This is a genomic window from Oceanicaulis sp. (assembly GCF_965249665.1).
Taxonomy (GTDB): Bacteria; Pseudomonadota; Alphaproteobacteria; order Caulobacterales; family Maricaulaceae; genus Oceanicaulis.
In genome coordinates this window covers 1,310,690-1,367,088 of record NZ_OZ252247.1, presented here as the reverse complement: position 1 = coordinate 1,367,088, position 56,399 = coordinate 1,310,690, and the positions used below count along the sequence as shown (strand labels likewise).

The following is a 56,399-nucleotide window of genomic DNA, read 5'->3' as shown; positions in this document are numbered from 1 at the left end:
CGCCGCCCTGGGCGCGGGCGCGGATGAACGCGCCGCAACGGCGCAATCCTTCGCCCGCTCGGTCATCTGGCGCACCGACATCCTGTCTGAAAGCACGGATGGCGAGGTGTTGATCGATCTGTCCGGTTTTCTCACCCGCGATCCGATCGACGCAGTCGGGGCGCTCAAGCGCGCAAGCCAAGGGTCGTTTTCCGTAGACGCAGACCGCAGCGCGCCCTTGGCTGACAGCGTGCTGAGCTTTCCTGAAAACATCGAGATCGACACGCTTCTGACCCTCTCAGCAAGCGATCCCGGCGCGGAAGTGCGCGCCACCGCGCCCTATGCAGACGCGGTGACCCTGACCGTGCATCACTCCTTCATTGCGCTGCCCGAAGACGGTTATCAGACACGCGCGTCGGATCCGCGCAGCGGCGCCTTTGAGCTGACGCGCTATGACATGGCGACACCGCTCGATCAGCCCTTGCAGCGCGGCTATGCCCGCCGTCACCGGCTGGAGCGGATTGATCCGAACGCCGCGTCCGGTCCTGTGGTCGAACCGATCGTCTATTATGTGGATCGCGGCGCGCCCGAGCTGATCCAGCAAGCCCTGATCGAGGGCGGCAACTGGTGGGCCGAAGCCTTTGAAGCCGCCGGCTTTGAAGACGCCTATCGCGTTGAGCTTTTGCCCGTAGGCGTGCATCCGCTGGATGCGCGCTATAATGTCATTCAATGGGTGCATCGCCAGACCCGCGGCTGGTCCTATGGCGCATCCGTTGTCGATCCGCGCACCGGCGAAATTCTGAAAGGACATGTGATCCTGGGCAGCCAGCGCGTGCGCCATGACCGGCTGATCTTTGAGGGCCTGATGGGCGTGGGGCAGACCGGCACCGGCGCGGCGGACGATCCGCTGGAGCTGGCGCTGGCGCGCGTGCGTCAGCTCTCCGCCCACGAGATTGGGCATACTTTGGGGCTGATGCACAATTTCGCCGCCAGCACCAATGACCGCGCCTCGGTGATGGATTACCCCGCGCCGTTGATCCGCTTTGACGACACGACGGGCTTTGACGCGTCTGAGGCGTATGATGTGGGGATTGGGGAATGGGACATCGCCTCGATCGCCTGGCTTTACAGCCAGTATCCTGACGCCAACGCGGAAGCCGCCGGGCTGGAAGCGATCCTGCAGCAAGCGCGTGAAGACGGTCTTCTCTACATTTCCGACCGGCATGCGCGGGGCAATAACGCCGGACATCCGCTGGCCAATCTGTGGGATAATGGCTCAGACCCGGTGGAGGCGCTGAACGACACGCTGGATGTGCGCGCAGCGGCGCTCTCGCGCTTTGGGACAGACGTGCTTGCGCAAGGCCTGCCCTTGAGCGAGATCCGTAATGTCTTCCCGCCCATCTATCTCTATCACCGCTATCAGGTGGAGGCCGCCGCCAAGGCGCTGGGCGGGGTTTTGTTCGCTTATGAGCTCAATGGCCCGAATGTGTCAGGCGTCACCGATTACGACCCGGGCCAGCAGCGGCGGGCGCTGGCGGCGCTTTTGCAAACGCTGGAGCCTTCAAGCCTCGACATTTCCGATGAGACGCTCAGGCTGCTCACCCCGTCGCCCTTCACCGATTACGACGCCATCGCCCAGCGCGAACAATTTGAGACCGATCAGTATCCTGCCTTCAGCCGCGCCAATGCAGCGGCCGCGGCGGGCCGGATCACCTTGGCCGCCATGCTGGCCCCGGCGCGTCTGGCGCGTCTGGACGAACAGGCCGCCCGCAACCCCGACGCGTTAAACCCTGAAACGGTTCTGGCCCGGATCGACAGCGCCGTCTTTGACGCGCCGCGTGACGAGCCGGCGCGTCTGGCCCCGCTGCGCGCCGCGCTGCAGGACGAATATGTCAGTCAGCTTCTGACCGTGGCCGGCGGCTCGACGCCCAGCGCAGCGCGTCTGGCGCGACCCGCGCTGCTGGATCTGCGGGCAGAGCTCTCCGGACGCCGCACGCGCGTCAGCGATGCTCAGGCTGTCGCCTTGCGCGCGCAGATCGAGGCCGGGCTTCAGGCGATTGACGAGGGTCGCACCCTGTCCATCCCCAACACCGACATCCCGCCGGGCAGTCCGATCGGGGCGGATGGATGTTTCCATTGCGATAGCGGGGCACGACTGGGGCTGGACTAGACCTGGGGGGCCGGGGCGTTTCACCGCGTCCCGGCCTGCGATCTGATGGTGTTTTTGGCGCGCCGGTTTTGGCATAAGGGCGTCATGACCCAGTTTCGCGTCGCCGCACTTTATAAATTCACGCCGCTTGTCGCCGACAAGGCGCTGCAGGACCGGCTTCTGACCGTCTGCCGTGAGCACGATGTCTACGGCACCTTGCTGATCGCCAGCGAGGGGATCAACGGCACCATCGCCGGATCACCTCAATCCATCGGGGCTGTTCTGAACGTAATCCGCTCCCTGCCCGGCTGCGCGGATATCGAACACAAGGACTCCTTTGCCGACGAGCAGCCTTTCCTGCGGATGAAGGTGCGGCTGAAAAAGGAAATCGTGACGCTGGGCGTGCCGGGCGTGGACCCTCAGAAAGCCGTCGGATCTTATGTGGCGCCCGAAGATTGGAACGATCTGATTTCAGCGCCGGACGTGGTCACTATTGATACGCGCAATGATTACGAAGTGCGCATCGGCCAGTTCAAGGGCGCGGTGAACCCTGAAACCACGAGTTTTCGCGAGTTTCCCGACTGGTTTCGGAAATTCCGCGAGACCCGGCCCAACGCCCGGATCGCCATGTATTGCACGGGCGGCATTCGCTGTGAGAAATCCACCGCCTTCGCCCTGACAGAAGGGCTCGACGAGGTCTATCACCTCAAGGGCGGCATCTTGAATTATCTCGAGACCGTGCCCGAGGAAGAGAGCCTGTGGGAGGGCGATTGCTTCGTCTTTGACCGCCGGGTCGCCGTGCGCCACGGGCTCGAGCTGGGTGATTACACCACCTGCCATGCTTGCCGCGAACCGCTGGGGCCGGAAGATCTCAAATCCCCGCACTTCATCGCCGGCGTCAGTTGCCCGCATTGCCATGAAGCCCGCAGCGAGGCACAGCGCCAGCGCTATGCCGAGCGCCAGCGCCAGGAAGCGCGCGCCGCCGCGCGGGGCGAACGCCATGTGGGCGCCGTGCTGGAGACTGACGCCCGCGATGACTGAGAGACACCCCGTTCTGTACTCCTTCCGGCGCTGCCCCTACGCCATGCGCGGGCGGATGGCGCTGGACGCCGCGAAGATCGAGGTCGAGCACCGCGAAATCCTGCTCAAGGACAAGCCTGCAGAAATGCTTGAGGCTTCACCCAAGGGCACAGTGCCGGTGGTCGTGCTGCCGGACGGCCAGGTGATCGAGGAAAGCCTTGATGTGATGCACTGGGCTCTGGCGCAAAACGACCCCGAACGCTGGTGGCCGGACGACGCCGCTCGGCGATCAGACATCCAGGCCCTGATCGCGCGCAATGACGGCGACTTCAAGCATCACCTTGATCGCTACAAATACGCCAATCGCTATGAGGGCGCGATCTCTGAAAACCATCGCGCCGCTGCAGCCCGGATTATCGATGCACTGGAAGCGCGGTTGAGCACATCGTCTCAGCTTTTGGGGGACGTGGCGTGTCTGGCCGATATCGCGATCTTCCCGTTCATCCGTCAATTCGCCAATACCGATCGGGATTGGTTTGACGCCCAGCCCTGGCCGAATCTGCAAGCCTGGCTGGCCGGGCATCTGGCGTCGGACCGCTTCGCCCGGATCATGACCAAGCACGCGCTGTTCGTTTCGGCCGCTGCGCAAGACTGAGGCGTGCCGCCCCCTCGTCAGCTCCGGCTCTCGCCCTAGCTCAACGTCCGTCACGCCAACAGGACAATTGAGCCATGACGCCCGAAGAGATCAGCGAAATCATCGCCCTGGCCTGGGCGGACGATGTCAGCTTTGAAGCGATCAAAACAGACACCGGGCTGAGCGAGCCCGAGGTCATCGCGATCATGCGCCAGTCGTTAAAGCCTTCAAGCTTCCGGCTTTGGCGCAAGCGCGTATCGGGGCGCGCCAGCAAGCACGCCCGGAGCAAAGCCGCGCGCGACGCCGCCCCTAGAGTTTGATCGTGCCGCGATCGGCCTGAAGGATCAGCTTACGGTAATCATTGAGATTCCCGTCATAGCGCGTCGCCTTGCCGTCATTCACCAGCCAGAGCTGATCAGCGGTGCCTTCTGCGAGATAGACATCGTGCGTGATCAGAATAACGGCGCCCTTGTAATCATTGAGCGCGTAGATCAGCGCTTCGCGGCTGTCGATATCGAGGTGTGAGGTCGGCTCGTCGAGGATCAGCACATGAGGCTTTTCCATCGCCATCAGCCCAAGCAGCAGGCGCACTTTCTCGCCGCCTGACAGCTTTTCGATCTTGGTGCCGACCTTCTCATGGGGAAAGCCCATGGCGGCCGCAGCGGCGCGTTGCTTGGATTCAGGCGAGCCCGCAGGCAAGGCGTCCTGCACATGCTGCAGCACCGTCTCGCCCGGACGCAATTCATCCATCTGATCTTGCGAAAAATAGCCAATGCGCAAGGCGCGCGGGGCGGTGCGGTCGCCCGACATCAGCGGCAGACGCTCGGCGATGGATTTCACCAACGTTGTCTTGCCCTGACCATTGGCGCCAACAATGGCGATACGGTCTTCAGGATCCAGCCGCAGATCGACGCCCTTGAGGATCACCGCCTCTTCGCCATACCCCACCGCAGCGTCTCGCAACTGAAGCAAGGGCGGAGACAGCGTGTCGGCGGAGCTGGGGAAAGAGAAGGGCGTGGTGCGTTCGGCGATCGGAATGCTGATCTCCTGCATCTTCTCAAGCCGTTTGACGCGAGACTGCGCCTGGCTGGCCTTGGAGGCCTTGGCGCCGAACCGGTCAATGAAAGCCTGAAGGTGCGCGCGGTCGGCCTCTTGCTTGGCGCGCTGGCTTTCCAAGAGTGCGGTCTTGGCGGCGCGCAGTTTCAGCCAGGCGTCATACCCGCCCGGCGAGACCGAAAGCTGTTGATGCTCCAGCGCCATCGTGTGGGTGACACAGCGATTGAGCATTTCACGGTCGTGGCTGACGATCAGAACCGTGTGCGGGTATTTCTTCAGATAGCTCTCAAGCCAGGCCGCACCTTCCAGATCGAGATAGTTGGTCGGCTCATCGAGCAGAAGCAGATCAGGTTCCGAGAACAAGACCCCGGCAATGGCGGCGCGCATGCGCCAGCCGCCTGAAAACTCCTTCGTCGCGCGGTAGAGATCGGCATCGCTGAAACCCAGCCCCATCAGGACTTCCGCCGCGCGTGATTCCGCTGACCAGGCGTCGATATCCGCCAGCCGCATATGGATGTCACCAATGCGGTCGGGATCGGTCGCAGTCTCCGCTTCCTGCATCAGGGCGTGACGTTCTTCATCAGTGGCCAGCACGACGTCGAGGATGGTGTCATCAGACGCCTCGACCTCCTGGGCAACCCAGCCCATGCGCGCGCCCTTCACGAGACGGATCGCGGAATCCGGCGACGGCTGGTCGATCTCCTCGCGGATCAGCTTGAGCAGGGTGGATTTGCCCGTACCGTTGCGGCCCACCAGCCCGACTTTCCAGCCGCTGGAGATTTGCGCCGAGGCGTTTTCAAACAGCGAGCGGGCGCCGATGCGGTAATCGAGATTTGAGATCGTAAGCATGGAGGGCGGTGTAACCCTCACAGCGCGCGGCGCAATGAAAAGCCGCTGTGCGGTGCAGCATGTCGGCGCCAGGGCGCCCTGCGCGCAACGTCACAAAACCGTCTTAAACTCTGGACTTCGCTAAAAATGTATATACATTGCATAGCCGTTGCATAGCAGATGCGAGATCGGATTGCGCGATGGCGGACGAGAAGAAGGCGAAAAAGAAAAAAGACAGCCAGCTAGTCATTCGCCTGAACAAGGACCAGCGCGATCAATTCGTACAGCTTTGCGATGACCTGGACACCAGCGCCGCCCGGGAATTGCGCCTCTACATCAAGGGCTTCATCGCCCGCCACACATCTGAAGAGCGCGGCTGACCCCAAAAGATGCGCCTCACTGAACAAGGAGACCCGACATGGCGTCGAAGAAAGTCAAAGAGCTGAAAAAAGAGATCAAAACGCGCAAGGCGAAGATCGAAAACCAGGAAGCCAAGCTGAAAAAAGCAAAAAAAGCGCTCAAGAAAGCCGCTTAACGCTCAAGCCATGAGCTGACTGAAAGCCCGCCGGTTTCCGGCGGGCTTTTTTTATTCAGACGCCGCGCATAAGAGCCATATGCCCCCGTCTCATGGGACAAAATGTGGTCGTGTCGAACACAAATCGCCGTGTCCGGTGTGAAACGAAGCGCGCTGACGGGAAGACCTTACACGGGTTTTATTCGCTTACGCCCTGTGATCGACTACCGTCATCAACGACACACCCCTGACAAAGATGGTCTTTCATGGCGAAAGCAAACCTCGAGCTTGCATCCATTCTTGAAGATTGCGCGAGCGAAGCCCGACAGCAGATCGGCCAGGGGCGCGTCGCTGATTACATCCCGGCCCTGGCCCGGATCGATCCCAATCAGTTCGGAATGGCGGTATGCGGCGTTGACGGGACGGAATGGTCCACCGGAGACAGCGACACTCCGTTTTCGATCCAGAGCATCTCCAAGGTGTTCACGCTGGCGCTCGCGCTGCAGTCCCCCGGCGCGGCGGGGGTTTGGGACCGGGTCGGACGAGAGCCATCCGGCACGGCGTTCAACTCACTCTTTCAGCTGGAAGCCGAACAAGGCTTGCCGCGCAATCCTTTCATCAATGCCGGGGCGATTGTCATCACCGATGTGATCACCACCCATTTCGTCAGCCCCGTATTGCAGATCTTGGGACTGATCCGCAAATATGCAAACTGCGAGCAGATCTATATCGATGAAGAAGTGGCCCGCTCCGAAGCGGATAGCGGGCACCGCAATGCCGCGATCGCGCATCTCCTGAAAAGCCAGGGCAATCTGGAAGCGAGCGTCGAGGATGTCTTGGCGGCCTATTATCGCCAATGCTCCGTCGCCATGACCTGCAGAGACGTTGCACGCGCCTTCCTGCCTCTGGCGGCCGGCGGTCAGCATCCGGTGACGGGTGAAACCCTGATGCCCGCCCTGCGGGCCAAACGCATCAATTCCCTGCTTTTGACCTGCGGGCTTTATGACGGGGTCGGAAACTTTGCGTTCCGGGTCGGCATTCCCGCCAAATCAGGCGTCGGCGGCGGAATCGCAGCGGTCATCCCCGGCCAGTATGCGATTTGCGTCTGGTCGCCCGAGCTGGATGAGCTGGGCAATTCCCTCGCCGGAACCCGCGCGCTCGAAGTGTTTGCGAACGAAACCAATCTGTCGGTGTTCTGACGGAGAACCCGCGATGCAAGTCGTCCTTGCGGCGCGCGCCCGCCGATCGGCGAGTAGAGCCTAAACGTGGATCGCTGCCAGTTCCGCAATGTCAGCAGAAGACTGGCGGGCCAGCATCAGCGCGGTCTCCACCTCTCGCAAGGACTGGTGGCTGGTTTCCGACTGCACGTCCCGCAAGGTCAATTCCAGACGATGGTTCTGCGCCACAATCTCTCTGGGCGGCACGAAGTCGCGTAAGGGCAATAGACCGATGGTCTTCAGCAGGCGATACAGTTCAGCATTCTCGACCCCGTGCGCCGGGCGCGCCTGATCACCCAGACGCGAGAGCCAGTACGCATCGCGCGGTGACCAGATTGCATGCGCTGCGGATTTTCGGCGCGATGAGCGACCGCCAGAACCGCCGAGCGTAATCTGGTCGGGCAGAGCACGCAGGCCGGGATTGGCTTCCGCCCAGTCAGACACGGCAGACGCGCTGTTGAGGGCGCGGGGCACGAATTCCTGGGCCACTTGACGCATGAACTGCATGAAGGCGGACGGGCTCGAGCTGACTTTGCGATGATCCCCTTGGGTCAAGCCGTCAATCGCGCTGAGCCGCATGCGCCAGGCGTCGAGACGCGTATGATCCTTGAGCAAATCGTCCCCGGCGCGTGTCTGCGCCAGCACTTGCAGAGCGCCCGCCAGACTGAACTCCGCCATTGCGGGACGGTCTCCGAAGAGAAACGGGCTATCGCCCAGCGCTGCATCCAGGCGCGTGAGGGTCTCATCCAGTCGAGACACAATCTGTGCCTGAGCGGCTTTGTTCAGACCCAGTTTTGCAAAATGCTTGCGCACCTGGGCCGCAACGAGCCGCGCCCGACGATCAGCCTGCCCCGATGTGCTGTCTGCTTCCAAAAGTTGCGTCAGGCGCGTCTCTGCCTCCTCACGCTCGCAGACCCAGAAGATGTATTCCGCCTGCTGGGACAATTCAGAATCCGCCCACGCTTCCAGCAAATCGCTGGCGAAGCGTTGCGCGGGCGTGCTTGGCAACAAGGTCTGGGCGGCATGCTCGCGGCCCAACGTGTCCAGCAGAGCGCGCGTATCGGTGAAGGCGGTCTGATCAGAGCCCAGGATTGCAGGCGTCGCAACAGTCTTCAGACGGGGTTTGATATAGGCCTGCACCACGCTCATAGTCGCCGGCTTTTCGGTCATCGGCAGGTTCGCCCAGCGAAGACACAGGCGCGCCTTGATCGTGGCGGCGGAAAACGGCGTTCCAATCAGCGTATATGTCAAAGCCATGTCATAAACCTTCCAGTCGGGACTGGAGAGATAACGACTCATACGCCGATCCGTTCCGTTGACCGGAGGCGCCCCACCGTCAGACCCGGCCTGAAAAAGGCATGGGCCCCGAGCTGCGCATGACGGGTTCTTTATTGAGACTGCAGCAGGATTGGCGCTCTTGCCTTCACTCAGGGGATTAGGATAACGCTAGGATCATGGATAATCCCCAAGATCTGGAAACCCGGTTCACTGAGGTTTTTCAACCCATATTCATCTGGGGTGTGGGCGCCTTTGAGCTGATCTTGATCCTATACACGCTGTACATGGAACTCGTGACCGGTACTGGCCCTTCTTTGCTGACGACCGTCTTACCCCTGAGTGTGGTCATTGCGGTCGTGTGGGCTGTGTTGGCTGCACTGATCTCACTGATCATTGTCGGCATCAAAAGACGCACCAGCCGCACGAACCACTAAGCGTGACCGTGCGCATCCGCACATCGCTTGGGATCCAGCCAGAGCCTTTGCATTTGTAAAACGCCTCAAGCGCCATCCCACACGGACAGAGCCGAGCGCCCTCAGAAGCCGACGCAGCTGACAACGCTCCCTAAATCACCCGGCTCAGTGTCACGGCTGAACCAAGCCTCCTTGCCATTCAGCACGCCGCCAGGGAATGGCTCGAGTGAGTTAGATTACAAATGCTTCGCTGATCATAACCGGCGAAAAACGACTATCGACACCCCATCATTATGCGTTTACATAAAAACTCTATTTTCAGCAATTTAGCCCATGTGCGCGGATGCCCTTGAAAATCAGCACGACTTCAACTGCCTTGCTCCTATACGCACTGCCGCAGTTTTTCATCGCAATGGCGACATTGGCGCTCCTGAACTTCACGCCAGCGTTCTATGCCGGTGAAGTTGGGCTGGGCATGCTCATGATCTCAGCGCTTATTCTTGTCAGCCGGGCCTCAGACGTCATCACTGACCCGCTGGTTGGAGCCTTATCTGATAGAACGCGGTCACGGTTTGGTCGCAGGAAAATCTGGATCGCCCTTGGCGCGCCCGTGTTTCTGGCAAGCATGTGGATGCTGTTTCACCCCTCTGAGACTGCTGGCGGCGCCTATTTTCTGGTCTGGTTCGTTCTCGTCTTTTTCGGATTGACGCTGGTGCAATTGCCTTATGTGTCGTGGGGCGCTGAACTATCAAGAGACTACAATGTTCGCACCAAGATCGTTTCCGCCCGGGAAGTCATGGGGGGTGTGGGTAGTATTGCGGCTATCATGATCACTGTCTGGCTCGCCCTGGGAGAAGAGACCCGACTTGGGCCAGCACTACACATCATCAGCATAGCACTTCTGATCACAACACCGATCTTGCTGGCGCTGACCTTTTTACTACCGCAAACTCTCAGCGGCACAATTCCTGAGCCATCCCGTCACGAAGGCAGCGTTTTCCGGAACAGGCACTTTCGATGGTATATGCTTGTCGTTTTTCTAATCTACATAGGCATAACGCCCGGCGGAGCCATGAACTACTTCTTGTTCGGGAACGTTTATAATCGCCCTGAACTATACAGTATCAATCTGCTGGCGTGTTGGGGTGTTTCACTACTCGGCCTGGCGTTCTGGACACGACTCGCAACACGCATACCCAAACACAAGGCGCTCGCACTCGCGCTGATCTGGTCGCTATTGCTGACGGCCATGGTGCCGCTTGCAGGGTGGATTCTGGGCGCCTGGGGAGCGCTCGCGGCGTCCTGCATGAGCGCGTTCTCCCTGGGCGCCATTTTGGCGTTGCCCTATTCCGTTTTCGCGGACGTGATCGATCTTGACGCCTTGAAGACTGGCGAGGCTCGCACAGGGCGTTTCATGGCTGTCGGCGGAATTGTCTTAAAACTGGCTTTGACGGTGGGCACCGCCTTGTCCTTTGCTCTGCCTGGGCTTTTTGGATTTGAGCCGACACAAGACAATGACGCCACCGCTCTGCTTGCTGTTGCAGGCACATTCAGCTGGTTACCCGCCGTTTTCTACTTGCCAGCGGCGCTTCTGATCTGGAAATGGCCGCTTGGCCCTGAAGAAGTTGCCGCCAACCGGCGTGCGCTAGACGCTCAACACGCTTCCAGGCCTGAGACCGGACACCTTTAACGCAGACCTCGGATCTCCTTGGCGATCAGTCCAGCCCTGAAAATCCAGCCGCGTGCTGTCTTGCGCCAAGGTGAGGCTGACGGGCCCGCCATCGCCGACTGGCCCAGTCCGCCATCTCCGAAAGGTTCAATTTTGTTTCTAAGGGTCGGAGTCCGATTGTCCGCTCAGGCCGCGCCCGACATGGACATCCCCATCAAAGCACTCGCGCTTTCTCGCCATGCAGGATTGCCCGTGCATCCAGAATAACCGCCGGTCGTGAGTATTCACGGATGGGCATTGCCGCAAGCGCTCCGATTATATGCGCTTGCGTCGGATTCTTGTGCAGGGGCGGAACCGACCAGGAGAGGCTAGGCTCGCCGACCTCGACACGGGAAATTTCAAAACTTTGAGGAAAGAGTATCGCTTGTGCGCTCTCCGCCCCGGTCAAGCCTGTCTTCGGGATATAGCGGTATCCGAACCAATCCATCGTCGAAAAGCCGTCGCGAATGAGCGCCTCTTCCTCTGACGATGCGGTTCGAACGCCGGAGACAGCCAATTCGACATGGGTATGCCCTGCGTAATGAGACCAGCTGCGTGCGGTCGCATCAGGATAACGGCGAATACTCTCCACCTCGCCAAAAATTTTCGGAATTCCGGTTTGCTCGCGCCCGGGAATAATGGGCGTGGCCTTGTTCTCCCAAACCACGAGACTGTACCAGCCCACAATGTTCCCATGTCGTGCAGAGACGTTGACCGCAACGATATTATACGGCTCACCGCCCATCCACCGCACGCCGCGGTTCTCCATCATGGAGACCATGATTTCTGGCTCATTGAGCTCAAACCCTTCGGGCAGAAGCGACGCAAGCGCATCAGGATCCGAAGAGTAGAAGACCGTCAGAGCGGTCGTGTCATCATAGATCGTCGGCTGACCATCCGGAACTTGCCCCCCAAAATGCGCGGGCATCAGGTAAGCGTGATTGTCGTCGACAGTGGCCATTGTCTCCCCGCTTCACTATAAATTATGTAATTACATAATTGGGAGAAAGTCTCGTGTCGTCAACGTCTCAAATGTCGGGCCTGCTTACGGGCCGCACCGCAATCGTCACCGGCGCCGCCAAAGGGATCGGTCTCGCCATCGCACGCGCCTTTCATGCCGCTGGCGCAAATGTGCTGCTCGCCGACAAGGATATCGGAGCGCAAACGACCGCGGATGAATTGGGCGAACGCGCCGCCTTCCAACACTGTGATGTCAGCATTGAGAGTCAGGTGTCAGCGCTGACGAACGCCGCTCTGGATCACTTCGGACAACTCGACGTCATGGTGAACAATGCCGGCATCGGGTCGGACTATGATGATCCAACCCAGATCGAGGAGGCGGCCATGGACCGCCTTCATGCCGTCAATCAGAAAGGCGTCATGTTCGGAATCAAACATGCAGCCCTGGCCATGTCCAAGTCAGGCGGTTCGATCATCAACATGGCGTCGATCGCAGCCCTGTCAGGGGGCACGTCCGGCTTCATTTACAGCGGAACCAAGGGCGCTGTCACAGCCCTGACACGTTCTGCCGCGCTGCATCTGGGTGATCGCAATATTCGCGTCAATGCGCTGGCCCCCGGCATCGTCCTGACGCCCATCTATGAAGAGAGCTACCCGGTGGGCGTTGCCAGAAAAGTGCTTGAGCATCAGGCATCCACCCAGCAGCCCATCAGGCATCTGGGCCAGCCCGAGGACATCTGCGGGCCGTCATTGTTCCTGGCTTCTGACTTGTCAGCGTTTGTAACAGGTCAGGTGATCGCCGTTGACGGCGGTTACTCGACATCTCACCGGGGGGCGTTAGAGGCGGGCTTCGCCAAGCTGCAGGACGTCATGTCGAACCTTTAACGTGCTGGCGTCAGGGCTTTCCCGCATGTGTCATGAACAACGCCACAACAGCATCGACATGACGTTTTATCCCCTCATCCGTACGCGGATCCTGCCCGGTCAGAAGCTCAGCCTCGCCCGGCACAAGGAATTTGTACTGAGCCGCTCCCACCATCATGTAGCGCAGCGCATGAGGGTCCATGCCTGGAAACCAGCCTTGCGCCTGCAAAGTCCGGACCGCATCGATAAAGGCGTCTGCATCCTCACGCATGAACCGTTCGGCCGCCCAGCGTAGTCTTTCCGTCGGGAACTGAGCTTCGTGTGTGAGGATGCGCGCTTCTTCGGGAAAGCGCGCGACATGTTCGGCATAGGCTCGCAGCCAGCGCTCAACGCCTGCGCGATCGACGTTCCCGTCCTGAACCGCAGAGGGCGGCATATGCGCAATTCGGTCATCACGCGCTCGCTGAACCGCTTCGCGCCAGAGCGTTTCCTTATCCCCGAAATAGAACCGGATCAGGCCTTGGGTCACGCCAGCGGCTTCAGCAATGATTTTCCAAGTCGACCCTTCAAATCCACGCGACGCAAACGAACGGATCGCAGCATTCAATATCCATTCGCGGCGATGAAGCCGGTCTTTCGCAGCCGGTTTGTTGCGCCCGGCATGGGTCGATTCAGATGTGTCGGTCATAGGTCTGTTCTAGTCCCCTGCAGCAAAACTGCAAGCGGTCCGAAGTCTTGCTTCTGACACGTCAAAGCACTGTCCGAAAAGAGAAACCCATAGGAAAATTGGCCCATGCAGGCCCCTTCAAAAGGGGAATACGACAGGGCTCACGCAATGTGGCGCGGTCCCTTTCAACCCAGATGCGGAGCACCGCCTTCTGGGCGCATCTCATACCGGCCAGACATCAGCGCATCTGCTGATTGAGCAAGAGAAGCGGCAAGCGCCCTCGCCGTGACAGCACAGTAGCGCCCAATGCCGGGAGATAGCTGCTCCCATAAAAGCCTGCGGCTAGAGGTTCGCACCCCGCCAATGCATTTCAGTTCCAAACTCAAAAGACGATTTCAGGCGTGAAACCCGGCTTGTCACTTCCAATTCAGAGAAATACGTTTTATGCGTTTACATAAAAGAACGCGTTCTGAAAATACGGAGCGACACAGGGGAGACTATTCAAATGCATCGATCACTCTTCATCACGTCAGCCTTGGCAGCTCTGATACTGCCTCACGAAGCGACCGCTCAACAGACAGATCCTGCGACAGCAGCCTCGGATGTTATCGTCGTGACAGCGACGAAACGGGAGCAAACCCTACAAGAGGTTCCTGTCGCAGTGTCGGTGGTCGATGCCGAAACAATCGAGCGAAACCAGATCCGGGATCTGCTGGACCTTCAGACAGCTGTCCCGTCCCTGCGGGTGGACCAGCTACAAAGCTCAGCAAACACCAACTTCATCATCCGCGGGTTTGGTAATGGCGCGAACAATGCCGGCATCGAACCCAGCGTTGGTGTCTTTATTGACGGGGTTTACAGATCTCGCTCGGCAGCCCAGATCAGCGACCTGCCCAACATTTCACGCGTCGAGGTGCTGCGCGGGCCTCAGTCCACGCTGTTCGGCAAGAACGCGTCGGCCGGTATCATCTCTCTGATCACGGCCGAGCCTGCCTTTGTTTTTGGCGGCAATCTCGATTTGTCCTACGGCAATTATGACGCCGTGGTTTTACGCGGCGATGTGACCGGCCCTGTCAGCGAAAACCTTGCCCTCAGCCTGGCCGCGGGCATGAATTCGCGTGACGGCTACATAGAAGACATCGGAACGGGAGACGACACCAACGGTCGCGATCGCTGGTATGCGCGCGGACAAGCGTTATGGCTGGCGCGAGAAGATCTCACCTTCCGCCTGATTGCCGATTACGATCAAATCGATGAAATCTGCTGCGAAGCCACGAATGTGATTAACGGCCCCACCGGCGCCGTCATCACGGCCTTGGGAGGGACGGTCGTCCCGGAGGCCCCTTTTGGGTACGTCGTTGCGAACAATTTCAGCTCAACCAACCTGATTGAGAATTACGGTGTGTCGCTGCAAGCCGATTGGGACATCTCTGACAACCTGACGCTGACATCGATCACGGCCTATCGCGAGGTGCACTCCGAAGCGAACCAGGATTCCGATTTCACCAGCGCCGACCTGCTCAGTTCCAACGCCACCCAGGGCGAAATCAAAACCTTCACTCAAGAGCTTCGCCTGGCCACCAGCTTTGATGGGCCGCTCAACGGCCTTATCGGAGCGTTTTTCTTCACCGAAGACATCGAGGGCGGCAATCAACTCACTTATGGCAACGATTTCAGGGCCTATGCCGACTTCCTGTCTGGCGGCGGCATCGCGCAGGTTGAGCAGCAAATTCTGGGCATCCCGGTTGGAACTTTTCAACAATCTGGCCAAGGCATGTTCACACAGAGCACGCTCGAGAACGAGGCCTTCACGATGTTCGGCCAGCTGGATTTTGATGTTTCAGAACGGCTGACGCTCACGGCCGGCGTCAGCTACACCGAGGACGAAAAGGACTTCGCGCTGAACGTCAATTCCACTGACGGCTTTTCCGCTCTGGACCTTGTGGCGATCGGAAGCCAGGTCGTAGGTCAGACGGTTTTCAGTCAACAACTCGCAACGCTCTTTGGCATTGACCCTACAGACCCCACGCAGGTCGCCTTTGTCGCCAACACCTTCCCGACACAGTTTGCAAGCGTGCAAGCAGGATCCTTCCAGTTTGGCGCAGACAATGCCACAAACCCAGCGATCAACCCCTTACTGGCGTTGCAGCCGCTTCAATTCCTGCCGCCTTTCCTGAACGTCCCGAATGCAGTGGAGGATGGACGCACCTCTGACAGAGACATCACCTATACTCTGCGGGCCAGCTATGATCTGAGCGAGAATGTCAATCTCTATGCGAGCTATGCGACAGGCTTCAAGGCGTCCTCGATCAATCTCGGAATCGACTCCCGGCCATCTCCGGACGACTTCGTGCCCGGCTCGCCGGTCACCAATCCGCCGCCATCACCGATCCGCGATACAGGGCTGGCTCTGCCAAACCTGACGACCGGTTCTCGCTTCGCCGGTCCGGAAGAAGCCACGGTCTACGAGATCGGCTTAAAAGCCCAGTTTGACCGCCTCGCCTTCAATTTGACCGTGTTCGACCAGGTCATTGACGGCTTCCAGAGCAACATCTTTAACGGCACGGGCTTCGAGCTCAGAAATTCAGGACGGCAAAGTACGTTTGGCGTTGAATTCGACACCAGCATTCAACTGACCGACACCTTCGCCTTGAATGCGGCCGTTACCTATCTCGACCCTGAGTTTGACCGCTTCGTCCGCTCGGGACTCTTTGATGGGAACGGCAACGAAATCGATCTTTCCGGAACGACACCGCCCGGAATTCCGGCCTGGGCGTTTGTGATTGGAGGCAGTTATGTGCATGAGCTGGCGCATGCTCAGCGGCTTGTCGCCAGCGCGTCATACGCCTGGGAGGATGAGGTTGATATCGCCCTCAACACACCAGGGCTCACGCGTGAAGTCGAAGCCCTGAACGCCACCGTCACCTGGGAATTGAATGAAGCCCTGTCCCTGAGTGCTTGGGGCCGCAACCTAACCGGCGACGAATACCTGATTTCAGCCTTCCCAGCTGTCGCTCAGGCAGGCAGCTTTAGTGGCTATCCGAGCCAGCCGAAAACATACGGCGTCCAGCTGCGCTACCGCTTCTGATCATGACGGCCTGTCGTGGACACGGGGCATGCACAAGCCTCGCAGCATCGTGTCCACGACATCAAAGACGATCGCTTTGCTCGGCTCGAGGTCCATTCCTGACAGATTGACAGGCAAGCTGACGGACCCATGCACGGCCGACCAGAGCATCTGTGCTGTGTGGCGCGTATCGAGTTCTCCCCTCAACGCGCCACACTGGCCCGCGTCGTCGAGCAACCGCTCGAGCAGCGCGAGATAAGGCGCTGATCTCTGAGCTTCGCTTCGATCAATTTTCAGGGTCTGAAGAAAGGCTTCCTGGAAGACTTCGGGCTCTTCCAAAGCAAACCGGGCATAGCCGAGCAATGCGCATCTGAGGCGTTCGACCGGATCGTCCAGGCTTGAAATCTCATCAATAACAGTCTGGAAGCGTGACTGAATGGCTTCCTGCCATATGGAATCGAGCAGAGCGGTACGGTTGGCGTAATGCCCGTAGAGCCAGGACGCTCCCGCTCCGAGCTTCGCGGCCACCGCGCGCATCGTCACCGCCTCGAGCCCCCCTTCCCGGTAAAGCGCAAGAGCGGCGTCTGCGATCCTGGCGCGCGTTCGTGCGCGCGCTTCTTGTGACATCTTGGGCCTGGCCATGCTGTGGCTTTACTTCATGGCTTAAAGGCTGTCACGGCTTGTGCGCGCTGGCTCGCCTTCTGGCCCTACGCCGCCAGACCGAAGCGGTCGCAATCCAGGCCGAACTCCCGGCGCAGGTCCGCTAAAGGCTCATCCAGTCGGGTTTCCCATTTTTCAAACTGGATGTTCCGCGCCCGCTTCCCATAGCTCCAGCCATCGGTGATGGCTGTCATCATTGTGTCAATCAACTCAGGTTCGATCATCGCAACACGCGTCGTAATAACGCTCATCCACATGGCAAAGTACGGGAAGCGAAACTGAGCCAAACAGAAGGCTTGCAGAGCAATTTCGCCCTCACCTGTCGCTTCGTATCCTGTGAGGACATGCAAAACATCGTGGAGCTGAAATCCTCGAATGACTTGATATTGCATGTTTTCCGGCATGGTTCTGAGTTTGCCGGTCAACTTCATCATGTCATGCAACATTTTGTAGTTTCTAGCGATATTCTCCTCAAGGCCATTATTGGAGATGAAGTCGTGAAACCCTCTGCCAAGCGTGCCCGGCTTGAAAGACTTCAAGGTTTCCATGCTCACTTTTGGAGCTAGGAATTCATCATTGTAGAACGCCTTCTGAGCTTCGCTTTCATCAAAATCCCGCGCATATTCGGCAATGACGGACTCTGGAGCCTGACTCCACCAGTCATTGAAGAGTTGATGCACGCCATAATCAGACGGATCATTGAAACACCGTAGCAACTTTTCGCCGAATACATCGTTGATCGGCAGATCAGACGTCTTGCGTTTGCGCAGAAACATGGGTTCATCTCCAGCAGGCTTAAGGATTGATGGGTTCAGCTTGAGAGGGCGAATGGCGGGCTCTTGAAGCCAGCGCGGCCAGAATGTCCGCATGTCGCGACCGATTAAGATCGTAGCGAACCAGAAACAGGAGCGGCAGCAGGTAAAGCGCCGGGATCAGATAGCCGATGACGCCGCCAAGCCTGATCAGGCTGTCTGCGTCCACACTCGACGGCCGGGTTTCCGGGGCTAGGCCAATGAAATGATCCAGCAAGAAGCCCGCGATGAGTATGCCCAGACCCGATATCGCCTTGTTCGAGAACGACACCGCAGCTGAAAACATGCCTTCCTGACGTCGGCCGGTCGCCAGAGCTTGCTCATCGACGGTATCAGCGGTCATGGAGACGAACATCGTCCCGGTGATGACAATGAGAAAGGCTCGAAACGCCTCATTCGCCACCAGTATTGGCAGCAGCCAGGGATCCCCATTCGGAGGCAGGATCTCAAGAAATCGGAGTGTGACCAGGACAACCGCATCAGCAATGCTGATCAGCATCGTCCCGACCAGCAGCGTTCGTTTTTCGAAACGCCGGTTCAGCCAGGGGATAATCACGATCGCGGCCAAAGCGCCCAGAGCAGCCAGCGCATACCATTGCAAATCCGCTGGCGTGAGACCCCAAAAATAAGTCGACAGATAGATCCGTAGCGCCTCAACCGTTCCGGTGAGTGCGGCCGTAAACAGAAGGCCCACGAATAGAAGTCGAAAATTTGCGGTGTGCAGGCTCAGGCGAAGATCAGCCAAAACCCGGCTTAAACTCATTACCGACCCCTGAACGGGTTGAAGCAAATAGGGAATGTCGCGCTGCGTCAGCACTGTTGATATCAGTGCGAACGCCGCCACTGTCAGGGCCAGCACGCAGGCAAACAACGCATAATTACCCGGATCCAGCTGCCCTTCAGGGTATTCGGGGCTCGACTGGAACAACAAGCCCCAGGACAGGGCCGTAAAAGCGGCAACGCCGATAATGCCGAACGCCCATCGATAGGTTACGAGTTCGGATCGCTCAACATAGTCATCGGTCAGTTCGACAAAGAGCGCTGACCAGGGCACTTGAAACAAGGTCATGGCCAAACGGGACGTGACGGCGAAGCACAGCAGCCACAATCCCAACTGAGACTGGCTAAGACCCTCCGGGGGCGAGAACAAGGCCCACAGGGTAAGCGCGAGCGGCAAGACTGACGCATACATCAACGGATGACGACGCCCAAGGCGGGTGCGAAGCCCGTCAGAGAGAGATCCGGCAACCGGATCGCTGATCGCGTCGACGACCACACTGGCGAGTAGGGCAAGCGAAGCCATGCTCGCCGGCAGACCCAGTATCTGATTGTAATACAGTAGCAAAAAGGTGTTGAAGGCGAAGGTCTTCAAGGCTTCTGGCAAGGCGCCCAAGCCTTGAAACAGCTTGACGCTCATCGGAAGCGGCCCCGACCTGACCCGTTCGCGGACGTAATTGTGTCCCGGCTGAGTTGCGTTTTGAGGCGGCATTTCAGGTTCTGCATCCGACATCAAAAAACGCTATTTTATTTATAGAACGCGTTCAAGTAATTTGTATGCTGTGTGTCTTGGAGCGGCTCGCACACCTGAGGGGGAACGAAAGTGACCAAGACATGGATGATTTACGGAGCCAATGGCTATTCCGGAGAACTCATTGCGCGAGAGGCGAAACGCCGCGGCATGTCCCCCGTTCTGGCCGGGAGAAACGCCGATGCGGTTTCCGCGCTGGCCGGTGAGCTCGATCTGGAGTGGACGAGCTTTGATTTATCCAGTGTCGACGCCATAAGCCGCAGTATCGCGGGCTATGATCTCATCCTTCACTGCGCAGGCCCCTTCTCTGCGACGGCGCGCCCCATGCTGAGCGCCTGCCTTGTCAGCCAGGTTTCCTATCTCGACATCACCGGTGAGATCCCGGTCTTCGAATACGCAAAATCGCTGAATGATGACGCCCGGCGCGCCAATATCGTAATCTGTCCGGGCGTGGGATTTGACGTCATTCCAACCGATTGCCTCGCTTTACGGCTCAAACTTGAACTGCCAGACGCGACCGAGCTGACGCTTGGCTTTGATGCCGATGGCGGACTGTCGCCCGGTACAGCCAAAACAGCTCTGGAGAGCATCGCCAAGGGCTTGTGGGTGCGGCGCGACGGACAATTGCTCAGGACGGGCTTGAATTCAGTACGACGAGAGATCGATTTCGGTCGGGGCAAGCGCCCGGCCATGGCGATTTCTTGGGGCGATGTTTCAACAGCCCATCACACAACGGGAATTGCGAACATCACTACGTATGCCTCACAGACCGAAGAGATGCGGAAAGCGGTGTTCTGGCTCGGCCTGCTGGCGCCCTTGCTGAAGATCGGCCCCATACTGCGCTTCCTGCAACGTCGTATAGAATCGACTGTCGTCGGTCCGGATAGACAAGCGCGCGACCAGAACACCACCTATCTCTGGGGGGAAGTCTCAAATCCACATAGCGACCGTGTGACTGCGCGGATGACCACCGAAGATTCCTACACCCTGACGGGCGCCGGCTCATTGGCTGTGGTCGATCATCTGCTCACGACATCAGAGCAGCAGACAGGCTATTACACACCGGCCACATTGATGGGATATGAGCTCGTCGAGAGACTTCCAAACTCCAGCCCCATGCAAGTGAAGCGTCACTTCCTACCCGCCCGTGATGACGTCTGAGATTACTGGCGGGAACAGTGTGACGGCATCAATGCACCGTGAGACTTGTCAGGTGTCGGTCAGCAACCCTGAGCGGCTGTCTGCAGCAAGTATCAGCGATGAGCTCTTCCACGAGCCCAGCCATGACGACACATTAGACACTTGAGACAATCCTGGCGGAGAGAGAGTCCGTTAAACTCTCATCCCTGCATTTTCCGCCACGTATAAAAAGACCAAGCAAACAAAGGCATTTCCGCTCTTTCATGTCTCGACACACCCCAGCGCGTACCACATAATCCCAGTAATTTGTTGGGGCAGTTATTGGGGCAGGGCGTTGGCCGGAAGCCGGACACTGAACAAGCTGAGCGCGCGTACGGTCGCCTCGCTGATGCGTGATGACGCTAAGCCCGGACGGCATGGCGACGGGGGCGGCCTTTACCTGAATGTTGGACCGGGCGGGGGGCGGCGCTGGGTATTCCTGTTCCGCTGGCGCGGCAAGCTGAGAGAGATGGGTCTGGGTTCCGCTCGCGCCATAACCCTCGCCAGAGCCCGTGAGAGGGCCGCAGAAGCGCGCGCGCATGTTGCCGAGGGGGTGAACCCCATCACCGCCAAAAAGGCTTCACAGGCCATTCCTGAGTTCGGAGAGTTCGCCAATGAGGTTATCGATAGCCTCGCGCCCCAGTGGCGAAACCCCAAGCACAAGGACCAATGGAAAAGCACGCTGGCCAATGATGCGGCGGCGCTGGGACGCCTGCCCGTTGATAAAGTCGAGACTGAAGACGTTCTGGGCGTTCTGAAGCCGATCTGGTCCAGCAAGCCGGAAACCGCCTCACGGGTCCGGGGGCGGATTGAAAAGGTGCTCGATGCCGCGAAGGCAAAAGGCTTTCGTGAGGGTGAGAACCCGGCCCGCTGGAAAGGGCATTTGGCGAACCTTTTACCCGCACGACAAAAGCTCACACGCGGGCATCATGCCGCCATGCCCTATGCAGAGCTTCCTGAGTTTTCAGACGCCCTAAAAGGGCGTGAAGGTGTATCGGCGCGCGCCCTTGAATTCCTCATCCTCACTGCCGCCCGGTCTGGCGAGGTGCGCGGGGCTTGCTGGCCCGAAATCGACCTTGAAGGCAAGATTTGGACAGTCCCAGCCGAGCGCATGAAGGCGGGCAAAGCTCATCGCGTGCCGCTGAGCGATGCCGCCCTTGCCCTTATCGAGAGCTTGCGCCCCTTGAGCGGCGGAGCCCCCAGCGCAATCATTTTCCCCGGCTATCGCGGCAAGCCGCTGTCTGACATGTCCCTCACGGCGGTCTTAAGGCGCATGGACATTCCTGCTGAGAAGGCCAGCGTGCATGGCTTCCGGTCCAGCTTCAGGGACTGGGCGGGCGAGGCAACGGCCTTCCCGCGTGAAGTGGCGGAAGCGGCGCTTGCGCATGCCGTAGGTGATGCCGTCGAACGCGCATATCGGCGCGGGGATGCTCTGGAAAAGCGGCGGAGACTGATGGAGGCTTGGAGTCAATATTTAAGCCTAGCACCTCTTAGCGCAGTTTCAGTGTACCCATTCGCACGGTGAGCCAAATGAGTGACAGCAACGACTATGACTTTGAAAATAACCCATATGTGCAGCACCTACGGAAAATCGAAGAACAGAGACGGATAGGTCTGGAACACATAGACCCGGTTGATGCCTACAACGTAGCAGACGCACCGCCCAAAGATGTTCATGAAAGTTACACCGCCGACTGGGAAATGCTCATGCGGGAGAATTGGCGCGATTACGCACAGGGCAACAAAGCGGCCATAGTGGTCTGCCTTTTAATGTGTGCGCGGTACGGGAAGCCAATACCCGCGCCGATAGCCGACGAGTTTGACAGATTGATGGAGCTACTGATTTCCGGAAAATCAAAAACTTGGGAAGATGTTTTTGGACCAGCACGCGAGCCGTCAAAGAGGAAAACAGATATACGCAGTGAGAGGCGGCTTAAATGGGACTTTTATTACGCGTCTCAAGCCCTAAGGTTCGGGTGTACTGCCCAAGAGTATGCCCGATGGGAAGGGTCGCATGAAAGGTTTTTCGAGAACGCGCCACCCCCTGAAACTGACCTAGCCAAATCTGTAGATGATGAGTTTTTTGAGCTGTTGGGCGAAGAATTCCATATGAGCGCTGGGCGTGCGCGAAAGCTGTACTATCAGCTCCTAGACTATCATCGTTTTGGAGGCAGGGTCCACGGACCCAGATTCCCGAACGGGTTAGATCAATGTTTTGGTCTGTAAAACACCGAACATAGCTATTATACGTTCTTCAGATTTTTCGGAAAATACATCACTCGGCGAGTTTGCAAGGCTACTGCCATCAGAAGCCATGGAGACTCATGTTGACCCTTGAAACACCTGCCGCAGCCTTTTCAGTGCTGAAAGCCGCTGAGTATCTCGGCGTCTCGCGTTCGCAAGTTTACCGCCTGCTCGCGGAAGGTTCGCTCGATAGCCTTAAAATCGGAACGCGCCGCTTGATCCGCCGCGATGCGCTCGACGCCTTGATTGAGCGGTCCGGCGAGCCGCGCACCCCCTGAACAAAAAGCCCCAGCGCTGGGTGCGACCAGCGCTAGGGCACGTTCTGACCCCACATAGCCATAGGACTAGAACAATGCGTTATGTACGCAATCGCGCCCCTGTGCGCAATCATCACGACCTGCCCCTGTTCCGCTTTGCAGCCCGTCAGGATGACCGGCGCAGGCTAAGCCATGCAGAGCATTTCATGCGCACCCGCATGCCGTTTAGCCCCCCTGCCACTCTGAAGCTCTATGCCGAGCTTGCTGGCTTTAATGTGGAGGGATGAGGCGATGCGTGAATCTATCTCTGTCAGCTTCCCCACCGAGCCCAAGCGCCCCACCATCATCGTATCCGGGCGCAATGCTTGGGCGCTCTTGTCGCTCGACAAGGCCGGAGCTAAAGGGCTGACGCCCTTGACCACACCGGCGCCGCGCTGGTCGGCTTATGTGCACAATCTGCGGCGTATGGGGTTCAATATCGAAACCATCTCCGAACGCCACGGGCCGCCCTTCCCAGGAACCCATGCCCGCTATGTGCTGCGAGAGATAATCACAGTGCGCGCGCTGGCCCCGGAAGGAGGTGGCGCATAGGCGACAATCGGGGCGGGCTTCGGTCCGCCCCAGCGCCTGTCAATCGAGCATGAAAACAAATCAACACACAGGCTCGCGCCGTGAACCACCACACGCACGGATTTATTCCAAGTGGTACACCTTGCCCGCATGGCGCACGCTTTGCAGCCGAGGGCGGGATTTGGTCTGCCACGTCATGGCGGCTTATCGACCCGACAAGCTGAACGCTTTTGATCTGTCAGACGCCAGCGTTGCGGCCATGCTGGGCTGCTCTGAAAATACAGCCCGGAAAGTGGTCAAATCCTGCATTGAGCGCGGCTGGTTCATTCTCGAAAGACGCGGCGGCGTGAAAGGCCCCAAAGGCGCTCGCGGGCGTGTTGTGTCCTTAAGCCGCTTTCCAGCGGAGAACCGGCCCGCCGAACCGGAGCGCTTCGAGCGCTGGCGACCCCAACAAAAACCAACGGCGCAAAATTTGTGGCGTATCGCCCGCCCCTATGACGGGCAATGACGCACGGATAGCGCCATACGCGGCGCATTTTCTGCGGAGCGAGATGGGCGAACGCAACTCGCGGGGAAAGGTGCAAAACCCCCAGCCTGCAAGGGCGTTCGCCTAGCGCCACCAGTTAGTCCGCAAGACCCCTTACACCGCCTATAGTTAGGCACTCGCTGAGCACGCCTGTTTGTTATGGCTGGGTAAGGGGAAGCTGCTCACCGAAAAATCTGTATGAGCACATATATCAGACCTACGAAAACAGCGTTGACCAAGAGTGTCGTCAGAACGCCTTTCCGTCTTGCCTCTGTGAACCAATGGGGCTTCACAGTTGCCACCCAGTCTTCAAACCGGCGTTGGTCATCCACGTTCGAATTGTATCTATCGGCGTCGCTTTGCACGAGCGAGCCAATGACCACCCCACCGTCTGCATAGACCGTTGCCAGAGGGGATTTGGGGTGCCTCAGTTCAACAATATCCATGATGTCTATTGGCCGTGGCTGCACCGCATATCCGGCCCTATGGAGCAAGTTTAGCCGAATGATAGCGTACTCCCCATCCTGAATGGCGCTCTCCGACATTCGGAAATACTGACGGCTCATCACTGCACCTTATCCACCTGCGGAAAAGATGATGCCTCATTTGATCAAGCTGGGAAAGCGAGAGGCATCGTGCGAGATAGGGCAAACTTGCGACGCTGAAGGCAAGCACTGCCTTAGCTCTACAGCCTCACAGCCAGCGGGTCCCATTTCAGGCGTTACCCTGTGCGTTTAGGGTCCCAGCCGAGCCCGCTCAGTGGGGACCCCCTGTGTTCAAGGCACGACAGGGAATGAAAGGGGCCGTTCACCCGCACGCGAGCTTATTATGAGAGCACTACGCGCGTGCGAGGCCAGAAAGAATAGGCGGGGAAAGGTCGGGCGCACTGGGGTGGCAGATCGGACGGGAGGGCGCTTGCACCGCTAAAAGTAGCCCCTTGCACAACGTGGTAAGTAGCCAAGCGGCGTTAGGCTTCCAATGGCGGTGTGTTACAATGAGGTTCGGAATTGAAGTGAGGGAGCGAATGTTCGTTCGGCTCTGCTTGGTGTTACAGTTTGCGCTCATCGCCGTTGGTCCAGCCAGCGCGCGAGAGCTCCCTACACGACTGGCGTGCAGCGTAGACGGCGGGGCGACATCCGCGGGCGCGGTCACTTTTATCGAGACGCTGGAGCAAGCGACCATAATTGTCTTGCCGCAGATGAATGAAATGTACCTGCTGACCCGCTTTGATAACGCAGCCGAGCCTGCTGACTTGTTAGGTCGTGGACCGTGGATTTCTGACCTCGAATATACACCTGCCGGGCCAGGAAATGCCTCCCATTTTTGGAACAAATACTCCCCCACCGAGCACGGCGCTTTCCACCCTTTCTTGGCTGAGTTCGTTTTGACACCTCAGCCAGATGGATTCCGCTTTAGTCTATATACGACCAGAATTGGCGGTATGGTGATGGGAACCTGCGAATAGCGCCATATCGAGCGACCTGAGGTGAAGCCGATGTTCAATCCTGTTTTCGCCGCAATCGCGATTTTGGTCACAAGCTCTGCCCTCGCTCAGGAATTGCGTCCGCTAGATGACCTTGTTGAAGATGCCGCGCCTGGATATGCGCCGACGCGCTGCGCTGGTTTGTATCAAGCCGTCATGGAATGGGCCGGTTCTGAGCGCTTGGGCGAAGAAATGTGGAACCAAACCGATACCAGCCGCGAAACCCTTATGCTCTTTGCGGTTCGTATCAATCAATCACAGAGCGGTGGCACTGTGTTGGAGCAGACCGAACTCGTGGTTCGTGATGTTCGCAATATCGCAGACATTTATCTAGAGCGCTTCGAGAGCAACTACGCACGCGACGGGCAGGCCTTCGGCAGCGATGCCGTGGTCGCAAGCGACCTAAGCTCTTGCAGCGAGCTTGCGAGCTCTATTCGCTGATACTCAGAGGTAAGAAGCAAAGTGCAGCGAGCCTACAGGCAAGCCGATATTGGGGCAGCTGTTAGGGCACAATCCCCAATCAATCCGTCAAAATACTGATAAAAAAGCCTTAAATCAATCTAAGTGGCGGAGAGAGAGGGATTCGAACCCTCGGAACGCTTGCGCGCTCAACGGTTTTCGAGACCGCCCCGTTCGACCACTCCGGCACCTCTCCGAACTCAGGGATGCGCGGTGTCGCAAAGGCTGGGGGTAAAATCAAGTCTCTTGGGCGCCGCAGCCTGACCTCGAGAGAGCGCCTGCATGCAGTCTCAGACCCGGCGCAGCGCCTTGCTGCGTTGACTCACGCGCCCTCTTTTGTCTATATCGCGCGCTCTGCTCCCGCACGGACCCGTCCGATGCGGGGCTTTGCTTGTGAAACAACGCTGGCTCGGACCAAGAACCGGCGAAGAAAAAGGGCTCCGATCTCGCGGCTTTCGCGGATACGGCACCGAAATAAAGGAACACGATCATGTATGCAGTGATCAAGACCGGCGGTAAGCAATACCGCGTCTCCGAAGGCGACATCCTGCGCGTCGAGAAACTCAGCGCGGAGACCGGCGATGTCGTCGCGTTTGACGAAGTCCTGATGATCGGCGGCGAAGGCGATTCCCTCGTCGGCGCACCGGCCGTGGACGGCGCCTCGGTGACCGCAAACGTGCTGGACATCCGCAAGGACAAGAAGATCAAGGTCTTCAAAAAGCGCCGCCGTCAGAACTATCGCCGCACCAAGGGCCACCGCCAGTGGATTGCGGTCATCTCGGTTGCAGAAATCCTGAAGCCGGGTACGAAATCCAAGCTGAAAGCCAAGCCGGCGAAAGTCGCGGCTGACGAAGCGCCCGCTCCGGCCAAGAAGGCTGCGGCGCCGAAAGCTGAAAAAGCAGCGCCGAAAGCTAAGGCTGCCGCCGCCGCGTCCGACGACCTGACCAAGCTGACCGGTGTGGGCCCGGCCTACGCCACCAAGCTGAATGAAGCCGGCGTGACCAGCTTTGCTCAGATTGCAGCCTGGACCGACGCCGAGATCGAGCGCCTGGATGGCGAGATCTCGGGTCTCAAGGTCAAAGCAGAAAAAGGCGACTGGGTCGCTGAAGCCAAAGGATTCGCTGGCTAAGCCACGCGACAACAGAACCTGAGAAGGAGAGCACCATGGCTCACAAAAAGGCAGGCGGTTCGTCACGTAACGGTCGCGACAGTGAAGGCCGGCGCCTCGGCGTCAAGAAATCCGGCGGCCAAGCCGTGATTCCGGGCAACATCATCATCCGTCAGCGCGGCACCAAATATTATCCGGGCGAGAATGTCGGCATGGGCAAGGATCATACCCTGTTCGCGCTGACCGAAGGTCGCGTGACCTTCCAGAAGAAAAAGCTCAACCGGACCTTCGTGTCCGTTGCTCCGCTCGCGGACGCAGCTGAATAGGGCGACACTGACCTCGTGATCGCCCATCCCGATGAGGGGCGATCCGGGCCAGACGGCCAAGTTTCAAGGGGAGACGGATCGCCGTCTCCCCTTTTTACGTTCCACGTCTCTCCCCGCCCAGTGTTCGCGCCCAAGGAGGCCGATATGAGAGACATGCAAACCGATCCTGAAGAGACGCCCGAGCATGAAGCGGGCGCAGTGAGCACACCGGCGGCCTTTGCGGACATCCGCACCGAGCGCCTTGTTCTGCGTCCGCTCAAGATCGAGGACGCCGCCTGGGTCGGTCCAGAAAGCGCCCGTCCGGAAGTGTGCCGCATGACAAGCCGGGTGCCGGCGCAGAATCCGCCCCTGTTCGCGGAAGCCTTCATCCTGATCCTGCGGGCGCGGGAACAGGTTATGGGCGACCGGGTGCGCGCCATCTGCGAAGCTGAAACCGGAAGCGCGGTGGGCGTGATCGGCCTCAACCAGCATGAGACGGGCTGGGAGCTGGGGTATTGGCTGATGCCCGCCGCCTGGGGGCAGGGCTATGCCACCGAGGCCGCACGCGGAATGTGCGACTGGGCGGCTGAGCACGCCCTGACGCCGGTCACCGCCGGACACTATGACGACAATCCGGCGTCTGGTCGGGTGCTGGAAAAAATCGGCTTCGCCTATACCGGCGAAACCCTCGACGCCTTCTCGTTCGGCCGCATGGCCACGGGCCGTGTCCGCCAGATGCAAATGGCGGGCTAGCAGAGCCCTCAAGACACAGATAAAAAGCAAGCCATGAAGTTCCTTGATCAAGCCAAAGTGTATGTAAAATCCGGCTGGGGCGGCCCGGGATGCGTGTCATTCCGGCGTGAAGCCTATGTCGAGTTCGGCGGTCCGGACGGCGGGGACGGCGGGGACGGCGGAGATGTTTGGGTGGAGGCCGTGGAAGGTCTGAACACCTTGATCGACTATCGCTACCAGCAGCACTTCAAGGCAGAGCGGGGGCTGAACGGCGCCGGGCGCAACCGCACGGGCCGGGGCGGCGAAGACGCCGTCTTGCGCGTCCCTGTCGGCACCCAGGTGTTTGACGAGGACAAGGAGACGCTGCTGGCGGATCTGACCGAAGTGGGTCAGCGCGCGCTTCTGGCCAAGGGCGGCATTGGCGGCAAGGGCAACGCCCACTTCAAATCAAGCCGCAACCAGGCTCCGCGCATTTCCCAACCCGGCGAGCCCGGCGAGGAACGCGCCATCTGGCTGCGCCTGAAGCTGATCGCGGACGCCGGCCTGGTCGGCCTGCCCAATGCGGGCAAGTCCACGCTCCTCTCGGTGGCCAGCAAGGCCCACCCCAAGATTGCGTCCTATCCGTTCACCACGCTTCACCCCAATCTGGGCGTGGTGGAGATGGGCACCGGCAATCGCTTTGTGTTGGCTGATATTCCCGGCCTGATCGAAGGCGCCCATGAAGGCGCCGGCATTGGCGATCGTTTCCTGGGCCATATCGAGCGTTGCGCGCTGTTGGTGCATCTGATCGACGCCACCGGCGAAGACCCGCTGGGCGCTTATGACACCGTGCGCCACGAGCTGGACGCCTATGGCGCAGGCATCACCGACAAGCGCGAGATCGTGGTGCTCAACAAGCTCGACGCCGCCGATCCGGACACCGTGGCCGAGCTGGACGCCGCCTTCGAAGAGAAGATCGGCGTCACGCCCTATCACCTCTCCGGCGCCACGCGGGAGGGCCTCAAAGAGGTTCTCAAGGCGATCTGGGACGCGGTTCACGCCCGTCGCGAGGAAGAAAAGCGCCTCAAGGATGAAGCGGAGCGTGAAGCCCGCGGCGAAAGCGGCTGGACGCCTTGAACCTGAGTGCGCGCATGGCGGCGGCCCGGCGGGTCGTCATCAAGGTCGGGTCGGCCCAATTGATCGACCCGTCAAGCCTTGCGCCGCGTGAAGACCGGTTTGACGCCTTGGCGGACGACATCGCCCGTTTGCGCCAGGCCGGTCAGGATGTGGTTCTGGTCAGCTCTGCAGCGGTGGCGCTGGGCCGTCCGCGTCTGGGGCTCAAACCGGGTCAGTCTCTGAGCCTGGAAGAGAAACAGGCCTCAGCGGCTGCGGGACAGGCCCTGCTGATCCAGCATTGGGACCGGGCGTTCGCCCGGCATGGCTTTCCGGCGGCGCAGGCCCTGGTTTCGCCCGCCGATATTGAATCGCGACCGCGCTGGCTGAACGCCCGCAACACGCTTGAAACCTTGCTCAAGCTGGGGGCGGTCCCCGTGATCAATGAAAACGACACGGTCGCAACCGAAGAATTGCGCTTTGGCGATAATGATCGGCTGGCGGCGCGGGCGGCTCAGCTCGTGGGCGCGCAGCTCCTCGTTATTCTGTCGGATGTGGACGGGCTGTATGATCGCGATCCGCGGGAAGCGGACGCCAAGCACATCTCTGAAATCCCCGCCATCACCTCTGATATTGAAGTCTTGGCCGGCCCTGCGCGCAGCGAGGGCGCCGGCACCGGCGGCATGGCCAGCAAGATTGCTGCGGCCCGCATCGCCACGGCGGCAGGGTGTGACATGATCATCTGCCGCGGCGATCATCCCAAACCGATTCACGCAGTCGCCAACGGCGCGCGCGCCAGCTGGTTTCACGCCCATGGCAATCCTGAAGGTGCGCGCCGCGCCTGGATATTGGGCAGCCTGGCGCGTGATGGCGCGCTGGTGCTGGATGACGGCGCCGCCGTCGCCATCAAAAAAGGCCGCAGCCTTCTGCCCGCAGGCGTGGTGGACGTGCAGGGGCGGTTTGAGCGCGGCGCGGCGGTGCGCCTGATCCGTCATTCGGGTCAGCGCCTTGGCGTCGGAGTGGTCGGATATGATGACCATGAAGCGCGCCAGATCGCAGGCCGCCAGTCTGATGAGATTGCGGGCATTCTGGGCTATCGCCGCGGGGCGGCTCTGGTCCATGCGACGGACCTGGTTCCTGACCCGATCGATGGCGCGTCAGAATGAGCCGGGCGCTGAAATCAGAATTGCTGCATGACGGCATGCGTGTGGGGCTGTACGGCGGCAGTTTCGATCCTGTCCACAAGGCGCACCGGCATGTGGCGCGCACGGCGCTGAAACGGCTGAACCTGGATCGTGTCTGGTGGATGGTCAGCCCTGGTAATCCGCTCAAATCGCATGCGCCCGCCAGCCTTGCTGCTCGCGTCGCCGCTATCGAGCAGGCCATGCCAGAGCCCAGGCACGTCATTTCGACGCTGGAGGCGCGACTGCATACCCGCACCACGATCGACCTGATCACGCATTTACAGACCCGGTATCCGCGAGTGCGTTTTGTCTGGATCATGGGCGCTGACGGGCTGAAGGACTTCCATCGCTGGAAAGACTGGCGCGCCATCGGCCGGCGAATCCCTATCTGCGTCATCGCGCGCCCTGGCGATGCGATCAGGGCGCGGCTCTCTCCGGCGGCGCGGCGTCTGGCGCCCGCGCGCATATGTGACAGGCACGCGAAAACACTTGCCCTAGGTAAACCTCCGGGGTGGACTTACCTAACCGAGCCATTACATCCTGAAGCTTCACGCGTCATGCGTGCAAATGCTTCATCCTGACCCGCAGCCGCCACGCCTTGAGCCCATGTCCGATGAGACCCTAGTCAAGGCTGGCGCCTTGGCGTTTTTCAAAGACTTGCAACCGTCCGTCTCTGATTTTCGCGCGGATGTTCTTGCAGGTTTGCGCAAACCCCAAAAGGCGATTTCGCCGAAATATTTCTACGACGCGGCGGGCTCGGCGATCTTTGACCGGATCACGCAAGCGCCTGAATACTACCCCACCCGCACCGAATTGGCCTTGCTGGAGCGGATCGGACCGGAGCTCAACACGCTCGCCGGTTCCGGCGCAGTCGTGCTGGAGCCGGGTGCTGGATCCAGCGTGAAGATCCGTCAGCTCCTGGATGCGCTCGACCATCCGGCGGGTTTTGTCGGCATGGACATTTCAGGCGACCACGTCAAAGCCGCCTGCGCCGATATCGCTTCAGATCATCCAGACCTGACAGTGGGCGCCGTCTGCCATGACTTCACCCAGACGCTGGATCTGGACGCGCTCAGCATCCCTGAAGGCCGCCGGATCGTCTTCTTCCCCGGCTCCACCATCGGCAATTTCGAACTGATCGACGCGCTGCAGCTGCTCAAGACCCTGCGCGACTGGCTGAGGCCGGGCGACGCCCTTCTGATCGGCGTGGATCTGCGCAAGGACCCGTCCGTGCTGGAAGCCGCCTATGACGATGAAGGCGGCGCCACGGCGGATTTCAATTTCAATCTGGTCCGGCGCATCAACGCCGAACTGACTGGCGATATCGACCCGTCTGCGCTGGCCTATCGCGCCTTCTGGAACCCGTACCGCTCGCGGGTGGAAATGTATCTGCAGGCTCTGCGGGACCTCCATTTCACCGTGGCGGGAGAGCGCTTCGTCCTGCGTGAACACGAGACGATCCATACGGAAAACTCTCATAAATTCACTGTTGAGACTTTTCAGGACCTTGCGGTCAAAGCGGGCCTGGTCCCGGCCCATGTGTGGACCGAAGACGGCGCCTGCGCCTTCTCCATTCACTGGCTCGAACGTGGCGGAGAAACGTGCTAGGGTGCGTTTTGGTCAATTAAGGGAGCAAGGACTCTGTCCACCGAATTGCACAGCCGCCCCCATGGCGACGCTGACAGCGACTCTGGCGAACTCGCCCAGAGCACGCAGGATCTTGAAGCGCTGGTGTTGAACGCGCTGGATGACGACAAGGCTGAAGATGTCGTCGCCATCGATCTCACGGGCAAATCCTCCGTCACCGATGTGATGGTCATCGCCTCCGGCCGGTCCAACCGCCATGTGGGCGCGATGGCTGACCATCTTGTCCGCAAACTCAAGGATTCCGGCCATGGCAATGTCGCCATTGAGGGCCTGAAGACCTGCGACTGGGTGCTGATCGACGCCGGCGACGTGATCGTTCATCTGTTCCGTCCCGAAGTGCGCAGCTTCTACGATCTGGAAAAGATGTGGTCTGTTTCGCCGGACGGTGCGTCTTAATCCGCCTGTATCTGAAAGCGTCCCATGCGCGTTGAGATTCGTGCGATCGGCCGGATCAAGGCCGGGCCCGAGCGCGAGCTTGTGGACCAGTACATGGACCGCGCCAACGGCGTAGGCCGATCCGTCGGCCTGGGTCCGGTCATCGAGCGCGAGCTTGATCCCCGCACGCTCAGGGACAAAGCGGCCGAAACTCAGGCGCTGATCGCGGACATGCCTGCCGGCGCGCTGATCTTCGCCCTGGATGAAACCGGCAAACCGATGAGCTCGCTCGATTTCGCGCGCGTGGTGGAAACTGCCCGCAATGACGGCGCACGCGATCTGGTGTTCCTGATCGGCGGCGCGGACGGCCATGACCGTCCCGCCTTGCCCCAGGGCGCGCGCATGCTCAGTTTCGGCAAGGCCACCTGGCCGCACAAGCTGGTGCGCGTGATGCTGGCGGAACAACTCTACCGCGCCGCCTCGGTTCTGGCGGGCGCGCCCTATCATCGGGAGGGGTGATGGCGTCCCCCCTGCTCTTTCTGGCCCTGAGCCTCGCTCTTCAGGCGCAGACCGCGCCTGAACCGGAGGAGGTGGATACGCTGGAGCAAGAAGCCGCTGAGCTGCGTGAGCAGGCTGAGGCGCGCGCAGAGGAAGCGGAGGCCGCTCAGATCGCCATCGCCCGTCTGCAACAACGCCTTGTAGAAGCCGCCGGCCGTGTCGCGACCCGCGAGGCCGAGGTTGAAGCCGCAACCGAACGTCTGCGGGCGCTGGAACGTGAAGAGGCCGATCTTCTGGCGCGATTGCGGGAGGAGCGCGCAGATCTGGCCCGCGTCCTCGCAGCCCTGCAGCGCATTGAAATGTCAGACCCGCCCGCGCTCGCGGTGACGCCGGACGACGCCGCTTCCGCCGCGCGCGCCGCGGGATTGCTGGCGCAGATCGCGCCGCAGCTGGATGCGCGCGTCGCGGCGGTGCAAGAACGGCTGGCGGAGCTCGAAGCCTTACGGCGCGCCTTGCAAGACCAAACCCGCGCCCTGATCCAGGCGCGCGAAGCGCTGGGCGTCACCCGCGAGGAAGTCACCGCCCTGATCGAAGAGCGCCGCGCCGCCGAAGCCGCCTTGCGCGCCCAGGCCGATGATTTGTCCCAACGCGCCGCGCGGATCGCCGAGCAAGCCGGCTCGCTGCGTGAACTCCTCGCCGATATCCGCCGTTTCGCCGCCGCAGATCCCAGACTGGCGCCGCGCCCCGAGCCGCGTCCCGAACCGGCGCCGGACATCCCAGTCCCGCGTCTCAGACCGGAACAGACGCCCGCAATCGCCATGGGGTCTCTGGTGGAGGCGCGTCCTGTTTCAGGTCCTGTGGAAACCTTGCGGTTCAGTGATACGCGGGGCCGTCTGAGCCCGCCGGTCCGCGGTGAACTGACCGTTAGCGCCGGCGCGCGCGGCCCGGATGGCGTGCGGCGCGAGGGTATCTGGTTTGAGACGAGCTCACGCGCACAAGTGACCGCGCCTTTTGACGGCGTGGTGGTCTATGCCGGGCCGTTTCAGGGCTTTGACGGTGTTTTGATGATCAATACACCCGATGGGTACACGCTTATTTTAGGGGGATTGGGTCTTATTTACGCCGTAGAGGGACAGTCATTATTGGCCGGAGAGCCTGTCGGCGCCATGTCAGACCGTGCAAATCCGCCGCCAATGCTCTATTTGGAGATAAGACGCAGCACTGACGAAGCTGCTGACCCTGAAGATTGGCTTCGGCCCGAATTTCGCAGAGGCTAGAGCCTCGACCGCCGCGCACTAAGGAAGACCGCCATGCGTCTGCACATTATTGCTTCAGCTGTCCTGTTCGGCATTGGCGCCGCCACCCTGGCGGTCTCTGCCGAGGGGGAGGACACCAACAGCCGCGAAGCCACCTTCCGTCAGCTTGAACTGTTTGGTGATGTGCTCAGCCGGATCGAGTCCGATTATGTCACCGATCCCGACAAGGCCGAGCTGATCGAGAGCGCCATCGACGGCATGATGCAGGCGCTCGATCCGCATTCAAGTTATCTGTCGCCCGATGATTTTCAGGACATGCAGGTCACTACGAGCGGTGAATATGGCGGCATCGGCATCGAGGTCACCATTCGCGACGATCTGATCACCATCATCTCGCCGATCGCCGAGACGCCGGGCGAGCGCGCCGGCCTTGAACCCAATGACCAGATCATCGCCGTGGACGGCGAGAGCATGATCGGCGCGAGCATGGACGACGCCGTTGAGCGCATGCGCGGCCTGGCCGGCGATCCGGTTGTGCTGACGATTTTGCGCGAGGGCGAGGATGATCCGTTTGACGTGACGGTCGTTCGCGACCTCATCGAGGTGCGCGCCGCCTATTGGCGTATGGAGGAGGGCGACACGCCCTATCTGCGCATCACCACGTTTAACGAGAACACCACCGCGAACGCCATCACCGGGCTCAATGACCTGACCGAAGCCTATGGCGGGCCGCTGCCGGGCCTGGTTCTGGATCTGCGCTCCAATCCGGGCGGACTTCTGGATCAGTCGGTGACCGTGTCCTCTTTGTTCCTGGATGGCGGTGAAGTGGTCTCCACCCGTGGCCGCGATCCACGTGATACGCGCCGCTATAACGCCGAGTTGGGCGATATGCTCAATGGCGCGCCGATCGTGGTGCTGATCAACTCAGGGTCCGCCTCGGCCTCTGAAATCGTCACCGGCGCCCTGCAAGACCGAGAGCGCGCGACGATCGTGGGCATGACCAGCTTCGGCAAGGGCTCGATGCAGACCGTGGTGCCCCTGCGCGGCGGTCGTGACGGCGCCCTGCGTTTGACCACGGCGCGCTATTACACGCCGGCGGGCCGCACCATTCAGGCCACCGGCATTGCGCCGGACATCGCCATCGCACCGCGACGCGTGAACCAGGAAGAAGCGGAAGGCGTGAACTCATACGCCGAAGCCAGTCTTCGCAACGCACTTGAAAATGAGACCGGCGCAGAGCGTGAAGAGCTTGAGAACGAGCTATCTCACACCGAAATGCCGCCCGAAGACTGGGACGCCAGCGAAGATTACCAGCTGCATCGGGCCATCGAGATCCTGAACGCCATGATGAGCCGCGATCAGGCCCAGCTGCAGTAGTCAACGCAGCCTCAAACCGGCTTCGTTAACGCTTCTTTACCGCAACCTCACGCAGGGTCGGGGCGAATCGCCTCCTCCCGGCGTTGAGCAAGCGGCACGCGTCTATGGCCCGACTGCAATCTGATCGCTTTCCTCTCAAAGCCCCGCTTCTGGCGGGGCTCGGGGTTGCGGCTGCGCTGATCGCAGGCGTGGCCGCCCTGACCTGGCTCGCAGGCGGCCCTGCGCCCACCGTCAGCGCCAGCGCAGATATCAACGGTCAACCCGATGTGCTGGCCTCCGCCGAGATTGCTAGCGAACACGAGGCGGGCCCTGCGCCCTTCAGCGATGCTCAGACCGAAGAGGTCAGCCTGCCAGGCGTGCGGGACACCGCAGACGCCCTGAGCCCGCAAGAGGCCAGCCCCTCCTCTCTCAGCCCCGCCGAGCCCGTTGCGCCTCCGGCGCCGCTTGAAGGCTTTTATGAGACCGGTCCAGGCGGTCCTCTGCCGATCATCAACGCCAGTGGTGTGCGCCCGGATCAAGCCTACGCTATGGACTTTGACGGCGCCGCAGACGTGCCCACCGTTTCGATCATCGTGGGCGGGCTGGGGCTGTCTGAAAGCCTGACGGCACGCGCTATCGAAGCCCTGCCCGCCGAAGTGACGCTCAGCTTCGCGCCCTATGCCGATGATCTGCAGACATGGATCAATCGCGCGCGGGCCGATGGCCATGAAGTTCTGCTCGAACTGCCCATGGAGCCGTTTGACTATCCCAATAACGATCCCGGTCCGCACACGCTGCTGGTGGACGCCAGCGCGACAGAAAACGCCCGGCGCCTGGCCTGGCTATTGTCACGGACAGCAGGGTATGTCGGTGTCGCCAACTATCTCGGAGCGCGTCTGGGTGCAGCCGAAGGTCCGCTCACTGAACTCTTCACGGCCCTCGAAGCGCGCGGCTTGAGCATATTCCATGACGGCGCCGGACGACGCGCCATTCTCAGCCAGGCCGGGCGGCAGGCCAACGCCCGCATGACCATCGCCGATCGCGTTGTGGATTCAGACCCAACCCCGCGCGCCATTGACGGACGTCTGCTGGAGCTTGAAGCGCTCGCCTTGCAAAACGGGACTGCATTAGGCTCAGGCTTTGCCTACCCGGCCACTGTGGATACGGTCGCCGCCTGGGCGGACGGGCTTGAAGGCCGCGGATATCAGCTGGCCCCGGCGAGCTTTCTGATGCAACTCAGAAATCCGGTGGAGACCCGCAGCGCCTCCGCTGCTCAAGACACCGCCGACGCCGCCAGCCCCTCTGCGGACCCGCACGGGGACACACACTGATCATGAGCGCTGCGTATCCCGAGCACCGACCCAATGTCGGCCTCGTCCTGTTTAACGCGCAAGGCAAGGTCTGGCTGGGCAAGCGCTATGGCGCGGACGAGCCCTGGTGCTGGCAATTTCCCCAAGGCGGTATGGATGAGGGCGAGGCGCCTGAAGAAGCCGGCTTGCGCGAGCTCTATGAAGAGACCGGCGTCACCCAGGACCTGATAGAGCCGCTGGGCGCCATCGCGGACTGGCTCACCTATGACTTCCCGCCCGAGGTGCTCGCACAGCGCCGGAAAAACCGTTGGCGAGGCCAGAAACAACGCTGGTTCGCCTATCGCTATCTGGGGACGGACGCCGATTTTGACCTCAAGGCCGTCCCCCCGCAGGAATTCTCTGAATTCCGTTGGGTGTCGCTTGAAACCACGCCCCAGCTGATCATTCCCTGGAAACGGACGGTCTATGATCGCGTAGCGGAAGCTTTCGCACCGTTCAGCGCCTAGCGTTCCGCCGCGAGCTCCACAACCCGCACAGCATTGCCGCGGCGCATCAGCCCCATAGAGACGTTGACGGTGGTGTGGGCCACAGTGCGGCCCTGAGCCCGCAAGCGCGCCTCGACCTCACGCACCACACCCAGATTGTCGTTCTGCGCCCCCATGACGCAAACCGGCTGGCTATCGCGTTCGCTCAGCCAAAGGGACAAACCTTCGGCGGCAGGCAGGATTAGCGCCCGGTCTGAAAGACTGATGTCACGATCATTCACGGGAAACGCGAAAGGCTCTATTCGGCCTCCGCTGTCACGCTCAGCGCCGTCCAGACCCTCAGAGCCCAAAGCTGTCTCACACAGGGCGATCATCTGAGCGGCCAGCGCGGTCGGATTCACGTCTTGAACCGCCAGAGCGGGCGCACCGAAAAGGCTGAGAGCCAAAGCCATGAATAACCGGCATGTCTGACGCATATGACGTGTCCTTCAACAACAAAAAGCCCTGCGCAAACTATGCGCAGGGCTTTTTGTGAGCCTCAAATGACAAAGGCTTCACTCTTTAGTGAGACAGCTCGGACAACAGCGCCTGGAACTTCTCGATGCGGGCTTCCGCATCCTGACGTTCTTCGTCATTACGCGCCTGACCCAGATCCTCACGGGCCTCGGTCAGCGCTTTAGAGGTGTCCTCGGCGTTCACGTCAGCGAGGTCGATCGCTTCTTCCGCCAGAATGGTCAAACCAGCCGCCGTCACCTCGGCGAAGCCGCCGCGGATGAAGGTGCGGGTCACGTCATTGCCGGAATGAACCGCGATCGCGCCGGTGCGGATGGTCGACATGAAAGGCGCATGGTTCGCCAGGACGCCAAAATCGCCTTCGGCGCCGGGAACCACAACCATGTCCACCTCGCCCGCGAACACGCGGCGCTCAGGAGACACGAGGTCAAAGTGCAGCTTGTCAGCCATGGGCCGATCCTTGCTCAGTTACGCCCGCCGGGCGGGCTGGTCGCTGGCGCATCCCCAGGGGACGCGCCAGCTGAACAGTCTTACGCAGCGTCAGCGGCCAGTTTCTCGGCCTTTTTGACGGCGTCTTCGATGGTGCCGACCATGTAGAAGGCCGGTTCCGGCAGGTGGTCGTAATCGCCGTCGCACAGACCTTTGAAGCCTTTGACGGTGTCTTCGATCGGCACCTGAATGCCCGGAGAGCCGGTAAAGACTTCAGCCACGTCGAACGGCTGGGACAGGAAGCGCTCGATCTTACGCGCGCGCGCCACGACCAGCTTGTCCTCTTCAGACAGCTCGTCCATCCCGAGGATGGCGATGATGTCTTGCAGAGCCTTGTAGCGCTGCAGGATTTCCTGCACACGGCGGGCGGTCTGATAGTGCTCTTCACCCACGATGCGCGGCTCAAGGATCCGCGAGGTGGAGTCCAGCGGGTCCACAGCCGGGTAGATGCCTTTTTCCGCGATCGAGCGGTTCAGAACCGTCGTGGCGTCAAGGTGCGCAAAGGTTGTCGCAGGGGCCGGGTCGGTCAGGTCATCGGCCGGCACGTAAACGGCCTGCACCGAGGTGATGGACCCCTTCTTGGTCGAGGTGATGCGCTCTTGCAGCGCGCCCATATCGGTCGACAGGGTCGGCTGATAGCCCACAGCAGACGGGATGCGGCCCAGCAGCGCGGACACTTCAGCGCCGGCCTGAGTGAAGCGGAAGATGTTGTCCACGAAGAACAACACGTCCTTGCCTTCCTCATCGCGGAAGTATTCCGCCTGAGCGAGACCTGACAGCGCCACGCGCGCACGGGCGCCCGGCGGTTCGTTCATCTGGCCGAAGACCAGCGCGCAACGCGAGCCTTCTGCAGAGCCATTGTTCTCTTTCGGATCCTTGTTCACGCCGGATTCGATCATCTCGTAATAGAGATCGTTGCCTTCGCGGGTCCGCTCGCCAACGCCGGCGAACACCGAATAGCCGCCGAACAGCTTGGCGATGTTGTTGATCAGTTCCTGGATCAGAACCGTCTTGCCGACGCCTGCGCCGCCGAACAGGCCGATCTTGCCGCCCTTGGCGTAGGGGCAGAGCAGGTCCACCACCTTGATGCCGGTCGGCAGGATTTCAGCCTCGGTGGACTGTTCTTCAAACGCCGGAGCCGAACGGTGGATCGGCGCCTGCATGACAGCCTGAACTTCACCGGCTTCGTCAATCGGTTCGCCGGTGACGCTCATGATGCGACCCAGCGTGCCCGGACCCACCGGAACCATGATCGGGGAGCCGGTGTCGGTGACGTCCGAACCGCGCTTCAGACCCTCGGTGGCGTCCATGGCGATCGTACGCACCATGTTCTCGCCCAGATGGGCCGCCACTTCCAGAACCAGCTTCTGGTCACCGTTTTTGGTTTCCAGAGCGTTCAGGATTTCCGGAAGACCGCCTTCGAACTCTACGTCCACGACGGCGCCGGTCACCTGCGCGATACGGCCTTTGAGCTTGCTCATCGTCTCAGCCTCTTTTCCAAACCTTGCAAGGCGCCGCGCCCGGTCGCCTGTCGTTTAAACCGTGGTGCGCTACACCGCCTCGGCGCCGGAGATGATCTCGATCAGCTCCTTGGTGATTTTCGCCTGGCGGGAGCGGTTGTATTGCAGATTAAGCTTGTCGATCAGCTCGCCGGCGTTGCGGGTCGCAGAATCCATGGCCGCCATCTTGGCGCCCATTTCACCCGCGGCGTTTTCCAGCAGCGCCGAAAGAATGACCGTGTCTACATAACGCGGCAGCAGAACCTCGAGAATGCTCTCCTCGTCCGGCTCATAGCTGTAGATCGCGCCTTTGAGATCGGGACGTTCAACAGTGTCGTCGATGGCGTCACGCGCCGGGATCAGAACCTGAGCGCGGGGCTTCTGGCTGATCACGGACACGAATTCCGAGCTGATGACTTCACAGACATCAAACTCGCCCGCCTCGAACAGGTTGCGAATCTTGTCGCCGACCATAGCCGCGATAGCCCCGTCGATCTTTTTCACATCTTTCAGTTCGATGCGATCAACAATCTTGTCCGCGTGCAGGCGCTTGAGGGCTTCATAGCCCTTCTTGCCGACGGTCAGGATCTTGACCGTCTTGCCCGCGCTGACCAGCGCTGCGACCCGTTCCCGCGCCAGGCGCGCAATATTGGTGTTGAAGCCGCCGCACAAACCCCGATCCGCCGAAGCGACGACGAGCAGATGAACATCATCCTTGCCCGTGCCGACCAGCAGACGCGGCGCGTCCGGGCCTTCCATCGCCGATGACAAATTGGCCATCACCGCCGCCATACGCTCAGCGTAGGGACGCGCCGCTTCCGCCGCTTCCTGCGCCTTGCGCAGCTTGGCCGCGGCGACCATTTGCATCGCCTTGGTGATCTTCTTGGTCGATTCGACCGAGTTGATCCGGTTTTTCAGCTCTTTAAGGCTGGCCATTATTCGTCCTCAGCCCAAACGCGTGGTCCTGTCAGGTCAAACCTAGCCAGGACGTGGGACAGGTTGGGCGCGCCGTAGCGCGCCCGCCCTTATGCGAAGTTCGCCGTGAAGGTCTCCAGCGTCGCTTTCAGCGCCGCTTCGGACTCGTCCGACAGTTTCTTGGTGTCGCGGATCGCCGCCAGAAGATCAGCTTTCTCAGCATGCAGGTGACGCAGAAGCTCTTCTTCATAACGACCGATGGCGGCCACTTCGATCTTGTCCAGATAACCGCGGGTGCCGGCGTACATCACGCAGACCTGCTCTTCCATGGAGAGCGGGCTGAACTGCGGCTGCTTGAGCAGCTCGGTCAGACGCTCGCCGCGGGACAGCAGCTTCTGGGTGGCCGCATCCAGATCGGAACCGAACTGGGCGAAGGCCGCCATTTCACGATACTGGGCCAGCTCGCCCTTGATCTTGCCGGCCGCCGACTTGGTCGCCTTGGTCTGAGCCGCGGAGCCCACGCGGGACACCGACAGACCCACATTCACCGCCGGGCGGATGCCCTGGTAGAACAGGTCGGTTTCCAGGAAGATCTGACCATCGGTGATCGAGATCACATTGGTCGGAATGTAGGCGGACACGTCATTGGCCTGGGTTTCAATGATCGGCAGCGCCGTCAAAGAGCCCGAACCATGGTTTTCATTGAGCTTCGCTGCGCGCTCCAGCAGACGGGAGTGCAGATAGAACACATCGCCCGGATAGGCTTCGCGGCCCGGCGGACGGCGCAGCAGCAGCGACATCTGGCGGTACGCCACAGCCTGCTTGGACAGGTCATCATAGATGATCAGGCCGTGCATGCCGTTGTCGCGGAAATATTCGCCCATGGCGCAGCCGGTGAACGGCGCCAGGAACTGCATCGGCGCCGGGTCGGACGCGGTCGCGGCGACAACGATGGAGTAGTCCATCGCGCCGTTTTCCTCGAGCGTCTTGACGACCTGGGCCACGGTGGAGCGCTTCTGGCCGACCACGACATAGACGCAGTACAGCTTCTGGCTCTCGTCATCACCCTGGTTCAGTTGTTTCTGGTTCAGGATGGTGTCGATGGCGATGGCGGTCTTGCCGGTCTGGCGGTCGCCAATGATCAGTTCGCGCTGGCCACGGCCGACGGGGATCATCGAGTCGATCGCCTTGATGCCGGTCGCCATCGGCTCGTGCACGGATTTACGCGGCAGGATGCCCGGCGCTTTCACGTCCACGACGCGACGCTCAGCGGCGTCGATCGGACCCTTGCCGTCAACCGGCTCGCCCAGCGCGTTCACGACGCGGCCCAGAAGGCCTTTGCCGACCGGGGTGTCCACGATGGAGCCCAGACGCTTGACGGTGTCGCCTTCCTTGATGCCCCGGTCGTCGCCGAAGATCACGCAGCCGACATTGTCGCGCTCGAGGTTCAGGGCCATGCCCTTCACACCGCCCGGGAACTCCACGAGTTCGCCGGCTTGCACTTCGTCAAGACCGTAAACACGAGCGATGCCGTCGCCCACGCTCAGCACCTGACCAACGTCGGAAACGTCAGCCTCTGCGCCGAAGTTCTTGATCTGCTCTTTCAGGATCGCGGAGATTTCCGCCGCCCGGATATCCATGGCCTACGCCTCTTTCATCGTGTTGCGCAGCCCCTCCAGCTTTGTACGGAGGGAGGAGTCAAACATGCGCGAACCGACCTTCACGATCAGTCCGCCCAGGATGTCGGGACGTACATCAGTACGAATGTCCACATCCTGGCCCAATGCGGTTTTTAAGGCCGCGGTCAGTTCTTTCAGCTGCGTTGCGGTCAGCTCATCAGCGGTGGTGACGTCTGCCGACGTCGCCCCGCGTTTACGCGCCGCAAGCACCTTGAAGGCGCGCAGCATGTCATTGATATCGCCAGCCCGGCCATTGGCGGCCGAAACAGCGATGAATTTCTTGGTCAGGTCCTGGGCGCCCAGCTTTTCAGCCAGAGCAGAGAGCACAGCTGCTTTTTCAGCCGCGCCGTACAGCGGGCTGTCCAGGGCGTCGCGAAGCTCAGCCGACTCCGACAGCACCGCGCCAAGCGCGTCCACATCGGTCTCGACAGCTTCTTGCACGCCCGCCTCTTCGGCCAGGTCGAACAAGGCGCGCGCATAGCGCTCGCCAGCCTCGCTCATGATCGCATTATCGACGGTGGTCACCGTTCTGCGCCGCTTTCTTCTCGTGATGTGCGTCCAGACCCCACCAGTGCGGCATTGCCCAAACGCTTGAAGGAACTTGGCTTCTTGTCAGACACACGAGAGTTAACGCCACGCATGTCTCACAGCCCGGCGCCGAACTAGCACAGGGGTGCGCGCCCGGCAACACCGGTTCATGACTCGAGGCGCCCATAAACGCGTTAAAGAAACGAATACGGCTCGATATCGAGCACGACTCTGACCGCAGAGGGCGGTTTCATGCGGCCCATCCAGGCGCGCATGAAGGCGGAGACATCCACATTCCTTGGCGCCTGCACCAGAAACCGCCGCCGCCAGCGCCCGCGCACCACCCCGAGCGGCGCTTCTGCGGGACCAAACACCTGCACGCCGTCAGACACCGGCGCTGCGCGGGCGATGGCCTGGCACGCCTCATCGAGGTGGGACGGGTCGGGACCGGACACGATCAGCGCCGCCAGCCGACCAAAGGGCGGCAGGCCCAGCATTTCGCGCATCATGCGCTCGGCCGCCAGGAATCCGTCCCGGTCTCCATTCGCCAGCGCCTGCAGCGCTTCGTGTTCGGGGTTCCAGGTCTGCAAGATCGCCCGGCCCGGCCGGTCGGCGCGTCCCGCGCGCCCGGCCGCCTGCACCAGGGTCTGATAGGTGCGCTCGCCGGCGCGCAAATCCCCGCCCGCCAGCCCCAGATCGGCGTCGACCACGCCGACCAGCGTGAGATGGGGGAAGTTATGGCCCTTGGCGGCGATCTGGGTGCCCACCAGAATGTCGATCTCGCCCGCCTCCATGCGTGACACAATGGAGCGCACATCATCGCCGTTCTGGGCGGTGTCTGAGGAAAACACTTCCACTCGGGCGTCTGGGAATCGCTGCCGCGCCTCTTCGGCGACGCGCTCGACGCCCGGCCCCACACCGATCAGCGAATCAGGCTCGCCGCATTCAGGGCACGCTTTGGGTTTGGGCATGGAAAAGCCGGTGACATGGCAGACCAGCCGCCCGGTATAGCGATGCTCGACCAGCCAGCGGTCCGCTTCGGGGCTTTTCATCTTGTGCCCGCAGGCTTTGCACAAAACGAGCGGCGCAAAGCCGCGCCGGTTGAGATAGAGCATGGCCTGTTCGCCACGCGCGAGCGTCTCAGCCACCGCCTTGTGCAGCGGTGGAGACAGCCATTCCCCCTTCTCAGGGGGGCTCTCCCGCAAATCGAGCAGCTCGATATCAGGCAGCACCGCACCGCCGGCCCGGCTGGGCAGCACCACATGCACATAACGCCCGGCTTCGGCGTTCACGAGGCTTTCAAGTGACGGCGTCGCGCTGGCGAGCACGCAGACCGCGCCTTGCAGCTTGGCGCGCGCCACCGCTAGATCACGGGCGTTATAAGTGAGATTTTCATCCTGCTTGTAGGTCGGATCGTGTTCTTCATCGACCACAACGCCGCGCAAATGGGTGAACGGCAGAAAGATCGAGGAGCGCGCCCCGGCGACGATCTTCGCCCGCCCTGACGCCACTTCGCGCCAGGTGCGGCGACGCTCTTTGTCCGCCAGACCTGAGTGCCAGAGTGCAGGTTCGACCCCAAACCGGTCTTTGAACCGCTTGGTCACCGCCTGCGTCAGCGCGATTTCAGGCAGCAGCACCAGAATTTGCGCTTCAGGCTCACGGCGCATCAGCTCGGCGATGGCTTCAAAATACACTTCGGTCTTGCCTGACCCGGTCACGCCATCGAGCAGCGCCGCCTGAAATCCGCCCGCCGCCACCAGGCGGCGCAAGGTCGCCGCCGCCTCAGCCTGAACCGGGTTCAGGTCGATGCCCTCCTTATACGGATCAGGCGCCTCGAACGGCGGATCGACCGGCGCCTCTTCCGCGCGCAAACCGCCCGCTTCGGCGAGCCCTTTCACGACAGAGGCCGACACGCCCGCGCGGCGCCCCAGCTCGGCGGCGCTGGCGGGGCCTTGCTCCACAGCGTCCAGAACAGCGCGGCGGGCGGGCGTCAGACGCGCCAGCACTTGACCGGTCGGATGATAGAGCGTCTCGGTAGGCGAAGGTTTGAGCGCGCCGGGGCTTCGAAGCACGGCGCGTAGCACCACGCCCGGCGGCTCCACCAGATAGCGCGCCGCCCAGTCGATGAACTCGCGCATAGGTTCGCTGAGCGGCGGACCGCCGCGCAGATCATCAAGGGTTTTGAGCGTGCGGGAGCCGTCATCCGGGCCAACCGCCCACACGACGCCCGGCGCACTGCGCTTGCCCAACGGCGCCAGGACGTGATCGCCGGGGGTCACGCGCACGCCCTCAGGCACCGCATAGTCAAACGGTTCGGGCAAAGGCATCGGAAAGAGGACCGAAGCGCGTTGCGGGGGTGCGGCGGGTTCGCTCAAGAAAGACAGCGTCCTGGGGCGGCTTGATTCTGGTCCAGTCTAACAAAGCGCAGGCCGAACGCCTCAGGGTTAACGCATTCACAAGCCTGCTCTGGCACTGAGGTAGCGTTGGCAAGGAGATCGAAGTATGAGCGCCCTGGACACGCTGGATCTGGAAACCCTGCGCACCGCCCTGCGCGCGCGTCCGGACGTGATCACCGGAGATCCGGAGCTGATGGCCGCGATTCGCGCCGCGGACTCCGGCGACAGCGTCGTTGATCTGGGCCAGCGCCGTCAGAAAAAACTGGAAAAGGATTTGCGCAAGGCGCGCGCCACCAGCGACGCTTTAATTGCGCTCGCCAAGGCCAATATGGCCGCCCAGGCGCAGACCCACGCGGCTGTTTTAGCGATTCTGGAAGCTGAGGACCTGGCGGCGCTCGATCACAAACTCGCGGGCCGCGTCGCGGGCGCCTTGAGCGTGGACGCGGTACGGGTGTTTCTCGAAGGTCATTCTCCACTGAAAGATGCAGATGCGATCCTGGGCTGCTCGCCGGAGCTGGCGGACGGTTTGCTGGGAGATGAAAGCGAACGCCTTGGGCTCGTGAACGGGCGATTTGCTGATGCGCTCTATGGTCCGCTCGGCCCCAACATGCGCTCTGAAGCCATCGCCCGGATCGAGATCGGCGGTCATCCCGGCGTTTTGTGCCTGGCCAGCCGGGACGCCCGGGCGTTCACGGCGGATCAGGGCGCAGACCTCATCCATTTCCTCGCCCGGGCGCTTGAGCGCCGGATCGCGCCATGGCTGCGCAGCTAGGCGAGCCGGAGCTGGGCGCCGACGCCGCGCTCACCGCGTTTCTCTCCCATCTGGAGGGCGAGCGACGACTGAGTCCGCGTACGGTCGAGGCGTATGATCGCGATCTGTCGGGCTTGTTTGAGTTTCTCACCGGACATCTGGGCGGCGCTCTGACGCTGAAGACCCTTTCACACTTGACCAGCGCCGACTGGCGCGCCTGGCTGGCCGGCCGGCGGCGGGACGGGGTCGGGCCAAGAACCTTGCAAAGGGGCCTGTCCGCCGCCCGCACCTTTTATGGCTACGGACGTCGCCGCTGGGGACTCGACAATCCGGCCCTCGGCCTTGTGGAGTCGCCCAAAGCGCCCCGTCGCCAACCGCGCCCGGTCAGCGAAAGCGCGGCCAGATCCTTGCTCAAGGAAGCCCAGCTCAGCGCTGCGGAACCCTGGATCGGCTTGCGCGACGCCGCCGTGCTCAGCCTGCTCTACGGGTGCGGTCTGCGCATCTCCGAAGCGCTGGCCTTGACCGGCCGCGATCATCCCCTGCCCGATGTGCTGTGCGTGACGGGCAAGGGCGGCAAAAGCCGGATCGTTCCGGTGCTGCCCGTCGTCCGGCAAGCGGTGAGCCAGTATGTGGACGCCTGCCCGCACCTGATCGAACGCGATGAGCCCTTGTTTCGCGCGCGTCGCGGTGGCGCGCTGCAACCCCGCGCTCTGCAGTCGGCGATGCAAATGCTTCGATCGCGGCTGGGGCTGCCCGCCAGCGCCACGCCGCACGCCCTGCGGCATGCTTTCGCAACCCATCTGCTGGCGCATGGCGGCGATCTGCGAGCGATCCAGGATCTATTGGGGCACGCCTCGCTAAGCACCACACAGATCTATGCAGATATCGAATCAAGCCGGCTGATGACGATTCATGCCGCCACCCATCCCCGAGCCCGAAAGCAAAGGGGTTAAGCGCGCTTGCGCTCAAACAGGCACAGGGTTTCGCCGTTCTCGTCGGTGTCGTCCTTGACGAAGGTGAACCCCGTCTTTTCCAGAACACGGATCGAGGCCGTCAGGTGCGGCAGAGTCTGGGCGCGCACACATTTGACGTCGGGATGGTCAAACGCCCAGCCCACAAGGCCCTCGACCGCTTCGGTGGCGAGGCCCTGCTCGCGGAAGCTGGGCTGCATGGCGTAGCCGATTTCAACTTGGCCGTCTGCATCAGGGGGGCCGTGAAAACCGCCCACGCCCACCGCCCGGTCGAGCCCGTCCGGCGTCCAGCCCATCAAAAAGACCCAGCCGCGCCAGCCCGCCTCTTCCGGGGTGCGGTTGAGAATTTCAAACTTGTCCGCCAGCTTGGGTTCATCATCGGGAACGGGGGGCCAGGCAGGTTCGCGCTGGGCGCCCAGAGCGGCGAAAAAGCCTTCCTTGTCAGCCACTTGCAGGCGGGCCAACTCCGCATCAATCGCCACCATTCGCAAGCGAGGGCCGCGGATTTCCAGCGTTGAACTGGACTGCTGTTGCGTCGAAGTCGTCACCGGCAAACCTCCGAAGACCTGTCCGGGCGCGTTATGGCGCACCGCCCCGCAAATGTCGTCAGACATTTTCGTGACATAGTCCCAAACGCACCCGGAACCAGTCTGGGACGGCTTACATCTGCATGGTCCAGCCCTCGACCCCCATGGCCGCCTGACGGACGGCTTCAGACAGGGTCGGGTGGGCATGGCAGGTGCGCGCGATGTCTTCAGACGCCGCCCGGAATTCCATCGCCACAGTCAGTTCTGCGATCAGCTCGCCGGCGTTGGGGCCGACAATATGCGCGCCCAGGATTTCATCGGTCTCGGCGTCGGCCAAAATCTTCACGAACCCATCAGTGGTATGGTTGGTGCGGCCGCGCGAGTTCGCCATGAACGGGAAGGCGCCGGATTTGTATTTCCGGCCCGCGTCCTTGAGCTGTTCCTCGGTCTGACCGACCGAAGCGATCTCGGGGTAAGTGTACACCACATTGGGGATGGCGTCATAATTGACGTGCCCGGCCTTGCCGGCGATCAGCTCGGCCACCGCCGTGCCCTCATCCTCGGCCTTGTGCGCCAGCATCGGGCCTGAAGTCACATCGCCGACCACCCAGATGCCTTCGGCGGCCGTCTTGAAATGGTCGTTCGCGATCATGCCGCGCTTATCGACTTCAATGCCGACGGTCTCGAGACCCAGTCCTTCCGTGTACGGACGGCGACCAATGCAGACCAGCACCACATCTGCGTCCAGAACCTCCTCGTCGCCGCCCTTGGCGGCTTCGGTCGAGACTTTGAGCTTGGTCTTTAGCTTTTCAACGCCCGTCACCTTGCGCGACAGTTTGAAGGTCATGCCCTGCTTTTCAAACAGACGCTTTGCCTGTTTGGAGACCTCGCCATCCATGCCCGGCAGCGCGCGATCGAGATATTCCACCACGGTCACTTCAGAACCGAGACGACGCCAGACCGAACCGAGCTCGAGCCCGATCACGCCCGCGCCGATCACGATCAGTTTTTTGGGGACCTCTTTGAGCTCCAGCGCGCCGGTTGAGGAGACAATGCGCTCCTCATCGATTTCCACGCCCGGCAGCGGGGTGACTTCAGAGCCGGTGGCGATGACGATGTTCTTGGCCGACAGCTCGGTTTCCTGGCCGTCTTCGCCCGTGACGATCACCTTGCCCTTGCCGGCGATGCGGCCCTTGCCGCGGACATGATCAACCTTGTTCTTCTTGAACAGAAACTCCACGCCCTTGGTCAGACCGTCGACGGCGTCATCCTTCTGGCCCATCATTGTCTTGAGGTTCAGCGACAGCTTGCCGACCTCAATGCCCATATCAGCGAAGTTCTTGTTGGCCTCTTCGTAAAGCTCAGAGGCGTGCAGCATCGCCTTGGACGGGATGCAGCCCACATTCAGGCAGGTGCCGCCCAATGCCTTGCGCGACTCGACACAGGCCGTCTTCAGACCCAGCTGGCCTGCGCGGATCGCGCAGTTATAGCCGCCGGGGCCGCCGCCGATAATCACCACATCATATTGATCTGCCATGGGTACACCGTCATCGGTAAACGCGCGCCGTTCGGCGCGCTAAGGAGGGGTTAGCCGCACCCTATACCGGCCCTCCTCCGCGTCAATGCGGCGAAGGATGCAGAGCGGCTATGCGTTTACAGGTCGGTGTAACCGTGAACGCTTTCAAGCCCGTTACCGCAAGATCCCCGCTTTCACACCCCAGGCCGCGACCCGCCAGAACACGACAAGGCTGGCGAAGATCACGACCGAGAAAATCACGCCCCCAATCCCGCCCATCAGATCGTAGGCGGCGGTGAAGCCGAACAGATACGCAGCGCTTATGAGGAAAAAGACCAGCGAAATTAGAAAGGCCGGCGCGGCAAACCGGGACCGGATCAGCAAGGCGACGCTGGCCACGATCGCACTCCACACTGCGATGGCCCAAACCGCCTCATACCAGAGCGGGAAACCGAGATAGAAGGCGAGCTGCTCTTCGGTGAAGGCGGACAGATACGCCTCATTGCCCATCTGGGTCAGCGTGTAGTCCATCGCGCCGAAGCTGTTCCAGATCAACGCCACAACGCCCACGATCCAGAACCAAATCGGTGTTTTCGGGCGCTCGGCCAAGGTTTCGGTTTCACTTGTCATTGTACATCCTCCCCCAAGGTTATGAGGGCATTCTAGGCCGCAAATCGCGTCTTGGCCCAGCCCCAAACGAAAAACCCCGACCGTTTCGGGCCGGGGCTGATCGTTAGACCTTTAAGAGACCGACTAGATGTCGAGCAGCAGGCGCTGCGGGTTCTCGAGGCTTTCCTTGACGCGCACGAGGAAGGTCACCGCTTCCTTGCCGTCCACGATACGGTGATCGTAAGAGAGCGCCAGATACATCATCGGGCGGATCTTCACTTCGCCATTGATGGCGACGGGGCGCTCCTGGATCTTGTGCATGCCGAGAATGCCCGACTGCGGCGCGTTCAGGATCGGCGAGGACAGAAGCGAGCCGTAGACGCCGCCATTGGAGATGGTGAAGCTGGCGCCCTGCATATCCTCGATGCCGAGCTTGCCGTCCCGGGCGCGCTTGCCCAGATCCATGATGGACTTCTCGATGCCTGCCAGCGACAGGTCGTCGGCGTCACGCACCACCGGCACGACCAGGCCGCGATCGGTGCCGACCGCCACGCCCATATCGTAATAGTTCTTGTAGATGATGTCGGTGCCGTCGATCTCGGCATTGACCGCAGGAACGTCTTTGAGCGCCGCGACGCAGGCTTTCACGAAGAAGCTCATGAAGCCGAGCTTGACGCCATGCTTGGCGACGAAATCCTCCTGGATTTCCTTACGCAGGGACATGATCGCGCTCATATCCGCTTCGTTATAGGTGGTCAGCATCGCCGCAGAGTTCTGCGCGTCCTTCAGACGGCGGGCGATGGTCTGACGCAGACGGGTCATCTTCACGCGCTCTTCGCGCGGACCGGTATCGCGCGGCGCGGAGGATTTCGCCGCAGCCGGGGCGGGTGCGGTTCCGCCCGATTGAACGGCTTTCAGCGCATCGCCCTTGGTGACGCGGCCACCCTTGCCAGTGCCCTCGACCTTGCTCAGATCAAGATTGTTCTCGGCCGCCACGCGATTGGCGGACGGCATGGCCTTGGCGTCGCCTGAAGAGGACGACGAAGCGGCCGCCGCTTTCGGCGCGTCATCGGATTTGGACGCCGAGCCGCCCGATGCGGAGGCGCCTTCACGGATCTTGGCGATCACCTGATCGGGGGTCACCGTATCGCCCTCAGCCACAAGCTGTTCTTCCAGAACGCCCGCCGCAGGAGACGGCACTTCCACAGCGACCTTGTCGGTTTCGATCTCTAAAAGCGCCTGGTCGGGCTCGACGGCCTCGCCGGGCTGAACGAGCCATTGACCGACCTGGCCTTCCGCGACGCTTTCGCCCATCACCGGCACTTTGGCGTCAATCAGCTTGCCGCCGCCGGATGTGCCGTTGGACTCGTCGGATTTGGATTCGGCCTTTTTCGCCGGCTTGTCATCAGAGGCTTTGGACTTGCCGCCGCCTGCGCCCAGTTCCGCCAGCGTCGCGCCGATCTCCACAGTGTCGCCTTCCTGGGCGACGATTTTGGAGAGAACGCCATCGTCCTCGGCGCGCACTTCCACCGACACCTTGTCGGTTTCCAGCTCCACCAGGATATCGTCTTTCTTCACGGCGTCGCCTTCGGAAACCTGCCATTCGCCGACAGTGGCTTCGGTCACGGATTCGCCGAGGGTGGGGACGGTGATCTCGGTCATGTTTAGCTCTTTCCTAGAAAGGTCTTCGTGCAGGCGGCAGCTTACGAGAGGGCTTCGTCAATGAGGGCGGCTTGCTGGGTCTGGTGCTTGGACAAAAGGCCCGTCGCCGTAGAGGCCGAGGCCGCCCGGCCGACATAGCGAGCGCGTGAACTCTTCGTGTTGGACTTCTCAAGACAGAATTCCAGATACGGCTCCACAAAGCTCCAGGCGCCCATATTCTTGGGCTCTTCCTGACACCAGACCACATCGGCGTTGTCAAAGCGCTTGAGCTCATCAATCACCGATTTGGCCGGGAAGGGATAGAACTGCTCCACCCGCAACAGATAGATATCGTCGATCTTACGCTCTTCGCGCGCTTCCAGCAGGTCGTAATAGACCTTACCCGAGCACAGAACCACACGACGGATCTTGTCGTCGGAGGTCAGCGGAATTTCGGCGCGGCCGGTGGCCACGTCCGTGCGGCCCTCACGCACCTTCATGTCCGCATCATCCCACAGCACGCGGTGGAAGCTTGAGCCTTCCGCAAACTCCGCCAGCGGGCTGATGCAGCGCTTGTGACGCAAGAGCGATTTCGGCGTCATGATCACCAGCGGCTTACGGAAGCCGCGATGGATCTGGCGACGCAGAATGTGGAAATAGTTGGCCGGCGTCGAACAGTTGGCGACCTGCATATTGTCTTCGGCGCACTGCTGCAGATAGCGCTCGAGGCGGGCGGAGGAGTGCTCCGGACCCTGGCCCTCATAGCCGTGCGGCAACAGCATCACCAGGCCCGACATGCGCAGCCATTTGCGCTCGGACGAGGAGATGAACTGGTCGATAATGACCTGCGCGCCATTGGTGAAGTCGCCGAACTGGGCTTCCCACATCACCAGAGAATTGGGCGCAGACAGAGTATAGCCGTACTCATAGCCGAGCACCGCTTCCTCAGACAGCATGGAGTCGATGACTTCGTACCGCGCCTGGTCGCCGCCCAGATTGTTGAGCGGGGTATAGCGCTCTTCCGTGTTCTGATCGATCACGTGAGAATGACGCTGGGAGAACGTCCCGCGGCCGCAATCCTGACCGGACAGGCGCACCGGGAAGCCTTCCTTGAGAAGCGAGCCAAACGCAAGATGCTCCGCCGTCGCCCAGTCAATGCCGTTCTGATCGTCCAGAACCGCCTTGCGACGGTTCGCAATCACGCGCTTGAGGGTTTTATGGATGGCGATGTCGTCGGGCACCGTCGTCATCTTGTCCGCGATGTCAGTCAGCACGCTCGCCTCGACCGCGGTCTGACCGCGACGGTCATCCTCTTCAGGCAGGCCCAGGCCCTGCCAGACGCCATCCAGCCAATCCGCCCGGTTGGGGCTGTAGGACTTGCCCTTCTCAAACTCGTCATCCAGGAATTGCGCAAACTCCTCGACCCAACCATCGATGTCGGCCTGGCTGACAATGCCTTCCTTGATCAGGCGCTCGCCGTACAGGTCCAGCGTGGTCGGATGCTTGGCGATCGCCTTGTACATGATCGGCTGGGTGAAGCTGGGATCATCACCCTCGTTATGCCCGTAACGGCGATAGCAGAACATGTCGACGACCACGTCCTTACCAAAGCGCTGGCGGTATTCCGCGGCCACTTTGGCGGCGAAGGTCACCGCTTCGGGGTCATCCCCGTTCACATGGAAGATGGGTGATTGCACCATCAGCGCCACATCGGACGGATACGGCGAGGACCGACTGTCCTTGGGATCGGTGGTGAAGCCGATCTGGTTGTTCACCACGAAATGGACCGCGCCTCCGGTGCGGTGGCCACGCAGGCCCGACAGTCCGAAACACTCCGTCACAACGCCCTGACCGGCAAAGGCGGCGTCGCCATGCAGCAGGAGCGGCAGGACTTTTTCGACATAATTGGAGCCGTCCCCGTCATCACGGCGGAACTGGGTCTGCTTGGCGCGGGCCTTGCCCAGCACCACCGGGTTCACCGCTTCAAGGTGCGACGGGTTCGGCGTGAGCGACAGATGGACATTATTGCCGTCAAACTCGCGATCCGATGACGAGCCTAGATGGTATTTCACATCACCGGATGCGTAATCGACCTGGCCGATCGTGTCGCCGCCCTGAAACTCGTGGAAGATCACGTGATAGGGCTTGCCCATCACGGCGGCCAGAACATTCAGACGCCCCCGGTGCGGCATGCCCAGAATGATGTCTTTGACGCCCAGCGCGCCACCGCGCTTGATGACCTGCTCCAGCGCCGGGATCAGGCTTTCGCCGCCATCAATGCCGAAGCGCTTGGTGCCGGGATAGCGTTTGTGCAGGAAGTTCTCGAACGCCTGGGTCTCGATGATCTTCTTGAGAATGGCGATCTTGCCTTCCTTGGAGAAGGCGATCTCCTTGTCCGGACCCTCGATGCGCTCTTGCAGCCAGGCTTTTTCTTCGGGGTTTGAGATGTGCTGGAACTCCACACCGAAGGTGGAGCAATAGGTGCGCTTCAAGATGTCGAGCATCTGGCGCACGGTCGCCGTCTCAAGGCCGAGATAGCCATTGATGAAGATCTCGCGATCCAGATCATCATCGGCAAAGCCGTAGGTCGCCGGGCTCAGCTCGGGCTGCTCGCCAAAGCTGGTGAGCTTGAGCGGATCAAGATCCGCCGCCAAATGGCCGCGCATGCGGTAGGCGCGGATCAGCATGATCGCTGCGATGGAATCCTTGACCGCCTTGTGCACGTCCTCCGCAGACGCGCCGGCGCCTTTATGCTCGGCCACGGCGTCGGGCAGCGCCAGGGTCGCGCTCTCGATATCGCCGAGCGCGGTCACCAGTTCGCCATTGGCGGGGCGGGGCCAGTCCTTGCGCTTCCAGGTCGGGCCCTTGGCGGCCTGGCTGGCCTCGGCGGGCGCATCGCCGACTTCTGCAAAGAAGGCGCGCCAGCTGTCTGGCACCGAGGCCGGATCAGCCGCGTATTTCGCCGCCATTTGTTCAAGATAGACGGCGTTGCCGCCAAACAAGAACGAGGTGTCCAGGAAAGTCTGATTTTGGGGGGAGCGTTCGTCAGCCATGGCGCCATTCAATCGGCATCTGAGGGGACGCGCGCCATCTCGGACGCGCGCATGTGGTTTGACCCGACATTTATGCCTGTTAGTTAAGAAATAGAAGACCGAAGCGCCGCAAATCGGTAAAAGCGCGCCGATTTTACTGCAATCGGGGCATTTCAGTCCTTGCGGCTCAGGCATTCAGGGCGACCGCCCCGTATCATCAGACTTTAGGCTGAACCGCCCCGATTTCCATCCCGATACAAAAACCCCCGCCCGGATCGCCGGACGGGGGTTCTGTTAGATCTGGCTCAGGCCTTAGCCCTTGAGGACGTCCACCAGGGTGTCGCCCAGACGCGCCGGGCTGTCAGAGACGGTAATGCCCGCCGCCTTCATGGCCTCGATCTTGTCTTCGGCGCCGCCCTTGCCGCCAGACACAATGGCGCCGGCATGGCCCATGGTGCGACCCGGAGGCGCGGTGCGGCCCGCGATGAAGCCGACCATCGGCTTCTTGCGGCCCTTCTTGGCTTCGTCCTTGAGGAACTGGGCGGCTTCTTCTTCCGCCGAGCCGCCGATCTCGCCGATCATGATAATCGACTTGGTTTCGTCGTCGGCGAGGAACATCTCCAGCACGTCGATGAACTCGGTGCCTTTGACCGGGTCGCCGCCAATGCCCACGGCCGTGGTCTGGCCCAGGCCCGCATTGGAGGTCTGGAACACCGCTTCATAGGTCAGGGTGCCAGAGCGCGACACGACGCCCACAGAGCCCTTCTTGAAGATGGAGCCCGGCATGATGCCGATCTTGCACTCCTCCGGCGTCAGAACGCCCGGGCAGTTCGGGCCCAGAAGGCGCGAGTTGGACTTCTCGAGGCGGGCTTTCACCTTGACCATGTCCATCACCGGAATGCCTTCGGTGATGCAGGTGATCAGCTCGATGCCGGCATCAATGGCTTCGATGATCGCCGCGCCAGCGCCAGCCGGCGGCACATAGATCACGGACGCGGTGGCGCCGGTGGCCTCCTTGGCGTCGCCCACACTGGCGTAGATCGGCAGGGTCGCCGAGCCATCCAGGCCCGACGTCCAGCTTTCGCCGCCCTTTTTGGGGTGCACGCCGGCGACCATCTTGGTGCCGTAATAGTTCAGCGCCTGTTCGGTGTGGAAGGTGCCGGTCTTGCCGGTCAGGCCCTGAACGATGACTTTGGTGTCTTTGTTGACGAGAACTGACATGGCTTAGGCCTTCTTCACAGCAGCGGTGATTTTCTTCGCGGCGTCGTCGAGATCGTCAGCGGAGGTGATGTCGAGACCACTTTCGTTGAGGATCTTCTTGCCCAGGTCCACATTGGTGCCTTCAAGGCGCACCACCAGCGGAACCTTCAGGCCGACTTCCTTCACCGCCGCGACCACGCCTTCGGCAATGACGTCGCAGCGCATGATGCCGCCGAAGATGTTCACCAGGATGCCTTTGACGTTCGGATCGGCCGTGATGATCTTGAACGCTGCGGTCACTTTCTCTTTCGAAGCGCCGCCGCCCACATCGAGGAAGTTGGCCGGCTCTGCGCCGTAGAGCTTGATGATGTCCATGGTGGCCATCGCCAGGCCCGCGCCGTTCACCATGCAGCCGATATCGCCGTCGAGCGCGATGTAGGCGAGGTCGTATTTGGACGCCTCAATCTCTTTTTCGTCTTCTTCAGTGAGGTCGCGCAGTTCGCGCACATCGTCGTGGCGGAACAGGGCGTTGCCGTCAAAGGACACCTTGGCGTCCAGCACGCGCAGGCGACCGTTTTCCATGACGATCAGCGGGTTCACTTCCAGAAGAGCCATGTCCTTCTCGGTGAACGCCTTGTAGAGGATCGGGGCCAGCGACAGCATGTCGTCGCGGGCCTGACCTTCAAGCTCCAGCGCCTTGGCGATGGTGGAGG

General features: G+C 61.0%; 55 protein-coding genes and 1 tRNA gene (2 of these 56 running past the window's edge). 34 read left to right on the top strand and 22 right to left on the bottom strand.

The genetic code is table 11. The annotated features are described in order from the left end of the window. The 4 genes from ACP154_RS06565 to ACP154_RS06550 form a co-directional block, all read left to right on the top strand. Positions 1-2,149, top strand: partial view of a zinc-dependent metalloprotease gene (locus ACP154_RS06565; RefSeq protein WP_421860669.1) — the 3' portion only. It extends 341 nt beyond the left edge of the window; the window shows 2,149 of its 2,490 coding nt (coding positions 342-2,490); the start codon falls outside the window, past its left edge; the stop codon is at positions 2,147-2,149. Between the two features lie 84 nt (positions 2,150-2,233). Continuing rightward, positions 2,234-3,169, top strand: a complete 936-nt coding sequence (locus tag ACP154_RS06560) for a rhodanese-related sulfurtransferase (RefSeq protein ID WP_421860672.1) — start codon at positions 2,234-2,236, stop codon at positions 3,167-3,169. Next, positions 3,162-3,803 (top strand): glutathione S-transferase, encoded by a 642-nt coding sequence (locus ACP154_RS06555; RefSeq protein ID WP_421860675.1) that lies wholly within the window; start codon positions 3,162-3,164, stop codon positions 3,801-3,803. Before ACP154_RS06560 ends, ACP154_RS06555 begins: the two co-directional genes overlap by 8 nt. Before the next feature lie 74 nt (positions 3,804-3,877). Then, positions 3,878-4,102 carry a TIGR03643 family protein gene (locus ACP154_RS06550; RefSeq protein WP_107712215.1) on the top strand — a complete coding sequence of 75 codons (225 nt, stop codon included), beginning with the start codon at positions 3,878-3,880 and terminating at the stop codon, positions 4,100-4,102. Here the strand turns inward: ACP154_RS06550 and ACP154_RS06545 are convergent. Further along, positions 4,092-5,687 (bottom strand): ABC-F family ATP-binding cassette domain-containing protein, encoded by a 1,596-nt coding sequence (locus ACP154_RS06545; RefSeq protein ID WP_107713638.1) that lies wholly within the window; start codon positions 5,685-5,687, stop codon positions 4,092-4,094. The genes ACP154_RS06550 and ACP154_RS06545 overlap by 11 nt on opposite strands. 179 nt (positions 5,688-5,866) lie before the next feature. Between ACP154_RS06545 and ACP154_RS06540 the strand changes: the two genes are divergently transcribed. After that, entirely contained in the window at positions 5,867-6,046 is a 180-nt protein-coding gene (locus tag ACP154_RS06540; RefSeq protein ID WP_421860679.1) for a hypothetical protein, read from the top strand. Between the two features lie 400 nt (positions 6,047-6,446). Next, positions 6,447-7,379 carry a glutaminase gene (locus ACP154_RS06535; protein WP_421860681.1) on the top strand — a complete coding sequence of 311 codons (933 nt, stop codon included), beginning with the start codon at positions 6,447-6,449 and terminating at the stop codon, positions 7,377-7,379. Positions 7,380-7,439: 60 nt separating this feature from the next. Here the strand turns inward: ACP154_RS06535 and ACP154_RS06530 are convergent, their stop codons facing one another. Continuing rightward, the gene (locus ACP154_RS06530) at positions 7,440-8,696 is read right to left on the bottom strand and encodes a glutathione S-transferase family protein (protein ID WP_421860682.1); all 1,257 of its coding nucleotides are present in this window, start codon (positions 8,694-8,696) and stop codon (positions 7,440-7,442) included. Positions 8,697-8,851: 155 nt separating this feature from the next. On the opposite strand from ACP154_RS06530, the gene ACP154_RS06525 reads away from it, so the two are divergent. Beyond that, complete coding sequence (locus ACP154_RS06525) at positions 8,852-9,109, top strand: hypothetical protein (protein WP_421860684.1); 258 nt, start codon at positions 8,852-8,854, stop codon at positions 9,107-9,109. A 322-nt stretch (positions 9,110-9,431) separates the two neighbouring features. Further along, positions 9,432-10,778 (top strand): MFS transporter, encoded by a 1,347-nt coding sequence (locus tag ACP154_RS06520; RefSeq protein WP_421860686.1) that lies wholly within the window; start codon positions 9,432-9,434, stop codon positions 10,776-10,778. Between the two features lie 193 nt (positions 10,779-10,971). Here ACP154_RS06520 and ACP154_RS06515 read toward each other — a convergent pair whose 3' ends face one another. Continuing rightward, a complete protein-coding gene (locus ACP154_RS06515) occupies positions 10,972-11,757 on the bottom strand; it encodes an acetoacetate decarboxylase family protein (protein WP_421860689.1) in 786 nt (261 codons plus the stop codon). A 53-nt stretch (positions 11,758-11,810) separates the two neighbouring features. Between ACP154_RS06515 and ACP154_RS06510 the strand changes: the two genes are divergently transcribed. Further along, positions 11,811-12,641, top strand: coding sequence for an SDR family NAD(P)-dependent oxidoreductase (locus ACP154_RS06510; protein ID WP_421860692.1), 831 nt, complete (start codon positions 11,811-11,813; stop codon positions 12,639-12,641). Between the two features lie 10 nt (positions 12,642-12,651). On the opposite strand, the gene ACP154_RS06505 is transcribed toward ACP154_RS06510, so the two are convergent. After that, positions 12,652-13,308 carry a TetR/AcrR family transcriptional regulator gene (locus tag ACP154_RS06505; RefSeq protein WP_421860695.1) on the bottom strand — a complete coding sequence of 219 codons (657 nt, stop codon included), beginning with the start codon at positions 13,306-13,308 and terminating at the stop codon, positions 12,652-12,654. 484 nt (positions 13,309-13,792) lie between these two features. Here ACP154_RS06505 and ACP154_RS06500 point away from each other — a divergent pair, with 484 nt between their 5' ends. Beyond that, positions 13,793-16,375: a TonB-dependent receptor gene (locus tag ACP154_RS06500; RefSeq protein WP_421860698.1), complete on the top strand. Its 2,583-nt coding sequence runs from the start codon at positions 13,793-13,795 to the stop codon at positions 16,373-16,375. On the opposite strand, the gene ACP154_RS06495 is transcribed toward ACP154_RS06500, so the two are convergent. The 3 genes from ACP154_RS06495 to ACP154_RS06485 all read right to left on the bottom strand — a co-directional run bounded on the left by ACP154_RS06495 (position 16,376) and on the right by ACP154_RS06485 (position 19,243). Next, the gene (locus ACP154_RS06495) at positions 16,376-16,996 is read right to left on the bottom strand and encodes a TetR/AcrR family transcriptional regulator (RefSeq protein WP_421860701.1); all 621 of its coding nucleotides are present in this window, start codon (positions 16,994-16,996) and stop codon (positions 16,376-16,378) included. A 65-nt stretch (positions 16,997-17,061) separates the two neighbouring features. Next, a complete protein-coding gene (locus ACP154_RS06490; RefSeq protein WP_421860704.1) occupies positions 17,062-17,790 on the bottom strand; it encodes a Coq4 family protein in 729 nt (242 codons plus the stop codon). Between the two features lie 19 nt (positions 17,791-17,809). Then, a complete protein-coding gene (locus ACP154_RS06485; protein WP_421860707.1) occupies positions 17,810-19,243 on the bottom strand; it encodes an MFS transporter in 1,434 nt (477 codons plus the stop codon). A gap of 183 nt (positions 19,244-19,426) precedes the next feature. On the opposite strand from ACP154_RS06485, the gene ACP154_RS06480 reads away from it, so the two are divergent. The 9 genes from ACP154_RS06480 (at position 19,427) to ACP154_RS06440 (ending at position 26,054) form a co-directional block, all read left to right on the top strand. Further along, positions 19,427-20,515 carry a saccharopine dehydrogenase family protein gene (locus ACP154_RS06480; RefSeq protein WP_421860709.1) on the top strand — a complete coding sequence of 363 codons (1,089 nt, stop codon included), beginning with the start codon at positions 19,427-19,429 and terminating at the stop codon, positions 20,513-20,515. 313 nt (positions 20,516-20,828) lie between these two features. Further along, positions 20,829-22,058, top strand: a complete 1,230-nt coding sequence (locus ACP154_RS06475; protein WP_421860712.1) for a tyrosine-type recombinase/integrase — start codon at positions 20,829-20,831, stop codon at positions 22,056-22,058. 5 nt (positions 22,059-22,063) lie between these two features. Beyond that, positions 22,064-22,759: a hypothetical protein gene (locus ACP154_RS06470; RefSeq protein WP_421860714.1), complete on the top strand. Its 696-nt coding sequence runs from the start codon at positions 22,064-22,066 to the stop codon at positions 22,757-22,759. Positions 22,760-22,857: 98 nt separating this feature from the next. After that, a complete protein-coding gene (locus tag ACP154_RS06465) occupies positions 22,858-23,055 on the top strand; it encodes an excisionase family DNA-binding protein (protein ID WP_421860717.1) in 198 nt (65 codons plus the stop codon). Positions 23,056-23,129: 74 nt separating this feature from the next. Next, positions 23,130-23,321, top strand: coding sequence for a hypothetical protein (locus ACP154_RS06460; RefSeq protein WP_421860719.1), 192 nt, complete (start codon positions 23,130-23,132; stop codon positions 23,319-23,321). 4 nt (positions 23,322-23,325) lie between these two features. After that, entirely contained in the window at positions 23,326-23,625 is a 300-nt protein-coding gene (locus ACP154_RS06455) for a winged helix domain-containing protein (protein ID WP_421860722.1), read from the top strand. A gap of 175 nt (positions 23,626-23,800) precedes the next feature. After that, positions 23,801-24,112, top strand: a complete 312-nt coding sequence (locus tag ACP154_RS06450; RefSeq protein WP_421860725.1) for a hypothetical protein — start codon at positions 23,801-23,803, stop codon at positions 24,110-24,112. A gap of 1,042 nt (positions 24,113-25,154) precedes the next feature. Beyond that, the gene (locus tag ACP154_RS06445) at positions 25,155-25,595 is read left to right on the top strand and encodes a hypothetical protein (RefSeq protein WP_421860727.1); all 441 of its coding nucleotides are present in this window, start codon (positions 25,155-25,157) and stop codon (positions 25,593-25,595) included. A gap of 30 nt (positions 25,596-25,625) precedes the next feature. Further along, the gene (locus ACP154_RS06440; protein ID WP_421860729.1) at positions 25,626-26,054 is read left to right on the top strand and encodes a hypothetical protein; all 429 of its coding nucleotides are present in this window, start codon (positions 25,626-25,628) and stop codon (positions 26,052-26,054) included. A gap of 124 nt (positions 26,055-26,178) precedes the next feature. Here the strand turns inward: ACP154_RS06440 and ACP154_RS06435 are convergent. Next, a tRNA-Ser gene (locus ACP154_RS06435) sits at positions 26,179-26,268 on the bottom strand. 294 nt (positions 26,269-26,562) lie between these two features. Between ACP154_RS06435 and ACP154_RS06430 the strand changes: the two genes are divergently transcribed. The 13 genes from ACP154_RS06430 (at position 26,563) to ACP154_RS06370 (ending at position 37,441) form a co-directional block, all read left to right on the top strand. Further along, on the top strand, positions 26,563-27,201 hold the full coding sequence (locus ACP154_RS06430; protein ID WP_421860732.1) for a 50S ribosomal protein L21: 639 nt from the start codon (positions 26,563-26,565) through the stop codon (positions 27,199-27,201). A 35-nt stretch (positions 27,202-27,236) separates the two neighbouring features. Further along, positions 27,237-27,506 carry a 50S ribosomal protein L27 gene (rpmA, locus tag ACP154_RS06425; protein ID WP_022700614.1) on the top strand — a complete coding sequence of 90 codons (270 nt, stop codon included), beginning with the start codon at positions 27,237-27,239 and terminating at the stop codon, positions 27,504-27,506. A gap of 144 nt (positions 27,507-27,650) precedes the next feature. Continuing rightward, positions 27,651-28,238, top strand: a complete 588-nt coding sequence (locus ACP154_RS06420) for a GNAT family N-acetyltransferase (RefSeq protein WP_133724593.1) — start codon at positions 27,651-27,653, stop codon at positions 28,236-28,238. Between the two features lie 33 nt (positions 28,239-28,271). Then, the gene (obgE, locus tag ACP154_RS06415) at positions 28,272-29,333 is read left to right on the top strand and encodes a GTPase ObgE (protein ID WP_133724592.1); all 1,062 of its coding nucleotides are present in this window, start codon (positions 28,272-28,274) and stop codon (positions 29,331-29,333) included. A gap of 14 nt (positions 29,334-29,347) precedes the next feature. Beyond that, positions 29,348-30,475, top strand: a complete 1,128-nt coding sequence (gene proB / locus ACP154_RS06410) for a glutamate 5-kinase (RefSeq protein WP_421860734.1) — start codon at positions 29,348-29,350, stop codon at positions 30,473-30,475. A gap of 35 nt (positions 30,476-30,510) precedes the next feature. Then, the gene (locus ACP154_RS06405) at positions 30,511-31,074 is read left to right on the top strand and encodes a nicotinate-nucleotide adenylyltransferase (protein WP_421861387.1); all 564 of its coding nucleotides are present in this window, start codon (positions 30,511-30,513) and stop codon (positions 31,072-31,074) included. 25 nt (positions 31,075-31,099) lie between these two features. Beyond that, positions 31,100-32,101: an L-histidine N(alpha)-methyltransferase gene (gene egtD / locus ACP154_RS06400; protein ID WP_421860736.1), complete on the top strand. Its 1,002-nt coding sequence runs from the start codon at positions 31,100-31,102 to the stop codon at positions 32,099-32,101. A 45-nt stretch (positions 32,102-32,146) separates the two neighbouring features. Beyond that, positions 32,147-32,536 carry a ribosome silencing factor gene (gene rsfS, locus ACP154_RS06395; RefSeq protein ID WP_107712196.1) on the top strand — a complete coding sequence of 130 codons (390 nt, stop codon included), beginning with the start codon at positions 32,147-32,149 and terminating at the stop codon, positions 32,534-32,536. 24 nt (positions 32,537-32,560) lie between these two features. Next, positions 32,561-33,034 carry a 23S rRNA (pseudouridine(1915)-N(3))-methyltransferase RlmH gene (gene rlmH / locus ACP154_RS06390; protein ID WP_421860737.1) on the top strand — a complete coding sequence of 158 codons (474 nt, stop codon included), beginning with the start codon at positions 32,561-32,563 and terminating at the stop codon, positions 33,032-33,034. Beyond that, a complete protein-coding gene (locus ACP154_RS06385) occupies positions 33,034-34,290 on the top strand; it encodes a murein hydrolase activator EnvC family protein (protein ID WP_421860739.1) in 1,257 nt (418 codons plus the stop codon). The genes rlmH and ACP154_RS06385 overlap by 1 nt, the downstream gene beginning before the upstream one ends. A gap of 33 nt (positions 34,291-34,323) precedes the next feature. Next, positions 34,324-35,646, top strand: coding sequence for a S41 family peptidase (locus ACP154_RS06380; protein WP_421860741.1), 1,323 nt, complete (start codon positions 34,324-34,326; stop codon positions 35,644-35,646). 104 nt (positions 35,647-35,750) lie between these two features. After that, positions 35,751-36,956, top strand: coding sequence for a divergent polysaccharide deacetylase family protein (locus ACP154_RS06375; protein ID WP_421860742.1), 1,206 nt, complete (start codon positions 35,751-35,753; stop codon positions 36,954-36,956). Further along, complete coding sequence (locus ACP154_RS06370) at positions 36,956-37,441, top strand: RNA pyrophosphohydrolase (RefSeq protein ID WP_421861389.1); 486 nt, start codon at positions 36,956-36,958, stop codon at positions 37,439-37,441. Before ACP154_RS06375 ends, ACP154_RS06370 begins: the two co-directional genes overlap by 1 nt. Here ACP154_RS06370 and ACP154_RS06365 read toward each other — a convergent pair. The 7 genes from ACP154_RS06365 to ACP154_RS06335 form a co-directional block, all read right to left on the bottom strand. Next, positions 37,438-37,896, bottom strand: a complete 459-nt coding sequence (locus ACP154_RS06365) for a hypothetical protein (protein ID WP_421860744.1) — start codon at positions 37,894-37,896, stop codon at positions 37,438-37,440. The genes ACP154_RS06370 and ACP154_RS06365 overlap by 4 nt on opposite strands. 85 nt (positions 37,897-37,981) lie before the next feature. Continuing rightward, positions 37,982-38,383: a F0F1 ATP synthase subunit epsilon gene (locus tag ACP154_RS06360; RefSeq protein WP_133724583.1), complete on the bottom strand. Its 402-nt coding sequence runs from the start codon at positions 38,381-38,383 to the stop codon at positions 37,982-37,984. Between the two features lie 80 nt (positions 38,384-38,463). Next, complete coding sequence (gene atpD / locus ACP154_RS06355; RefSeq protein ID WP_107712188.1) at positions 38,464-39,903, bottom strand: F0F1 ATP synthase subunit beta; 1,440 nt, start codon at positions 39,901-39,903, stop codon at positions 38,464-38,466. A 69-nt stretch (positions 39,904-39,972) separates the two neighbouring features. After that, positions 39,973-40,857 carry a F0F1 ATP synthase subunit gamma gene (locus ACP154_RS06350; protein ID WP_421860747.1) on the bottom strand — a complete coding sequence of 295 codons (885 nt, stop codon included), beginning with the start codon at positions 40,855-40,857 and terminating at the stop codon, positions 39,973-39,975. A gap of 89 nt (positions 40,858-40,946) precedes the next feature. Then, positions 40,947-42,476 carry a F0F1 ATP synthase subunit alpha gene (gene atpA / locus ACP154_RS06345; RefSeq protein ID WP_421860749.1) on the bottom strand — a complete coding sequence of 510 codons (1,530 nt, stop codon included), beginning with the start codon at positions 42,474-42,476 and terminating at the stop codon, positions 40,947-40,949. A 3-nt stretch (positions 42,477-42,479) separates the two neighbouring features. Next, the gene (locus ACP154_RS06340; RefSeq protein WP_421860751.1) at positions 42,480-43,040 is read right to left on the bottom strand and encodes a F0F1 ATP synthase subunit delta; all 561 of its coding nucleotides are present in this window, start codon (positions 43,038-43,040) and stop codon (positions 42,480-42,482) included. 197 nt (positions 43,041-43,237) lie between these two features. After that, a complete protein-coding gene (locus tag ACP154_RS06335) occupies positions 43,238-45,418 on the bottom strand; it encodes a primosomal protein N' (protein ID WP_421860753.1) in 2,181 nt (726 codons plus the stop codon). A gap of 127 nt (positions 45,419-45,545) precedes the next feature. On the opposite strand from ACP154_RS06335, the gene ACP154_RS06330 reads away from it, so the two are divergent. Continuing rightward, complete coding sequence (locus ACP154_RS06330; RefSeq protein WP_421860755.1) at positions 45,546-46,211, top strand: DUF484 family protein; 666 nt, start codon at positions 45,546-45,548, stop codon at positions 46,209-46,211. Next, a complete protein-coding gene (locus ACP154_RS06325) occupies positions 46,196-47,143 on the top strand; it encodes a tyrosine recombinase XerC (protein WP_421860758.1) in 948 nt (315 codons plus the stop codon). The genes ACP154_RS06330 and ACP154_RS06325 overlap by 16 nt, the downstream gene beginning before the upstream one ends. On the opposite strand, the gene ACP154_RS06320 is transcribed toward ACP154_RS06325, so the two are convergent. From ACP154_RS06320 to sucC, 7 genes are all read right to left on the bottom strand, one after another. After that, entirely contained in the window at positions 47,140-47,775 is a 636-nt protein-coding gene (locus tag ACP154_RS06320) for a GNAT family N-acetyltransferase (protein ID WP_421860761.1), read from the bottom strand. The two genes, ACP154_RS06325 and ACP154_RS06320, sit on opposite strands and share 4 nt — an antisense overlap. A 46-nt stretch (positions 47,776-47,821) precedes the next feature. Then, the gene (gene lpdA, locus ACP154_RS06315) at positions 47,822-49,225 is read right to left on the bottom strand and encodes a dihydrolipoyl dehydrogenase (RefSeq protein WP_421860764.1); all 1,404 of its coding nucleotides are present in this window, start codon (positions 49,223-49,225) and stop codon (positions 47,822-47,824) included. A gap of 153 nt (positions 49,226-49,378) precedes the next feature. After that, entirely contained in the window at positions 49,379-49,834 is a 456-nt protein-coding gene (locus tag ACP154_RS06310) for a hypothetical protein (RefSeq protein ID WP_421860766.1), read from the bottom strand. A 123-nt stretch (positions 49,835-49,957) separates the two neighbouring features. Then, positions 49,958-51,475, bottom strand: coding sequence for a 2-oxoglutarate dehydrogenase complex dihydrolipoyllysine-residue succinyltransferase (gene odhB / locus ACP154_RS06305; protein WP_421860768.1), 1,518 nt, complete (start codon positions 51,473-51,475; stop codon positions 49,958-49,960). A 41-nt stretch (positions 51,476-51,516) separates the two neighbouring features. Next, complete coding sequence (locus ACP154_RS06300; protein WP_421860770.1) at positions 51,517-54,507, bottom strand: 2-oxoglutarate dehydrogenase E1 component; 2,991 nt, start codon at positions 54,505-54,507, stop codon at positions 51,517-51,519. 291 nt (positions 54,508-54,798) lie between these two features. Further along, entirely contained in the window at positions 54,799-55,707 is a 909-nt protein-coding gene (gene sucD, locus ACP154_RS06295; RefSeq protein WP_107712176.1) for a succinate--CoA ligase subunit alpha, read from the bottom strand. 3 nt (positions 55,708-55,710) lie between these two features. Continuing rightward, on the bottom strand, positions 55,711-56,399 hold the 3' portion of the coding sequence (gene sucC, locus ACP154_RS06290; RefSeq protein WP_421860772.1) for an ADP-forming succinate--CoA ligase subunit beta. The gene runs 508 nt beyond the window's last position; only the last 689 of its 1,197 coding nucleotides appear in the window; its start codon lies off the right edge, out of view; it ends in the stop codon at positions 55,711-55,713.

Excerpts from the sequence above, each read along its gene's own strand:
- ACP154_RS06520 (WP_421860686.1), top strand. The coding sequence starts at position 9,432 with ATGCCCTTGAAAATCAGCACGACTTCAACTGCCTTGCTCCTATACGCA.
- ACP154_RS06485 (WP_421860707.1), bottom strand. The coding sequence starts at position 19,243 with ATGAGCGTCAAGCTGTTTCAAGGCTTGGGCGCCTTGCCAGAAGCCTTG.
- ACP154_RS06515 (WP_421860689.1), bottom strand. The coding sequence starts at position 11,757 with ATGGCCACTGTCGACGACAATCACGCTTACCTGATGCCCGCGCATTTT.
- obgE (WP_133724592.1), top strand. The coding sequence starts at position 28,272 with ATGAAGTTCCTTGATCAAGCCAAAGTGTATGTAAAATCCGGCTGGGGC.
- ACP154_RS06490 (WP_421860704.1), bottom strand. The coding sequence starts at position 17,790 with ATGTTTCTGCGCAAACGCAAGACGTCTGATCTGCCGATCAACGATGTA.
- rpmA (WP_022700614.1), top strand. The coding sequence starts at position 27,237 with ATGGCTCACAAAAAGGCAGGCGGTTCGTCACGTAACGGTCGCGACAGT.
- ACP154_RS06385 (WP_421860739.1), top strand. The coding sequence starts at position 33,034 with ATGGCGTCCCCCCTGCTCTTTCTGGCCCTGAGCCTCGCTCTTCAGGCG.
- ACP154_RS06375 (WP_421860742.1), top strand. The coding sequence starts at position 35,751 with ATGGCCCGACTGCAATCTGATCGCTTTCCTCTCAAAGCCCCGCTTCTG.
- ACP154_RS06320 (WP_421860761.1), bottom strand. The coding sequence starts at position 47,775 with ATGTCTGACGACATTTGCGGGGCGGTGCGCCATAACGCGCCCGGACAG.
- ACP154_RS06465 (WP_421860717.1), top strand. The coding sequence starts at position 22,858 with ATGTTGACCCTTGAAACACCTGCCGCAGCCTTTTCAGTGCTGAAAGCC.
- odhB (WP_421860768.1), bottom strand. The coding sequence starts at position 51,475 with ATGACCGAGATCACCGTCCCCACCCTCGGCGAATCCGTGACCGAAGCC.
- ACP154_RS06505 (WP_421860695.1), bottom strand. The coding sequence starts at position 13,308 with ATGACCGACACATCTGAATCGACCCATGCCGGGCGCAACAAACCGGCT.
- ACP154_RS06440 (WP_421860729.1), top strand. The coding sequence starts at position 25,626 with ATGTTCAATCCTGTTTTCGCCGCAATCGCGATTTTGGTCACAAGCTCT.
- ACP154_RS06450 (WP_421860725.1), top strand. The coding sequence starts at position 23,801 with ATGGCGGCTTATCGACCCGACAAGCTGAACGCTTTTGATCTGTCAGAC.
- rlmH (WP_421860737.1), top strand. The coding sequence starts at position 32,561 with ATGCGCGTTGAGATTCGTGCGATCGGCCGGATCAAGGCCGGGCCCGAG.
- ACP154_RS06310 (WP_421860766.1), bottom strand. The coding sequence starts at position 49,834 with ATGACAAGTGAAACCGAAACCTTGGCCGAGCGCCCGAAAACACCGATT.
- ACP154_RS06495 (WP_421860701.1), bottom strand. The coding sequence starts at position 16,996 with ATGGCCAGGCCCAAGATGTCACAAGAAGCGCGCGCACGAACGCGCGCC.
- ACP154_RS06470 (WP_421860714.1), top strand. The coding sequence starts at position 22,064 with ATGAGTGACAGCAACGACTATGACTTTGAAAATAACCCATATGTGCAG.
- ACP154_RS06350 (WP_421860747.1), bottom strand. The coding sequence starts at position 40,857 with ATGGCCAGCCTTAAAGAGCTGAAAAACCGGATCAACTCGGTCGAATCG.
- ACP154_RS06555 (WP_421860675.1), top strand. The coding sequence starts at position 3,162 with ATGACTGAGAGACACCCCGTTCTGTACTCCTTCCGGCGCTGCCCCTAC.
- ACP154_RS06540 (WP_421860679.1), top strand. The coding sequence starts at position 5,867 with ATGGCGGACGAGAAGAAGGCGAAAAAGAAAAAAGACAGCCAGCTAGTC.
- ACP154_RS06535 (WP_421860681.1), top strand. The coding sequence starts at position 6,447 with ATGGCGAAAGCAAACCTCGAGCTTGCATCCATTCTTGAAGATTGCGCG.
- ACP154_RS06455 (WP_421860722.1), top strand. The coding sequence starts at position 23,326 with ATGCGTGAATCTATCTCTGTCAGCTTCCCCACCGAGCCCAAGCGCCCC.
- ACP154_RS06550 (WP_107712215.1), top strand. The coding sequence starts at position 3,878 with ATGACGCCCGAAGAGATCAGCGAAATCATCGCCCTGGCCTGGGCGGAC.
- ACP154_RS06325 (WP_421860758.1), top strand. The coding sequence starts at position 46,196 with ATGGCTGCGCAGCTAGGCGAGCCGGAGCTGGGCGCCGACGCCGCGCTC.
- lpdA (WP_421860764.1), bottom strand. The coding sequence starts at position 49,225 with ATGGCAGATCAATATGATGTGGTGATTATCGGCGGCGGCCCCGGCGGC.
- ACP154_RS06330 (WP_421860755.1), top strand. The coding sequence starts at position 45,546 with ATGAGCGCCCTGGACACGCTGGATCTGGAAACCCTGCGCACCGCCCTG.
- ACP154_RS06365 (WP_421860744.1), bottom strand. The coding sequence starts at position 37,896 with ATGCGTCAGACATGCCGGTTATTCATGGCTTTGGCTCTCAGCCTTTTC.
- ACP154_RS06430 (WP_421860732.1), top strand. The coding sequence starts at position 26,563 with ATGTATGCAGTGATCAAGACCGGCGGTAAGCAATACCGCGTCTCCGAA.
- proB (WP_421860734.1), top strand. The coding sequence starts at position 29,348 with ATGGCGGCGGCCCGGCGGGTCGTCATCAAGGTCGGGTCGGCCCAATTG.
- sucD (WP_107712176.1), bottom strand. The coding sequence starts at position 55,707 with ATGTCAGTTCTCGTCAACAAAGACACCAAAGTCATCGTTCAGGGCCTG.
- ACP154_RS06560 (WP_421860672.1), top strand. The coding sequence starts at position 2,234 with ATGACCCAGTTTCGCGTCGCCGCACTTTATAAATTCACGCCGCTTGTC.
- ACP154_RS06445 (WP_421860727.1), top strand. The coding sequence starts at position 25,155 with ATGTTCGTTCGGCTCTGCTTGGTGTTACAGTTTGCGCTCATCGCCGTT.
- egtD (WP_421860736.1), top strand. The coding sequence starts at position 31,100 with ATGTCCGATGAGACCCTAGTCAAGGCTGGCGCCTTGGCGTTTTTCAAA.
- ACP154_RS06420 (WP_133724593.1), top strand. The coding sequence starts at position 27,651 with ATGAGAGACATGCAAACCGATCCTGAAGAGACGCCCGAGCATGAAGCG.
- ACP154_RS06460 (WP_421860719.1), top strand. The coding sequence starts at position 23,130 with ATGCGTTATGTACGCAATCGCGCCCCTGTGCGCAATCATCACGACCTG.
- ACP154_RS06405 (WP_421861387.1), top strand. The coding sequence starts at position 30,511 with ATGCGTGTGGGGCTGTACGGCGGCAGTTTCGATCCTGTCCACAAGGCG.
- ACP154_RS06500 (WP_421860698.1), top strand. The coding sequence starts at position 13,793 with ATGCATCGATCACTCTTCATCACGTCAGCCTTGGCAGCTCTGATACTG.
- ACP154_RS06380 (WP_421860741.1), top strand. The coding sequence starts at position 34,324 with ATGCGTCTGCACATTATTGCTTCAGCTGTCCTGTTCGGCATTGGCGCC.
- ACP154_RS06300 (WP_421860770.1), bottom strand. The coding sequence starts at position 54,507 with ATGGCTGACGAACGCTCCCCCCAAAATCAGACTTTCCTGGACACCTCG.
- ACP154_RS06525 (WP_421860684.1), top strand. The coding sequence starts at position 8,852 with ATGGATAATCCCCAAGATCTGGAAACCCGGTTCACTGAGGTTTTTCAA.
- ACP154_RS06545 (WP_107713638.1), bottom strand. The coding sequence starts at position 5,687 with ATGCTTACGATCTCAAATCTCGATTACCGCATCGGCGCCCGCTCGCTG.
- atpD (WP_107712188.1), bottom strand. The coding sequence starts at position 39,903 with ATGAGCAAGCTCAAAGGCCGTATCGCGCAGGTGACCGGCGCCGTCGTG.
- ACP154_RS06530 (WP_421860682.1), bottom strand. The coding sequence starts at position 8,696 with ATGAGTCGTTATCTCTCCAGTCCCGACTGGAAGGTTTATGACATGGCT.
- atpA (WP_421860749.1), bottom strand. The coding sequence starts at position 42,476 with ATGGATATCCGGGCGGCGGAAATCTCCGCGATCCTGAAAGAGCAGATC.
- ACP154_RS06360 (WP_133724583.1), bottom strand. The coding sequence starts at position 38,383 with ATGGCTGACAAGCTGCACTTTGACCTCGTGTCTCCTGAGCGCCGCGTG.